The sequence below is a fragment of the Candidatus Woesearchaeota archaeon genome (genome assembly GCA_016187565.1).
GTDB lineage: Archaea > Nanobdellota > Nanobdellia > Woesearchaeales > JACPJR01 > JACPJR01.
In genome coordinates this window covers 1-57,671 of record JACPJR010000031.1, presented here as the reverse complement: position 1 = coordinate 57,671, position 57,671 = coordinate 1, and the positions used below count along the sequence as shown (strand labels likewise).

Here is a 57,671-nt window from a genome sequence, read left to right as displayed (position 1 = left end):
TTGCACCAAAAGCAGTACTTTTTTTTGTTGATTCCTTGCTTCCTCAATTATTGGAAGAAGACAACGATAAGAAGCAGGATGACAAGTAATAAAAAGCATATCAAGAGAACTTATTGCATCCTTTTTCGTGTCAAGCCGAGCAGAACAAGTATAGAACCGCTGGAGCTTGAAAAGAAGTGGTCGAAGAGTTAAAATATACGATTTTTTCAGCTGAAAATGAACCAAGGTTTTCATGTTCCTTCTTTTCGAGAAAAGAACAAGTGAAGAAGGAGCAGGTATGATTGTTACTGACAAATCTTTGCTCGACAACCATGTTTTCATGATATCAACAAAAGAAGACGCATCATCGTAAAGAATGATAGATACCGGTTTTTCCGTTTGCAAGACCTTATCAAGGTATTCATGGAAGAAAACGACTTCGAGGAAAGCGTTTTGCATAGCTAACCGTACCATCGTACTTAAACTGATGTCTTCAACATGTAGTAAGTCAGCATATTCCTTTTCTAAGAAGGCAAGTAAAGAATCAGCAATATCATCAACTCTTTTTCGCACATGGTTATAATCTATAATAGCATTATATTTTTGTAAAGATAGAGGGGTTAAAGCAATAACTTTTTTTTCTGGATCCTTTTCACTATCATTTCTTCCCAAAGGTACAAGCGGTTGATTTTCTTGGGATGATATGATCAGAACAGTTTCGGAGGTATTAGGCATGGTCATTTTTTTTGATAAGTCCAACAAGTTCTTTCAGTGGGATAATGGCATTAAAAAAGTAAAGGAGAGGAGAAAGAAGAATAACAACAATAAATACCTGCAATAAAGTTGCCAGAATATTACCTAAGGCAGACAATGGTATGGATTGCACAACAATAACAACGAGCAAAAAATACAAAAATGGAGCATAGACCCGTAATAACAAACGGAAAAAATCTGATGCTTTTTTCGTAAAATGCCAGAGCATATACAACAGATATAACGTGACCTCAACTACAATGGTAAGACCAACAGCAATGGCTACTCCAAGAATACCAAACCCTGCTTTTAACAAGAGATATTGTGTGAGAAAGGTAAAGATAATGAGAAGAACGGCAAGAGGGATTAATTTATGCTGCTTCGAAATACCTATAAAAAAAATCATGCCAAGAGGGTTTAAGGGAATAAAAAAGGAAGCAACAATGAGAATTTTAAGAGCATCTATCCCTGCAACATATTCTGGGAGAAACATCGTTATAATCAGAGGGAGTAAAAAAAAAGAAATACCAAGAAGAAAGGGAAAGAGAAGGCTTGAGACATAGGTTGGTTTGAAAACAAGCCCCTGTATTGATTCTAATTTCTCAGTAGATCCAAGACGTTCATAGATTCTGGGCGAGAGGACTTCGGTGATAACACGAGATCCTAGACGGATAAGGGTAAGAAACATAATACCAATACTGTAATACCCAAGATTTTTAGCATCACTATAACGAAGGATCAGTAAACGATCAATACTCATAAGAAGGGTTGCAAGTAAACCGAGAATAATAATCGGAAATCCTATTTGTAATAATGTCTTTAGCTCCAGTCCCTCAAGAGAAAAAGAAAACTTGAAATCAAGATGAATCCAGATATAAACGAGCGTCACAAGATACGCCAAAATAAGACCAATAAAAAGACCAGTAAATCCCATAATAAAAATAAGACCAGGCATAAAGAGAATGCTCGCAACTGCTAAAATCAGATTAGAGGTGCTTTTAATTATAAATTTTTTCTCAGTATTGAGATATTTAGTAAAAAATATCCACAGCTGTTGCAGTAGAACAACAACAGCAATCAACTGAATACCAAGAAGGAATTCACGAGATAGAGAGGCGAAAAATGAATAAATAATAATACCAAAGGTCACTAAAAGCGTAATGATAATGGTAGAGGAAAGGGTTACATTTCGTATATGCAGGCAATGTTCATGCTCTTGTTTTGCACGATAATATGGAAGCTGGCGTTCCATTGCATTGATTGTTCCAAGATGTGCATAGGCTCCATACATGGGAATAAGTTGTAAGCCCCTCCAGATTCCAAAGAATGTTGGACCCAGCATAGCTGCAACAATTAAACCACGAATAAAATTGAGAGCTTCACCAATATACGTGGTTAAGGAATAAATTGAAGCATCCTTCATGATCTGTATTCTTTCTGACATTTCATTACCTATTACTTCCTTGTTGCCTATTTGTTTTTTTCAGCGGTTGTGCCACCAGTGAGAAGCGTAAAGGAAGAGTTCCTGTAAGCATACAATGGGTAGTCTCATCAGTTTCTATCAATGAATGAGATACTCGAAGAAAAAAAGATTTTGACAATCGCTCATAGGTAAGCAACGGAACAGTATACGTTGCAGTTTTATCCGCATAAATCGTTAATGCACACTGATTGTCACCTATAGTCAAATGTTCATTCGTTGTTCCTAAACAGCCACGTGCAGAAAATCGAAAATCGACTGGAAGAGTCTGATCAAAATTCTTCCGAAAAAAATAAGTCTCCTCTTCAAATCCTCCATTACTCGTACGATAAAAAAGTTTATTTTTTGTAAAAGCATGTGGATTTAAGGTAAGGATCATCATACGAGCAAAGGTTGGGTTAATTGCTCGATGAAAAGTAAAAAGTAACTGCACATCTACTTTAGGTATTTTTTTGTAGACACGAAATAGTTTATCTACGGTTCCAGCTCCCTGAGTAAGAGGAACTTTAGCCGTTATTTCAACAAAAGAATCAAACTCTCTTGTATCGAGTTTTGTAGATTGTAAATCAGTAATTTGCTGATTTCCCTCAAGAATAATACAATGCCCGGAAAAAAAATCAAACGCGTGGGTAATATCATCATAATAGCCATAGGGCAACGTAGCTATTAACGGGTGGTTATGAACGTTTTTAAATGTTAATTTTTTGATGGCTGCTCCTTTTCTGGCGGATAAAGCGAGAAGAACAGCATCAGTCGTAACAACACCTTGCTCAACAGAATGCGTATGTAGTGAAGGCATATCTCTGTCATTACTACGAACTATCAAGCTAGAAGTGATGTCAGGAAAAGTTATGCCAGGAGGAGTAACTAAGCGTTTCTTTAACTCATCTAACTTAGTCACAAATGCTGCATGCTTTTTTGGTTCAGTGTGAGTCCTAAAATCACTGGCCCATAACAACACCAATTCTTTCCAGTCTTTATCTTTAAAAGAAGTTTGCTTGCTATCGGCAATCAATTCATGATACACTTGCATACAATAGGTATTGCTCAGATAACTATTTTTTCCACAAACAGCCCATCGAGAAACATTGTACTTTTCCTGTTTTTTTGTAGTGATAGGACTTTCTGCAGTTCCTATACGAAAAACGTGAGGTAAAAAACAGACATCAAGCGCTTGTGAAGGAAGAACAAACTCAATATCTGAATCTTGCTTAAGCATAAGAAGTAAACGCTCAATTTTTTTGATCTCATCCTCTTTAATATCTCCTGAGTGGAGGATTTGAGGATCCCGTGGACGAAAATTAAAAACTTCCATATCATTGCCATAAATCATAGCAACACGAGATTCTTTTTTTGATTTCATTGATTGTACATGCTTCTGGTAATCCACAAGGTCTATATCCCCATAGACATACCGCTGAAAGAGCTGGAAAAAGAATGAATTGTTCCAAAGCACCTTTATCTTTTGATGATCTGTACCCTCAATACCTGTTGCAGAATATTTACAGGACTTCAAATCTTTATTAAAATGAGCGGCATTAACCCAATCCAAAATGATCGCTTCATAACCTGCTTGATTATAGAGTTTCACCAATCCATCAGCATACACATGCTCATTAATGAAAGCTATCTTCGGTTGTAAACCAAGAATCTGTTGATAAACCTCATTACCCAAAAAAAGATTCTTGAGATTAACCGCTGCCGGAATTAAGGGGAATATGCTTTGCACATAACCCGAACCAATAAACTCGACACGTTTGTTAGTCATAAGGACTTTGAATCTTTTGATAAAGTTTGGATCCTTTTCCTCGATTATCTCAAGGGTTCTTCCTGGAAATTCAAAACCTGCAGGAATGCCATGTTTCTCAAGCAACGAAAGAATCGGCCAGTAACATTTTGCAATTACTTCTGGATAATGTCCTTCTGGAATACTTGAATATCCAAGATTACCATGAAAAACCATGGCTAGATACAGTTTTGGTTTTACTTCAGACATTACCAAGTACCTCACCTATTTGAAAGTGTAGTGTCGCAAGAGCTAAATTAAGAACTGGTTCATCTTCATATTGGACTTCTTCAAGGATAAGATTCCCTTGTCCTGTACTTACCGTAATTCCATCAGGGTCAACATTCATAATAGTACCTGATGTACGGACATCCTCTGTGGTGAATGATACCTCTGCTAAATCCTTTAAGGGAAGAGATGCTTTCCACACGAAGAGTTTTTTTCCGTTATGATACGTGAATGCTCCAGGATATGGTCTTGTCAACGCTCGTACCCAATTATACAATGCAAGATTTGTTTTGTTCCAGTCAATAATACCATCCTCTGGTCTTCTTCGCTTCCAATAGGTTGCCTGGGTATGATCCTGAGGAATTCTTTTGTAGATGCCTTGTTGGATGCTTTTTACTGCCTCAATAAGAAGTTCGATAGCAACCGTATCAACCTTTTTGCCCAGGGACATCGCCGTGTCTTGAAAGGTGATGGGTATTTCACGCTGCGCAACAATATCACCTGCATCTGGTTTCTCATTATAAAAAAACCAGGTAACACCAGTTTTATCAAGGCCGTGGATAAGGGCCCAGGGAATTGGAGCTCGTCCCCGATGTTTTGGCAATAAGGTAGGATGCATGCCAAGGACTCCTATGCTAGGAATGTCCAAAATTTCCTTGGTAAGAAGTTGCGACCAGCAATTAACAATCATTAAATCTGGTTTAAGATTTTTTAGTCGCAAAATATTTTCTGGATCATTGATATCCTTTATTTTAGAGTATGGAACATTGTATTGCTTAAAGAGCGGATCAAATAACTGAAAGCAGCTCACATTTTCGGCATAATGTTCATCAAGCGTAAAAACAAGATCAATAGTAATCCCATTATCAAGCAAAGCTTTGAGTGCATCATATCCGCCAATAAGCGCACCAATAAATGCTGTTCTCATGTAATCCTCTCACGAACAAGCATGAACGGTTCTGCAGCTTCAAAACCAACACAATTACCCCAATATTTCGCTGTGTTTTCTATTGCCTTTAAGGATCGTGGATGAGGATATTTACACAGTTCTGTTTTATAGATACTCATTGCTTTAAGCTTTGTTTTCATCGACCGAGTAATATCAACGAAGACATTAGGAAAGAAAAGATCTTTAGGAGGAGGTACATTCCATTCAGTTGATGAGATATTATAAAATGAAAGGATCCTTCTAACACGACTCTTTTGCATAGGTCGACATGCAGTCAGCACTGCATGATACAAAATACGATGGTCTATGTTTAAATCTGCACGATGATGGGTATACACCATTTCTGGTTTTACCTCTTGTTGAACCTTCTCAACCACTTTAATAACATCAAGTAAAGGAACACTGTCCAAACGATTGTCAGGAAAATTATGAGTAAAAAGCTTTGTCGCTCCTAAAATATCGGCAACTTTCTGTGTTTGAACATGGAGGTTTTCAAGATGCAGTAAATTAGCTTGATCACGATGAGTATACCGTGCAGTAATACCTTCTCCGGTGATTAATATAAAAACCTTGTCTCCTTGCCGAACATGATGAACCATTGTTCCTCCACAACCCAACACTTCATCGTCAGGATGTGCAGCGACTACTAAAATATTCATAATACCCTCCGTTTTTTGGATTATGTTTTCACAATGTTTGTTTAATGGTTTTTATCTTAATATGGGCCATTGCCTCAGCCATTCGCTCCAATGCCTCTTCTCTGGTTTCTCCAATAGTCATGATAACTCCTACACTTGCATTAGAATCTACTGGTTTTTTAATAATGTCTCCAATCTTAACATTAAGCGAGAAAAGCTTTACCCATGGAAGTTTTTTGACTTGATCAATGCCCTCAACAGCAACAACCTTCCCTTCTGTTGGAAAAAAATAACGCTGGCAAACTCCACGGTGGTATTTTGGTTTCAAGTCCTGTTCATCAACCTTTTCTCCAAGAGCCATCTTAATAACAGGTACAACAATTTCAATACCGGTCGAAAGTGGTGTTTCATGGGTACAAAAGTAACCCCCACTTAACCTGCCAGCCACTTCGATAATTTTCGCTTCACCATTGTGGAGGATGAGATCCCCTTTAAGAACACCATTGGTAAGATGAAGCGCCTGCGCAGTTTTCTCCAGAAGCTGGTACATTTTGCGTTGATCAGCTGGAGAGAGATGAGACGGAAGCTCACCACCATTTTCAATGAAGTGGGGTGCATACTTCTCTAAAAATTCATAATTCCGATCAGAAAATCCAATAGTATAAACCCTTCCGTGATAGACAATGGACTCAGTACTTACCTGTGGGCCTTCAAGAAAAGCTTCAACAAGGAGGGTTCCTCGTCGTGAAAAGGTCTGTGCAGTAGAGAATGCTTCCTGAAGATTATCCACAGATGTCAGCCGAAAGACACCCCTCCCCCCACAGTTATCTACGGGCTTAAGGACCAGAGGAAATCCACGTTCATGAACAATCTGCTGAAGTTCTTTAAAAGTGGTGATCTGTTGAAACCATGGTAATGGAATACCAGATGCCTTAAAAACCTCTTTCATCTTGAATTTATCAGACAATATTTCAGCAATTTCAAGCGGTGGGATTTCAGGCAAGTGCAAGACACGTGCGACACTGGCAACCGTCAAGGGAACATCATTAGCAATGGTCATAACACCATGAATTGGTTTTTTTGCATGAAAAACAAGAACCTTCTCAACTGTCTCTTTAATATCCCTGGTACTTGCAAGAATATGATCATCTGCGTATAAAAAACCAGGTGCATGAGGATCTCTATCAGTGACAACTGTTTGTAATCCCATTTGCTTGGTGAGTGAAAACAGAGGGACCATCTCAGGTCCTCCTCCAATAACCAATAATCGCTTTTGCATGAGATTTACCTTGTTGCTAAAACTTAGTTACTAAAAATACAAGCCGCCATTGACATTCATGGTAAAGGCGGTAATATAACTTGCATCATCAGATGCTAAAAAAACTGCTGCTTTTGCTACTTCATCTGCTTTACCAAGGCGCTGTAAAGGAATTTTAAGATCGAGACTTGCAGCTGCCTTGGCCATTTCTGATTCGATAACGCCTGGGGCAATATTAATAACGCGGATATTGTACTTGGCAAAGTTCAGTGCAAGATTATACCCCATCATGATGAGACCAGCTTTAGAAACCGCGTAATGGCATGTGCGTGGGCCTCCATATTGACCGCTCACTGAGGAGATGTTAATGATAACACCACTTTTTTGTTCCTTCATTACTTTCAAGACTTCCTGGGAGCATAAAAATGCTCCTTTGAGATTCGTATCAATGATAGCATCCCAATCTTCTTCAGTGATATCAAGAAAGTCGCTGGGTTTGTTAATCCCTGCATTGTTCACCAAAATATCAATCCTTCTGAAATGTTTCATGGTTTCTTGGACAAGAACAATTAAATCTTTACGTTGACTTACATCGACTTTTACAGCAATTGCATCCCTCTTCAATGCCTTAATAGCGTTTACAACTTCCTTTGCTTTTGTCTCTTCAGATTTATAGGTAATAACAACATCTGCACCTTCTTTGGCAAAGGCAAGGGCAATGGATTTGCCAATCCCTCTACTTGAACCAGTAACAATAGCGACTTTATTGTTGAGTTTAATGTAAATCACCTCGAATCATTTCTTGAGCGGTTAAAAAAATATCATTTGATGTAAGGTGATACTTTGCTGCCAATTCCTGAGGATCTCCTGATTCAGCATAGGTTCGGAGAGCAATATATCTTAGGGGCACGGGAAATTGTTCTCCCAAAAACTGGCTTATTGCTCCGCCTAATCCATTGTGAAGATAATGATCCTCGGCAACAAGTGCACGCTTAGTTTTCCTGACTGATTGTAAAATCAATTGAGTATCAAGGGGGTTAAGCGTGGCGATATTAATAACCTCAGCATCAATGCCCTCACTGCTCAATTGTTCTGCTGCATCAAGGGCTCGTTTAACGAGAAGGCCTGTTGCAAAAAACGTGATGTCAGTCCCTTTTCTCAGTACTGTATCCTTACCAATGCTAAAATGTTCAGACGGACCGTACAAGACAGGGGTAGGGCTTCTTCCTGTTCGCATGTAGACTGGCTTCTTGCCTAAGAGTGCTGCCTCTAACAAGCCGTGAATCTGATACGGACAAGCAGCAGAAATAACAACAACCCCAGGATAGGTTCGAAAGACACCTAAATCCTCAATTGCCTGATGCGTAGGTCCATCTGGTCCAGTATCTGTTCCGTTGTGGCTCGATGCAACTATGACCGGAAGTTTCTGCATGGCAATGTTATTTCTAAACTGTGCTGCAGTGAGTAGCGAGGTAAACGCAGCATAGGTAGTAACAATAGGAATTCTCTCTGTTGCCAGATGATATCCTGCAGCTACACTCATCATGTTTTGTTCAGCAATGCCACATTGGATAAAACGATGGGGAAAATGTTTTTCAAAAATACAAGTCATGGTTCCACCACGAACATCGCCATCAAAAAGATCAAAGTTATCGTACTTCTTGGCAAGGTTTGCGGCAGCCATACCAAATGCATTTCGTAAGCTGTACTTCTCCTCTTTCTTAAAAACATAGGGCTCAAATGCTTCTCCCTGTTGATCTGTCGAACAATTATCTTTACTCGAACGAACATCAATTTGTGGATTGAAAAACGTCAATTCTCTACGAGCAAGAGGAAATTCCTCTCTCACCAGTCTATTACGTGTTTCTTGGAGCTCTGCAAGGGCATTTTTGTAATCACTATCTGACGGTGCCCAGCTTCCATGAGAGTTAGGATTATCAGCATAGAAGGAAACCCCATTTCCCTTGAGGGTGTGGGCAATAATAATCGTTGGTTTCTGTTTGATGGTCTTAGCTTCTGTCAACGCACGCACAATCTGCTCAACATGATGCCCGTCAATAACAATAGCATGCCATCCAAAACTGGTCCATTGCTTTTCAGGATCTTTAATCGTGAGGATGTTTTCTGTTCGGTCATCGCTCTGGAGATTGTTATAATCATATATTGCTACGAGATTATCCAGTTTATTGTGGACACCAAAGCGTGCTGCTTCCCACGTCTGGCCTTCTTGATTATCTCCATCTCCGATCATAACATAAATCCTATTGTTTTTTTTCATCCGCTTAAAGCCTAATGCCATACCTAAACCAGCAGAAAGCCCTTGTCCCAAGAATCCTGCAATAAATTCAACTCCTGGAGTAATGCGCTCAGGATGGCCCTGTAAATTTCCATTGACCTTTCTTAGCATTTTAAATTCTTCTTTTGAGAAAAAGCCTCTTTCAGCAAGTACGGCATACAATCCAGGACAACAGTGCCCTTTTGAAAGCACAAAACGGTCTCGTTCTTCCCAATTTGGATGTTTGGGATCAAGTTTTAGTTCATGGAAATATAAAACACTCAATAATTCGGCCGCAGAAAAAGATCCACCAAGATGACCACTCCCTGCAAACTTCAGCATATGGAGGACATCTTCTCGAATGCCTACTGCTTTCAGATAGAGATTTTTAATCGTTGTTACGTCCATGATTCCCCTGATGAGGGGAAGGCTTGTTCTTTAAAAAGGTTTCTTCCTAAAAAGAGAAGATTCTATTTTATTTCAACGTTGTTCAGTTCTTCAATAATGCTCCGAAAATCCGTAATACGGGGTAACCCTAAATCCCGGAAATTCGTACTCCAGAAACCATATGAAGAATGATCTCCAAACATGCCAACGCCATACATGCCATGATCAGAGAGAATGATGCATTTCTTTACCATAATCTTCGATGCAATCTCCTCTAAATCACTATAGATCATCCGCATCATAAGGGTATTTCCAAAATTGAGATGACCGATAACATCGGCAACCGAGAAATAGCCAAGAACAAAATCATGATTACTCTGTAAAGCCTCAAAAAAGGCAGTTTTTATAGCTCGATGATGGACAAATGCATCCTGATTGTACTCTTTACGTATAGCCTCTTTTTCTTCGGGAGAATTGACAAGAAAAAATTTTTTAAGTAAAAGCCGAGATTTTTCGTGCACTTTGAGATCATAACTGTATCCTGGCAGATCAAGAACACAAGGATTCTTAAAAGTCTTGAAGAAGGTTTCATCATAAGACCACTGTTTATCCCACATCTCTTGATTTCCACCTGCCAAAACCTCTTTTTCTTTATTTATACCGGTCATAAACGAACTCCATAAGACCATGGTACGAGGCTCTGAGAATTCTTGGATGTTAGTCTTCCCATAAAACTGCTGCTTTAAATGTGTACAGGAGAACTTTTCAACAAGGTCAAACTCTAAGGCATCAATCGCAAGAACAACGATCATACAGAATCACCATTAGCTATAATAATGCCTCCTGCACAAGTGTCGTTCCTCTCAAGCACAAATCTTCCTAGTTCAGGAACATTATGGAAATTCTCTATGATCACCGGCTGACTTGTAGTAATAACAACTTCGGCTACTTCCCGATTCTTAATTTCATCAGGCGACTCTGCAATAAGCGCCAGGGTAGAAGAATCTATGGTCTTTTTTACCGTGACATCACAAAGCGTCTGCTGGGTCCCACATCGAAACATGAGCCGTTCGCCTGTTACAAAGGGCTTGCTCTCTAGCCAAAAAAGATGAGCAGTAAAATTTTTTGTAATAATAGGATGTGTTTCATGTTCTTTTACAATAACATTTCCACGGTCAATAAAGACTTTTGTTGTTGTTATAAACCCTGGACATTTTCCCGCTTCTGCAGTAGTTATCGAGCGGTTCCATTCTTCGAGAGAGGCAATGCATGTTTTTTCACCTGAAGGAAGGATAACAACCTTGTCCCCTTTATTCAGGCTACCGCTTCCAACAACTCCGACGTAGATTCGTTTATCAAAATTATAAATGTCCTGAACAAGAAAACGAAGTGGAGACTGACGTAAGTCTTTTTGCAAGGGCAATGCATCCAAGGCATCAAGTACGGTTTTTCCCTTATACCAAGGCATATTTGGAGAAAGAACAGCAAGGTTGTCTCCATTTTTTGCTGAAAAAGGAATGTACTGGGCATGCATATGAAGCGGAGCAAGGAATACGCCAAGAGAGGATACAAGTGCATCAAATACTTCTTGTTGGTAATGAACTAAATCCATCTTATTCAATAAAACAACAATATGATGGAATCCAAGCATACTCAGGAGATATGCATGCCTCCTTGTCTGTTCCTGTATTCCCTCAGCTACATCAACAAGTAAGATTGCTGCATCTGCCTGTGAAGCTCCAGTGATCATATTCTTCAAGAATTCAACATGGCCCGGAGCATCAATAATGGTATAGTGTCGTTTTATGGTATTGAAGAAAATTTGGGCAGTATCAATAGTGATCCCCTGATCACGCTCTTCCTGTAGATGATCCATGATATAACTGAACTCGATATCTTTTCCAAGGGCTTCGGCGATAGTTTTAAGCTCTTGAATCTTCTCATCAGGTAAACTATTCGTATCATAGAGTAATCTTCCAATAAAGGTAGACTTGCCGTGATCAACATGGCCAACAATAACTACACGAAGATTTTCTCGATTTTCTTGAGGAAGAGAAGCAATCCTGTTATTCATTTATTTATCACCAGATATCACCATTACCCTCATTACTGTCATTACTTTCATCCCAAAAGCTACCTACCCCTACCCTTACATATAACCCAATGCACGTAATTTTTGCATGGCGTGCATCTGTTCTTTATCCTGCGCCCGTCCTGCACGTTCAGTGGTCTTTGATGTCCGAATCTCTTCGATAATTCTATCAACATTGTCGGCATTTGAAACAATAGGCTTCGTTATAGGCATACAACCAAGACTACGATAGCGCTTACCATTTTTCGCAAAATACAAGGTGTTAATAGGAATATTTTCTCTCTTGATATATTCCCAAATGTCAAGTTCGGTCCAGTGAAGCAACGGATGAACCCGGATATGTTCATCTTCTTCTTGCTTGGTTTTATACTGATCCCATAATTCAGGCGCCTGCGCCTTATAATTCCACTGAAAATCCTGGTTTCGTAGAGAAAAATAACGTTCTTTAGCCCGAATGCCATGTTCATCTCTTCGGATGCCTACTAAGAGGGCCTTAAATCCATACGCTGCAACAGCCTGTTTAAGAGCATTGGTTTTTAGTTCAGTGCAAACGGTCAAAGAATCACAGGTATCGTAATTGACTCCTCGGGCTAATGCTTCCTCGTTCTTAACAATAACCAACGGAAGGTTCCATTCTCGAGCATATTTATCACGGAAAGCATACATTTCAGGAAATTTAAACGTAGTATCAATATGGAGAACTTTAAAGGGAATTTTTCCATAAAAGGCCTTCCGACAAAGCCAAAGTAGTGCTGTTGAATCCTTACCAATGCTCCAAAGTAACGCTAGATTTCTAAATTGATGATATGCTTCCCTGATGACATAGACACTTTTGCTTTCAAGTTCGTCGAGGTATTCCATGGTACTATCTTTATTTTCTTTATTTTCTTTATTTTCTTTATTTTCTTTATTCTCCTTACAATCGTCTATCATCTACAGATGTAGGGTCATATCATTATTGCTATTACCTGTAGCTAGTTAAGATAACCAAGCTGCTTTAACCGTTCTTTAACTCGTTCCTCATCCTCTTGACTAAACCCGCTACTGGTACCTTTCTGAGAAGCGTTCAAGGTAACTAATGATTCATTGAGAAGATGCTGCACATAGTCGGAAAGAGACGTATAGCCATACTGCTTCATATGGTGTTCAAGCTCCTGAACTAAGGATTTCGGCAATGCTATAGATACCTGTTGGTTATCATCGATCAAACGTTCATTCATGGTATTCAATGAGGGGATTACCTATCTTTATAATTTTTTTGGTTGAGTAGTATATTTTCGTGACCTTCTTTCTTAAACTTTCTTAAACTACTGAAGAAGACATTTGCTGTAATAGTCCGCTATACTCTATGATCTCACCATGAAAACCCAGTTGACGAGCTCTTGTAGTTATTTCAGTAACATACTGCCGTGACATGATCACAAGAACATCAATGTCCTTAAAAGAGACTTCATCAGGAAGCAAAATACGCTGATCATTAAGGTTATCGACATACGCAGGAAGATAGGAATCAATAAGAACTGCTATCTTTTCTTTGTTAAGGTTACCGTGTTGTACTAATGCATGGTAAAGACGCCCAGCCCCCCAAATACCAATTTTTTTCGGATACAAGGCTTCAATGTATGTTGCAACGTTATTTAGAGCACGCATATTCTTTTCTTTTGTTTCTTTGTATTGTGTGATCTGCGCAATTGTTTTCGGTACATCAACCGAAAGAAACGTTTTTCCCTGAATACCTGAGGGATGCAATGTTGCTAACAACGTAATATTCAGGATATCATCAGAAGGGTTCTCATAGAGGATCTGCCATCCAAAATGCAAGAGATAGTTTTTTAGCGTAGATCGAGAAAAATGGAAGGTATGCTTATCAATAAAGAATTCTTCAACAATATCTTTACTCCTCAGGAACTCAATATTAGGAACCTCTACAAACAGATACGCATGTTGCTGTGCATGATGGGTAAGTTGTTGAAGGGTCAGAAACGGCGACTCAAGATGTTCGAGGGTATGAGAAAGATAGATAAGGTCAAATTTTTGGTCAAATTTTTCGTTGGCTTTTTCGTTGATAAAAGAAATATGCTCAATACGATCTAAAAGAAGCTTCACTCTCGGAAAATCATGAAAGTCTGGAGAGATATGCTTATCTGGTTCAACAGCAAGAATGGGAAAATTTCCTTTATTATAGATCGCCTGAATAAAACTTCCTCGATTAGACCCAACATCTATTACCTGCTGAAGCCTGTGCCAGGAAAGAAACTTATCGAGGATATCTACATGCGGAGTTGTTCTGAAGGATTTACCATAGCGCACATTTCCCCAACTTGCTTCTGAGGTAACCGCAACCTGTCGAGGAAGAGAAGAGTTGTTAAGAAATGTACTTTGGACAAGCCCACAGTGGCTGCAAACCTTAACAACAGCTTTTCGTGGTGATGAAGGTACGTTATAGACTGGAGTTATTGGATGCTTACAAAAATCACAGTTCATGGAATTCTTCATTGGATTGTTCATGATACGCAGAGCTCGTCTATGGAATGAAATAAAATATTCATTGATCAAGGATGATTAATAAATAATTCCTGTAGAGCCTTTCCATCAAGTGATTGCGGCAGAGGTATTCCCTTGAGGAAGAGAAGCGTTGCCGGGATATCATAGAGGGTTATTTTTGGAATAACAGCATCCTTGTTTACGGTTTTACCATATGCCATAAAAATGCCGTCAAGGGTATGGCCTCCTGTCCACTGCTCCATTTCGTTTTTGCTTGGTGGTCTGAAAAGAACCTTATCGTAATTATAAAATTCATTTCCTCTCCCATTAATGTAACACAAATATGAACAATGTCGCAAAGTAAAGAGAAGATCAGGAGCCTCATGAAGCATTGGCCCGTTATAAACCTCTTCTTTCAAAAAGACGGTATCAGTTATTTTTTTGCCGTCTTCTGGGTCTACGACATTTTCCAAAATATTTTTGATAAACAGACGGAGGCGGTGATACTCCTCTCCAGGCTGAACAATGCCCTTTGGTTCACGGCCTTTAAGATTAATACGGATCTCACCATAATCACCTAATGAATAAGCAACGGTTTTTGTCCAATCAATAGAAGTGAGTAACCCGTCAGGGGTATTTTTTTGGTGGAATATTTTTGCTTCGGGAAGAAAATGAAGAAGCCCTGCCTCATACAAGAACTTGTTGATGTAAAAATATTTTTTGATAGGACCAAACCCATGATCTGAAAGAACAAGAAGAACATCATCAGCATGCATTCTTTCAAGGAGAAGACCAAAAAAAGCATCTACTTCTTTAAAAAATTCTTCATAGACCTCAATGGGTTTTTTCCATGTTCCATAGGAGGGAGATTGAGGATCAATAAATTGCCAAAACCAATGCTGAAAGCGATCAGTAAAAGCAAAAACAGCGTAAAACATATCAACAGGATACTTATCAAAAAGATATTTTGCTGCCTTTATTTGCTCGAGCATCATCTGTCTGCAGGATTGCAAAAAAGCCTCTGAGGTCTGGCCAATACCACCGCCAACATCAATAAGATAATCAGGGAATTGTTGAGCAATCTCTTTCTTGAGATCGAGAGGATAGGTATAATCAGTATCAAGCCCAGGTGTTCCAAGACCAGAAATAAAATACTTGTTCACGATTAACGGTGGGTAACCCATGGGATAATTAATAACACCACAGCTATAACCGGCTTTATTAAAGTGGTGAAAAACCGTGTCTATTTTCCACTGTGTCGTGTTCACAATCCGCCGGGCATAACTTCCTTCTCGCCGAAAAGGCATATAAAAAAAGTCAAAGACACCATGCTTTGCAGGATTAACCCCTGTGGCAATAGTCGCCCATGCAGGAGGGGAAAGGGGCGGATAAATAGAAGTACAGACATTTTTGTAACCTTGCGTCATAATACGATGGATGTTTGGTGTTAATCCCCGAGCAACAATCTTATCAAGGAGATAAAAAGTTGCACCATCTAGTCCAATAACATTGATTTTATTTGACATAGTATTTTATTTTCTTCCAATTGCAAGAATGGATTTTGTTCCTCCAGGAATGATCGAAGCGATTTTCCATTTAATTGGTGAAGGAAGTTTCCAATAGAAAGCTGGCTTCTCGATAAGTCCTGGCTCTATAAATGGAACGCTAAATCCATGCATTTGTAAAATCATTTTCAATCCATGAGGAGTATAAGGCTTTTTATGGGTTGGATCATTGTAAAAGTTTTTGGCGTCTTGTTGCCAATTTGGAGTTCGCATAATAAAAGATCCTCCTGGCTTAAGAACGCGATATGCTTCTTGAAAAATGTGATCTGGCGATCCGATATGCTCAATTACTGCATTAGCAATAACAAGGTTAAAGGTCTGATCCTTGTAGGGCAGGTTTTCATTCTCAAAATCACAGGTCTCAATATCAATACCCTCTGCATCATAACCCTGCTTTTTACATGCTAAAACAAGATGGCCTGCACCACAACCAAGATCAAGAATTTTTGAGTCAAATCGTTGTCCTAATATGCGCTTGTAGGTTTTAATATACCTTTCATTGTACCAAAGCCAATAAGCGTCAGAACTTTGTCGTTGCATTTCCTCTTCCCGTCGTTTTCGATAACGCTCAATCATAAGATCCCTCGTATAAGTTTCGCAATTGCTTCTTTCCCATTTCCTCTGATAAGGTCTTTGTCGCGTTCAAATATTCGCTCCCGCAACTCCCGATTACCTATCATCTCAAAAAGCTCTTTGTTGAAACGCTCGTAAGTGAGGTTTTCATAATATCCAAGATTAATGCACGTATTAAGTTTTTCAAAAATCAGCGAATCTGTATAGTTTGGCTGATCATGACTGACGACAAGCGCAGGAACTCGAACAGCAAGTGCTTCATAAGGTGTAATACCAAACGAAACAACACACAGATCAGCTTGTTCAAGCAACGGAGATAAATCAGTAATCCCCTCATGGATTTTAAGGGGTAACTGGTTTTCATTCATAAATGTTTTTATTTCGTGAATAAAGTCAAATGCAGGTCCAATCACTACATGCCATTCAAATTGGTTGAACTGATCTGGAGTTTCCTGTTTCATCTTTCTCAAATAAGAAAGAATTCGAAGCGTAATTCGGCTTGGATCACTTCCCCCCATAGAAATAAGGATATTCTTCACCGTTGGATTAAGATGTGTTTTTTTTCGCTTGAGAAGTTCGTCTGAAAAAACAGCATATTCTATCCCAAAAAATGTTCTTTCCTGAGATTCAGGAATAATTTTTTTCTGGTCAACATGTGCTGTCGGGAGGATGGTTACATTTACCTCAGGAAAATTGGTGATTTTATCCATAACAACAAGCTTGGTAGGTGAAATTGTTTTCAACGAGCGAAAATATTGTTGTGATGGTGGTATCTTTTGGTCAATAATAAGGCAATCTATTTTTTTTTCTAACAAGATTGATGCAATGAAATCAACCTCCTCTACCTCACTGAAGTGCTCGCTAATGGAAATAAGAGGATAACCTTGCTTCTGAATAAATTCTTTTGCAACGGTTGATTTTTTTACTAAAAAAATAATACCCAAATGAAAGGCGTTTTGAAATGTCCTTGCAAGATGCAAACAGCGAAAGACATGCCCCATGCCCATTTGGGAATCACCATCGGTTCTGAAAGCTATACGTAAACTCTTCTCATGTAATCCCTTCTGTGTTACCTCCTTATTAATAACAAGAATCTCTGGATGTTGATCAAGAAGCTGCGTAACTTGTTTGAGATCAACAATGGTTCCCTCATTGTAGAGGCGTTTATAAATCTGCTCCATAAATCGAAAATCCTGCATGGTATCAATTGATAATCGAAATCCTTTACGTTGATATTCTTGCTCAGGAACAAAATAAGCAATAGCAAACTTTTCAGGATGTTCTCGAATAAACGCAGTAACATGCTCTTTAACATAACTCCCATCAGAAAAATCAAGCTGGTGTCGAAGTGCTTTTAGCGTTACTACTTCAAAACCTTCATGCATACATAAGACACCTGACTTAACCATAACATAATCAGCATTCTTTTCGAGGATTATTTCAACCATTTTATCAATTTCGTTTGGCTCAATAAGCGGGCTATCTGCACAGATCCTTACAACAATATCTGCATGAGTTGATTCTGCAGCTCTGATAAATCGATCAAGCACATTATCTTCAGATCCACGATAGTAAGATATGTTCCAAGAATCTAGATGTTCCACAAGAACATTATCTTCATTGCTTGTAGTTGTTGCTACAATAATATGATTAAGTCTTTTTACTGTTTGTAACCGCTGCAGAATATGCAAAAGAAGAGGTTTTCCTAAAAGAGGCATGAGGACTTTTCCTGGTAATCGTGAAGCACCCATACGCGCTTGGACAATGGCAACGACTTTTTTCATAAAATGTACCCCTATTGACAAAAGAGATCCGAGAGCACGTTAAGAGGAAATTTACACTTCATTTTCCAAGATAGGCTCATAGGGCTTATAATCTCGTGAAGCAACTTTTCCGGCTAACTTTGCAACATCTCGAGGAAGAATACCAGAACCACGCAGAATCACAAGCGCATCTACATCAAAAGACTCTCCATACTTTATTCCCTGTGAACCTGCACATAAACATCGTCGTGCTACTTTTCGCTCGTCTTGAGAGGTAAGTGTATGAACCCAAGTTTGGTTTCCTACAGCCTTATACACTGCATGGATCAAAGCGATCATTTCCTTTGCTCGTTTTGGCCGTATAGAAAATGCTTCATCAGGACCAAGGATTTCCTTATCAAGGACAAAATGCTTTTCAATAACCTTCGCTCCCAAAGCGACAGCTACAGCAGGAACCCATTCCTCAACCGAGTGATCAGAATAACCAACAATAGTATCAGTCATCTGTTTAAGAGTCTGTAATCGTGCCAAATTTACTTCCTCTATCGGACAAGGATAGGTTGATTCACAGAGCAAAAAAATCACTTCTTCACAGCCACTCGTAGTAACTGATTGTAATGCAACATGAATATCTTCTGGCGTTGCAATGCCTGTTGAAATAATAAGGGGAAGTTTTTGCTGTGCACAGTATTGCAAAAAGGGAATGTCTGTAATCTCATACGAGGCTATCTTCAATGCAGGAACTCCAAGAGTAACGAGAAGGTCGACTGCATCTTTGTCAAAAGGAGTTACCAAAAAATCAATCTTCATTGTTCTAGCATAATCAATAAGCTGAGGAACAAATGAACGTGGCATTTTTAAATGGTCAAACAGTTGTGCTGTTGTAGAAACACCTAATTTTTTTCCAATTGCCCAACTAAACGGAGTAAATGGATTAACAATTTTATTACTGTCAAACAATTGAAATTTGACAGCATCAGCACCACACTCTTTTGCAACACGAATCATCTCTCGAGCATTTTCAAAATTCTCACGACTTTCGGGAGCAGATTTCATGTCGCACCAGTTTGAACTTGCTTCGAGAATAACATACGGTGGACAGCCCTGGCCAATAAGCCGTTGACCTATCTTCACAGGTTTCATAGCTAACTACCCCTCATCAAAGCTTCTTTAGCTTATTTAGACTCATTTACCCGAGGATTTGTTTTAAGTATCTCGATGGTCGCAATAGTTTCATGGACAACTCGATCAACATCTGCATCAGTCATTGCAGGGTATAAGGGCAAGGTGAGAGCACGCTGAAAATAATCCTCAGTAACAGGAAAATCATGACGATCAACAGCAAACTGAGCATAATGGCTGTGATGATATACAGGGATATGGTGGACATTGACACCAATCTCCTTTGATCGCATCTGCAAAAAAAACTGGTCTCGATTGATTTGTTTATCAAGGAGGACAACAAAGAGGTGCCATGAAGACCTCGCTCGTTTGGTAAGTGAGGGTAAGGTAATCTCAGGGATTTTTTGAAAAGCCTCCTTATATCTGTGTACGATTTCCTCACGTCTCATCAAGAAAGCATCACTCTTCTTGAGTTGGCTTAATCCCAGAGCACAATTAATATCAGGAAGACGATAATTTCTTCCAAGACAATCCATATCAAAAAGATACGTACCTTCTTTTCTACTTTGAGCAAGGATATTTCTGGCTATCCCATGATTGCGCAATTTCAGCATTTTCTGATATAATTGTTCATCAGGAGTTGTTATCGCTCCTCCCTCACCAGTACAGATATGTTTTACCGGATGAAAACTAAAAGTAGTAAGCTCAGCGAAATCTCCACATCCAACTTTTCTTCTGTCATATTCTGCACTAAAAGCCTGACAAGCATCTTCGACAAGTTTAAGGTGATACTGCATTGCTATTTCACGAAGTTTGTTAAGCTCTGCAGGATTTCCTTTAAGATCTACAAAGAGAATTGCTTTGGTTTTGGAAGTAATTTTTTGCTTGATTTTTTCACAATCAATATTGTGGGTTATAGGATCAATATCAACAAAAACAGGCACGAGAGAATTATAGAGCAATGCATTAGCACTTGCAACAAAAGTCATTGGTGTTGTTATGACTTCAGAACCAGGGTCTAGTCCAAGAGCATGGACAGCAACATCTAACGCAGAAGTCCCAGAATTAACAACTACACAGTATTTTGCTCCTAGATACTGACACAAAGCATCTTCAAATTCTTTTACTTTCGGCCCTGTGGTGAGAAAGCTACTGTTCAGTACCTCAGTAACAGCGTGGATATCTTCACGATCAATAGTGTGGAGCCCGTAGGGGATATACGTCATTTTAGATTTAATTTTAGATTTAATATTTTTATAACAACTTGTATTTTTTAAATAAACTCAGTATCTCTTCTTTGCCAATAACTGCTTGATCCGAACTGTAATGAGTTAACGCTCCCTCTGGAACTTTGGTGCCGGATAGCACAAATTCTCCATCTTCACTTGGATACACCTCAGAGGCAATGACATACATGTTCTTGAACTCATAGGTCCTTCTCATCTCTGCTTCATTAACCATGTACTCATGGATTTTCTCTCCTGGTCGGATACCGACAATTTTTACACGATTTTTCGCTTGATATTTCTCTTTAAGGATGTCAATCAAATCGATAATACGGAATGCAGGAAGTTTAGGAACAAAAATCTCACCGCACCTTCCATAGGCAATAGCATCAAAAACAAGATGAACTGCTTGTTCAGGACTGATAATAAAACGCGTCATTCGTGGATCTGTCAGTGGAATGTCTTCTCCATCTTTAATCTTCTGAGTAAAAAAAGGAATAACAGATCCGGTACTCTCAAGAACATTTCCATAACGCACTATGGTAAAAATGGTTGGTGCACTTCCCCTTCTTCTATTGCTTACTGAAAAAATCCGTTCTGCAAGGAATTTACAAGCACCATAAGTGTTGATCGGAGAGCAGGCTTTATCAGTGGAAACAAAAACAGCCGTGGTGACATTATTCTCCAAGCAGGCTTGGACAACATTAACTGTTCCTAAAATATTGGTCTTAATGGACTCGTCAACATTATACTCAATCATATCAAGTCGCTTGAGTGCAGCAGCATGAATGACGATATCGGCACCTTGTGCAGCCCTTCGTAATCGATCATAATCACGGACATCACCGATAAAATGACGAAGAAGAGGATTTTCAGCAAAAAGTTGCTGCATGTAATGGTGTTTGACTTCATCTCTGCTTAAAACACGAATACTGTGAGGACCATACGGAAGAATATTTTTCACCAAATGCCTCCCTAAAAAACCAGTGCCACCCGTAATAAGGATGGTTTTGTTCTCGAAAAGATTCCTTAATTGTTTTTTCAGAGGAAGAGGCATGGTATTTAGTCTTTGATTAAATATTACTCAAGTCAGATGTTAATGGTGTTTTTTTATTTTCTCCTGAACAAGATTATTTGCGCGAAGGAGGCTTTCAAACGTACCCGCATCACTCCAAAACCCCGAAACAAAATGGGCCATCATCTTATTGTTACGAACATACCAGTTATTAACATCAGTAATTTCCAGTTCTCCGCGAGCTGAGGGCTGTAATGCTTTAATGACGGTAAACACCTTAGAGTCATACACATACAATCCAGTAACACAATAATGAGATTTTGGATGTTTTGGCTTTTCCTCAATGCCCACCACCTTATTACCTTGAAGCTCTGCAACGCCAAAACGTTGTGGGTCAGGAACCTCTTTGAGAAAAATCATAGCACCTTCGTGAAAGTTTGCAATAGGAATTTTAAAATCATCTTCAAAGATATTGTCTCCGAGAACAACCATAAGAGGGTGGTCATCAGCAAAACGCTCAGCAAGCCCTAAAGCCTGTGCAATACCTCCGGCCTCATCCTGAATCTCGTAGGTTAACTTAACACTAAATTCCTTTCCTGAACCAAGTAAGTTAAGGAAATGACCAGCGTGACCTGGACCAGAAACAATAAGAATCTCGGTAATTCCTGCCTTAATCAAGGTTTCTAAGGGGTAATAGATCATCGGCTTGTGGTAAATCGGCAAAAGATGCTTATTCGTTACTTTAGTCAATGGCATTAAACGACTTCCTGTCCCCCCTGCAAGAATAACCCCTTTCATGATAATGCTCCTTATATTGCCTTATATTTTTATCAAAAAAACTTCATCGAGGCATCCTTATCGATTCATCGATGTATGCTTTCAGAGCCTCTTTCCATGGCCTTAGTGTTATGGTCGTCTTAGTGTCCAAAAGAATAGAACACATCGGCCGCTGTGCAGCTCTTTTAAGTTCGTTACTCGTGATGGGAATTACTCTAACCTTTATATTTGTTATCCTTTTAATCTCCTGAGCAAACTCATACCAGGTACAGTTCCCCTGGTTGGTTATATGATAGATCCCCGAAGGGTATGGATGGGGCTGGTGCATCAGTATTTGTTTAATACCAGAAGCAAGATCTTTGGTATACGTAGGACAACCCTGTTGATCATTAACGACAGAAATCTCATCCTGCTTTTGTGCTAGCTGGAGAATTGTTTTGACGAAGTTCTTTCCATAATGACCATACAACCATGAGCTTCTCACAATAAAATAACGTGATTGCGGGGAGGACATAGAGGACATAGTTGAGACTAACAGCTGTTCCCCTTGTTCTTTTGACTTCCCATAGACATTGATCGGATGAGTAAGATCATTTTCTTTATATCCTTGGGTGTTCGTACCATCAAAGACATAATCGGTGCTTACATGAACCAAAGTAGCATGAATCGTGCTAGCTATTTGTGCCAAGTTGCCGACTGCATCGCCATTTACCTTATATGCATAAGCAAGATTAGTCTCACAACCATCAACATCAGTATATGCAGCAGCATTAATAATAATGTCTGGACGGAGCAATGCTAGACGCTTCTGAACCATTGCTCTATCAGTTATATCTAGTTCATCTTTTCCCCATCCTACCGGAGAATACTCATGAAATGCCTCCAAGAGGTCATGACCAAGCATACCATGGCTACCAAGAATAAGAATTTTCATTTTTATTCAAGGATCCTCGTTTTTTTCATTACTGTTGCAAGAGCCATCGACATAGGTACGTTTAAATTTTTTTTAATTTTTTCCACCATGCTTCATGTTGTTGATACCATGCTACGGTTTCTTGTAAGGCATCGGTAAAATGAAACTGAGGTTGCCACCCTAATTGACGAATCTTTTGACAATCCAGCGAATATCTTCTATCATGACCGAGTCGATCAGGTACTTTTTGAATAAATGACTCTTCTCTATGAGTAAACTGTAGCAACAATTTGGTAAGTTCATAGTTAGAACATTCATTCCCACCGCCGATGTTATAGATCTCACCGGTCTTTCCCTGCGTAGCAACAAAATCGATTGCCTCACAGTTATCAAGAACATACAACCAATCGCGGACATTCATACCATCACCATACAGAGGAACTTTTTTTCCTTCAAGAAGATTGGTCACAAACAGAGGAATCATTTTTTCTGGATACTGGTAGGGCCCAAAATTGTTGGAGCTTCTCGTAACAACAACAGGCAATCCAAAAGTAACAAAAAAGCCTCTGACAAGTAACTCTGCGCTTGCTTTCGACGCCGCATACGGAGAATTTGGCTCTAAAGGATCTGTTTCTTTAAAGGATCCATTCAGTATGCTTCCATACACTTCATCGGTGGATATATGGACAAAGCGTTTAACATGCATTTTTTTTGCTGCCTCGAGAAGAACATGAGTACCCAACACATTGGTTCGTGTAAAGACATACGGATCTTTAATAGAATTATCAACATGGCTTTCTGCGGCAAAATGAAAGACTAGATCGACATGCTGCATACATTTTTCAACAAGTTCTCGATCACAAACATCTCCATGGACAAAACGGTAATGCGGATGAGATGCAATATCCTTGAGGTTGTCCAGATTTCCACAGTACGTCAGGGCATCAAAATTAACAAGATGCACATGCGGATGTTTTTGAAGGTAATAACGGACAAAATTACTTCCAATAAATCCCGCTCCACCAGTTACTAAAACCGTCACACGCTCTGGATTTGCAGCATGCATTTAACCACCCTTTGTTCCTTTCCAGGTGTAGGGAATTTTATCAGTATTAAAAGGTAAACGGTATTCATCTGGATTTTGGTGATGATATGGTTCTGTTGGCACATTCAGAATAATAGACTGCTCATCGGAAGCACATTCAAACCCATGAAATACATACGGTGGAATGGATAAAACCATTGGGTTTTCTTGACGGTCAAGAATAAACTCATTAACCTCTCCTTTAGTGCGTGAATCCTCACGATCATCATAGAGAACTACCTTTACTTTGCCCTGAACACAGCAAAAATTATCGCGTTGTACTTTATGATAGTGCCATCCCTTGACATAGCCCGGGTAGGAAGTGGTAATGTATGCTTGACCAAATTTTTCAAAAAGAGGGTCATCACGACGGAATATCTCCAAAAGTTCTCCTCGCTCATCCTTATAGAGTTTTAGTTTTTTTATTTTAACACCCTCAATCATTCTTATCCCTCCGTACTGATTGTAGCAACATACTTTGCTTCATAAGTTCCTCCCAGCTTTCATTATTGGTTGACATCAATAGAAAAAACAGAATAAATAACAAACGAAGGCTTAATTCTATAGGGGAAACATTGAGCATATTATTTTGCATAAACCATACAAAGCTATTACCTATTAATGCAAAGGCAATGCCTACCCCTAAGATATGAAATGGCTGATAATAAAATAATTCTCGCAGTTTATGCCAGCATTTATTACAAAAACCTTTTTCGTTATTGGTAGCTATGATCTCTTCATTTCGGCTAAAATAGGGTGAAACAATACGGTAAAGGAAACTCTCCTTAAAAAATCCTTGATGGGAAAAGACACTCTTGGTAAGGAAAAAGCTATGGTTTATCAAGAGGAACAAACGCTGCTTGATCCTTTTAAAAAGTCCACGAGACGTCGACGTGCGAGAAAAAAGATGAAATTGTTGAGAGAATCTTTCTTCTTTGTTATGAAAAGTGCTCTCTCTACGTTGTTGCTTGATAACAGCAATTCCTTGTCTAAGCAAAGAGAGGAGGTACGACATTTTCAAAGACTGCTACAGAGAATAGTAATGAACCTTCTCAAACTTCTCAAATTCTTGTTTCTGTTTCATGACCCCGCGTAAATCTACGAAGATATTGGGATCGGATAGTAATTTAAGGACTGTTTGGGGCGATAGAGCGAGAAATTCACGATGAATAACTGCAAGGATGATAGCATGGTAGTGAGCAGCAGTATCCAGAGTAACAAAGGGTGCATGAAATTCCTTTTCTGCATCTTCTTTTGTAACATAGGGATCATAAACAGAAACCTTAACACCATGTTGCTGAAGTCCTCGAATAATATCCTTTACTTTACTATTTCGTATATCAGGTACATTTTCTTTAAAGGTCAATCCAAGAATGAGAACATTGCAACGTCTCGGATCAGCATTATATTTTTGTAATGCCTGTAGTGTCATTCCAGCAACATAGGTTGCCATAGAATCATTGATAGTTCTTCCTGCAAGAATCACCTGAGGATGATATCCAAGTTGCTGGGCTTTATAGGTAAGGTAATAGGGATCAACACCAATGCAATGACCTCCCACAAGACCTGGATGAAATTTTAAAAAATTCCATTTTGTACCTGCTGCTTCAAGCACATCATAGGTATCAATTCCCATCTTTGCAAAGATGAGGGAGAGTTCATTCATCAAGGCAATGTTGAGGTCTCGTTGGGTATTTTCAATAACCTTTGCTGCTTCTGCAACTTTAATGGTTGGTGCAACATGGATTCCTGCTTTGATAATTGATCCATAAACTGAAGCAATAATGCCTGTACTTTCTTGATCCATTCCTGAAACAACCTTAACAATTTTATCAACGGTATGCTCTTTATCACCAGGATTGATGCGTTCTGGTGAATATCCTACCTTAAAATCACTACCGCAACGCAAACCACTTTCTTGTTCTAAAATAGGGACACAATCCTCTTCAGTGCATCCAGGATACACCGTAGATTCGTAAACAACAATAGCTCCTTTCTGCAGATGCTGACCGACGGTTTTTGTCGCGGCGTAGACTGGCCCTAAATCAGGTCGGTTAACTTGGTCAACAGGAGTTGGTACGGTAACAATAATAAAATCCGATTGTTCCAACGAGGTTGGATCGGTCGTTAAGGTAATCTGAGCAGACTGTAAGTCTGCTTTGGTGACTTCATTAGTTCTATCAAACCCCTCACGCAGTTCTTTGATACGCTTTGGACTGATATCAAACCCAATAACCGGTTTCTGTCTTCCAAAAGCAACTGCTAAGGGTAAACCAACATACCCTAGGCCAACAAGTGCTATCATACGATTATGGGTTGGTATTTGTTTCATGTACTCTTTCCCTCTGTATTCTTTTTTCCTAAACGTTTTTTCCTAAAGCATAATATGATTTATACCACACAACAAAACGTTTAACTCCATCCTCAATTTTTGTTTTTGGTTCAAATCCTAAGAGACGTTTTGCCCTGCTGATGTCCGCAAAGGTTTCTGGAACATCTCCTGGTTGCAAGGGTAATAACTTCTTTTCTGCTTTCTTACCGAGTTCTTTTTCTAAGCATGCAATGAAATACAAGAGTTCAACACTCTGAGAATTTCCTAAATTAATGATGGCAAATCCCCTAGGCTTATCAAGGGAAGCAATAACACCTGAGACGATATCAGAAATATAGGTAAAATCACGCTTCATCTTTCCGTGATTGTACACTTCTATTGGCTTACCATTGAGGATGTTTTTCGTAAAGATAAACATGGCCATATCTGGCCTGCCATACGGCCCATAGACCGTAAAAAAGCGTAAGCACGTAATGTTCATGCCATAGAGATAGTGGTAACTGTGACACATAAGCTCTCCTGCACGTTTTGTGGCAGCATAGAGTGAGATTGGCTGGTTGACTGGATCTTCTTCAGCAAAAGGAATTTTCGTATTTCCTCCATAGACCGATGAACTTGAGGCAAAGACAACATGGTTTATCTTATGCTTTCGTGCGAGTTCAAGAATAGTAAGCGTTCCTTTCAGATTAGATTCTTCATAAACAAAGGGATTGGTTAAGCTATAACGGACTCCTGCCTGGGCTGCTAAATGACAGATGGCATCAATCTTATGGTGCTTAACGATTTGTTGCAGTGCATCACCCTGCGCAATATCTTCCTTGACAAAGACAAAGGATCGTGGCTTTGTTTTTGCATATTCCTCTAGCTTCTTTAGTCGTGCTTCTTTCAAAGAAACGTCATAATAATCATTGAGGTTATCAATGCCAAGAACAATGTCTCCACGATCTAGGAGAGCTGTTGCAACATGAAAGCCGATAAAGCCTGCCACTCCAGTAACCAGAATGTTCATCCCAACCACGTCGTCAAGTTTGAAGGTTAACTCCTCTCTTTATTTTGGTGGATGGAAGCGGCGCTTATATATAAAGCCTATCGATTATAGATCCACCTGAGTACTGTTAAAGAAACGCCCTCCCAAAAGCTTTATAAAGCTGGGTCAAATCTCTTCCTCCTCTACAGCGGGGTAGGGCAGTCAGGAGTGCCCGGAGGGCTCATAACCCTCAGGTCGGAGGTTCAAATCCTCTCCCCGCTACTTTCTTCCCATTTTTTTATTTTTTCTCTGTGTTTCCTCAAAATTTTTAAAGATCACCATCATTCTTGATAGGTGAGTATCTACACAAAGATTTTGGGGGCCAGTGATCCAAGCATTGGTTTAGAACAGGAAGTTGACTCTTTCCATGGGCTCAATCGGCGCGCCTTAGAAGAGATGGGCGTATTGGGTGAAGCAGTTTTTCGTAGAGCCCTTGTTGGAGAGAGCTATAGACAAAAGGATGCACTTCCCGAACAGTTCAAGGCTTTAGAGGATGCCATCACTACATTGACTGATTATGTTGATGATCTTGAAGAGATACCTAAAGTTAATAAAACCCTACTCAAAGGTAAAAAAACTCATCTCCTGAGAAAACTGGGAGAAGCTACACGAGAGCTTCACTATCTCTTTACCTTTGGCTATCATCAACCGGTGATGGCCCAGAGTACGGTTGATTCTCCCTTTATCCATCCTCTTATTCGAGAACCCTTTGATTCTTTTCGAAGAATATTGGCTGCAGACAGTAGTCCGCATCTTATGGTATCTTCCATCACAACGCTTGAAGATTATGTGAGAGTTATGCATGAACAAGCAGTAGGGAGTTTTGGAAGAGTGGCAGAGCGTTTGTCAGAGGGTTATGGTATCTATGAACTCAGTAGGCATCATCATATCTCTTCTCCAGACACATTACCCGTCCCTGAGGAAATTCTCAAGAGTCCTATGGGCGCAATAGTCCGTGCATTTGAGCATTACAATAGAGGTATTGCATCTTCTCGCGATTGCGTAGCAGGTGGATTCATAACCAAACGAAGTTTCTGGTGGATCAGTAAACTCGGCTATCATATGGGTTATTGGTTTATTCTCTATGATGCAGCAGACGATAGCTTCGATGTACGATTTGAGCTCGGCGAAGGAGGATATGGAAACTGTCGTATTGAATACTGTACAAAACTCTTTCCTCTTGAGGGGTTTACCGACAAAGGGTGGCACAACTTGTACCGAGCTAGGAAAAAGGTACAGCTGAGTGATTTACACAAAACAATGACCTTTCTTCTGTTCATAGCTCCCAATCTCTTTAATCTTGATCTAAAGCCTGCAAGATTTGAGCCACAAGAGCTCGTAGAACGGTTTGAGGTAGTGTACCGTCATCAGATGCGGGTTCAAGGCACCCCTCTTCCTGGTGATGAACATAACAAAGAGACTATGGGGGATGGCCGGGTAGGGTCTCTCAGAGAAGATGATCTGAGTTATGGCCGCCAGTGGCATATCTCACTTTAAGCGACCTTAGCAAGGTTTATATAACGTATGATGTTCGCTTACCGTTGGTTTATACAAAAAAGACAACAAGTTATGAAGCAGCAAGGTAAACAACCATTGAATTGATTGAGGTGATACCATGGTGAAGGTTGCCATTAATGGCTTTGGAAGGATTGGACGACTGGTGTTTAAAGCAGGATTTCAGGATCCGGCGCTTGAGTTTGTCGCAGTAAATGACTTAACAGATACAAAGACCTTGGCACATCGATTGCAGTATGATTCTGTTCATGGAAGGTTTCCCGTACCAGTCGAAGCAGTTGAGGATGGTCTGGTAATTAAGGGAAAGAAAATCAAAGTTCTTTCGGAAAAAGATCCAGCAAAATTACCATGGAAAGCACTCAATGTTGATGTTGTTGTTGAGAGCACCGGATTCTTCAGAAAATGGGAAGAGGTAGAATTGCATCGCAAAGCAGGAGCAAAAAAAGTTCTTCTCTCAGCACCAGGTAAAGGAGAACCGGTTATTCCGGATTATGTCATTGGCGTGAACTTTCAAAAGTATAACAAGAATACCGAACACATTATCAGTAATGCATCGTGTACAACCAATTGTCTGGCTCCCATTGTCAAAGTTCTCCATGAAAAGTTTGGGGTCGAGAAAGGTTTCATGACAACCGTGCATGCCTACACCTCTGACCAAAAATTAATGGATGCTCCCCATAAAGATCTTCGACGAGCAAGAGCAGCAGCTGCCAGCATTATACCAACGACAACAGGAGCTGCTAAAACCGTTGGAAAGGTTATTCCTGACCTTAAAGGAAAGCTTGACGGGTTAGCGCTTCGTGTTCCAACACAGGATGGCTCTATTACTGACTTTGTAGCTTTAGTCAAGAAAGAAGTAAGTATAGAAGCGGTTAACGCTGCGTTCAAGGAAGCTGCTCAAGGGAACTTAAAAGGAGTCATGGCCTATTGCGAAGACCCGATTGTTTCTGTCGATATCATTGGAAATTCCCATTCCAGTATTATTGATGCACCCTCTACCATGGTCATGGGAAACCTCGTGAAGGTCGTTTCCTGGTACGACAATGAGTGGGGATACAGCTGCAGAATGGTCGATATGCTGAAACGGATGATGTAAACTATACTCTTTTTTGATTAATCCATCCAACAAATAGGACTTAACATTTTTTTCGGCTTCTTTTATTCGTTCATTGTTTAACATCGTTTACCAGCTCATAAAATGCTTCGACCCCATAAAGAATTATATTGTTTCTTACAATTTCGTTGCCAACATTGAATTCTTTGCTTTTTAGCATGGCTAGAAACTGGTCTGAATTAAATTCCTGCAAATGGACGCTTATAGGAGTTATGCTTAATATTGCATTTATGTCCCTGCTTATTTGCTGATTATCAGTTATTAAACATAAATCAATATCTGAGCCTTTTTGATTAGTTTTGTTTGCATAGGACCCAAAAAGAATTAAACAATAGAACGGACTTTTTACGTCTTTGATTCTTTTGTAGATTAATTTTAGGCTTTTGCTTTTGAATAATTCTTCCTTTTTCGTTTCCTCAATTTCAACAATTTTGCTATGAAATCGGTAATTAAAAACACAAACCTTTGCATTCCCATGTTTGGTTATATTTATTAACTCCTCTTGGGCTAATTTCATGATTTCTTCATAGACTATTTTATAATTCATTCTCAAGGACTCAGCTACTTTTTTTATCGTAAATGTTTTGTCCTTATTATCAACGAATAATTTTAACACTTTAAGGTTGTTGTTCATATTCATGTAGTTTTCAGGAGAGATCATTATTACTTTTATATAATAGAACTATTACATTTTAGTAATAATATATAAATGTTTCGGAAATCAGGAACAAAATAATTTCTGAGTGATTTTTATAAGTGATAACTACAAAAATAACAACAACAAAGGCGGGAGACGGTTATTTTGCTATGTTCCACAAAAGATTAAACTGTTTTCTATAAGTTTCGGCGACTTCTTTATTCTCAATCACAATAAGGTAATAAGGTGTTCCTAGAATAAAAATAGCGACTTTATCATTATATATTATCTGTGCTGTTTTTCCTATATATTTGCTATCCAGTTCTTTGTATTCAAGATGAGGATTTTTTATTTTTGTAGCGCCAGTTTTTACAATTATTTTTTCTTTGATGTTTCTAGACTTCATCGTATTCAGATATTGTTTAAGATAGATCGGCTCTACTTCCTCCATTAAAACATCTTCATCAATGCCTACTAAATATGCTTTATCGTTCTTCCTTAACGTTGAAACCATATCGTTGAGGAGGACTCTATAAATTCGCTTTCCTCGGTGAAGTTCTACTTTTGTTTCTTCTTTCTTCAATGTTGCTAATTTCATTAAATCGGGCACTGCTTTTTCAAGGCTTTCTAATCTGAATTTTAACAGCTCAATAAGATTTTGAGGGTTAGTAGCTTGATAATATTTTTTGTTCATTTTAAGAAGAACATTAACCACCTCTTTTTCCTGCATTCTTTCAAGTGCATCATAGACATATCCCCTATGTAATCCTAATTTTTGAGAAATTTCTGAGGGATTTGTCATTCCATACTCCAACAAAAGTAGGTAAATCCTCACTTCATTGTCAGTTAACCCTAATTCTTTGAGTTGTTGTTCATGCATACTTCATAGGAAAACTTGATCCTATATAAATTTTCGTACTTTAAAGTGCGACAAAACTTTAAGTAATCCTCCACAATAGTAACTACAATAAAGTGGTCAATTAGATACCATGACATACCTCCTTGGAATAAACCATGCCTATCATGAATCTTCAGCATGTCTGATTAAAGATGGCTCAATGGTAGCGGTAGCTGAAGAAGAACGTTTCAATAGGATAAAGCACGCAAAACCAGCACAAATTGATAATCCTGATGAGCTTCCTATAAATACCATCAATTTTTGCTTGGAAAAAGCAGGAATTACTCTTGCAGAAGTTGATTACATTGCCAGTTCTTTTAGTCCAGCAAAGAGGCTAAGAAATAAGGGAAGAAATAAAGAATTTCATGATCTGGTTATTGAAGGAGATTGGGGCAGTAACACGGGAGAATCTCTTTTTTACGAGAAACTTCGGCAAGTACCTCAAAAATTGTCAGATATTTATGAGCTTGACATGAGAGAAAGATTTCACTGGATTGACCACCATACCTCTCATGCAGGAAGTGCTTATTTTGTCTCTCCATTTGAAGAAGCAGCTATTTTAGTAGTTGATGGTATTGGAGAAATTGAATCAACAACTCTCTCCAAAGGAGAAGGAAACAAGATAAGGCTATTGAAGAGTATTAACTACCCTCATAGTTTAGGATTCTTGTGGGAAAAACTCTCAATATTTCTGGGGTTTACCGAATACGATGCCGGTAAAGTAATGGGATTGGCTTCCTATGGAGACCCTAACCGATATTATGATACATTAAGACAATTTGTAAACGTTGGTACAAGAGGCTTTACTGTTGATCACACCGTAGTAAGATTTAGAGGTAATGATCATAGTGGTTTAGAACAAATTTTAGGACGTAAAAGAGACCCCCACGATGAATTAGAAGAAAGACACGCAGATATTGCAGCAGCATTACAGAGAATCACCGAAGAAATTCTGCTCAAACTTGCTCATCATCTCTCCGAATCTACCGGAAGCTCAAACGTATGTCTCGCTGGGGGAGTTGCTCTCAATTGTGTTGCTAATAGCATTCTTCTCGAGAAAGGCCCATTTAAGGATGTGTACATTCAACCAGCAGCACATGATGCAGGAACTGCAATCGGAGCGGCTTATTTTATCTGGAATCATCAATTAGGAAATCCGAGAAGTTTTGTTATGGACCATGCCTATTTTGGGCCAGAATATTCTCAAGAAGAGATCAGACAGGCATTGGACGAAAATAGGCTCACGTATGTTCATGTTGAAGAGATAGAAAAAGAAGTCGCAAAGCTAGTTGCAGATGGTAATGTTGTTGGATGGTTTCAGGGACGAATGGAAGTTGGACCAAGAGCATTGGGCAACAGGTCACTTCTTGCTGATCCTCGCAACCCTAAGATGAGAGATATTCTGAACATGAAAGTAAAACATAGAGAATATTTCAGACCATTTGCTCCGTCGGTATTAGTAGATAACGCTGATGATTGGTTTAGTATTCCTCAAAAGTCAATTTCATCTGACTTTATGCTTTTTGCTTACCGTGTAAACGATGAGAAGAAAGGCGTAATTTCTGCGGTCACTCATGTTGACGGAACAAGTAGAATTCAAACGGTTAGAGAAGGAACAAATCCCAAATATTACAAACTCATACAGGAATTTGAAGCTCTTACAGGAGTACCTCTTATTCTGAATACGTCGTTTAATGATAGAGAACCAATAGTTTGCAGTCCGCAAGATGCTGTTAGTACATTTCTCAAAACGAGAATTGATTATCTTGCTATTGGCAATTTCTTAGTCTCGAGGGAGGAGAACAATGGCAGATAACCCAGCGATTCCAGATGCATCGATCATGTTTGATCCTGTTAGAGATACGTATGGAAGTCGGCTCGCTTTGGTGTTTGGCAATGAGTTCAAAGGTGGAGAATGCCCATTTTATACAGCAAGGCAATGCTATCATTGTGATATTGGAGCAGGAGAAGGAACACCATTTACAACTGAGATGAACAAAAAGAGACTAGAATTTTTCATACAGTATTATGGTGATGTTCTCAGGAATGTAGAACATTTGGTAGTGTATAATTCAGGCTCAACATTGAATAAAGCAGAAATGTCAAGAATGACATTGGAAAATATTGCAGCGTATGCTTCATCTTTAAATCGATGTAGCATTGTATCTTTTGATTCACGAGAGATGTATGTAACTGAGGATTCATTGGATTATTTAGTTGGTAGATTAAGAGGAGACCAACAAGCAAGAGTTATTTTAGGAGTTGAATCTCAAAGTGATGAAGTGAGAATTGGAAAACTTAATAAGAAAATGAAGAGAGAGAAAATTGAAAAGGCTTTTGAAGTTGCAGGAGAATATAAAGGGAACGTGGGCATTGATGTTAATATTGTATTTCAACCACCAGAATTAATTGGGGAAGAAGCAATAAGGGAAGCAGTTGAAACACTCCGTTCTGGTTTGAATCTAGGAGAAAGATATGGAGCACCCATAGATTTTAATTTTCATCCCTATTATCCATCGAAGAGAAGTAGAGCTATATATCCAGATCATCCTCGTGCAAGTCTGGAAGATTCAAAAGAAGCATTACGAAGAATGAAGGCAGAGATTGACGCACGAAGAAGTGACACAAGAATTTTTATTGGTTGGCAAGATGAAAAACATGACCAACAGCAAGCATTAAGAGGAATAGAGTTAGAGCAAGGAATGGAAACGTTTGATAGATTTAATACCACACAAGACATTAAATTCTTATAAGAGAAAAAGGAGAAAAAGACAAAATTATTTATGGTATTGTTATAAGAATACCACCAAGAGTTGTATCGTTTACTTTTCAACAGAAAACAAGGCATTGAGGTAGATAGCAACAAAATTCATAATCTCTGGCTTTGCAGCTTCGATAAACATGAGTGTGCCAGCAACATCATGACCTCCTCCATGAATCATAGCATAAGGAAACCGTTTCTTCATTTCATAAATCATCGTGTTCAGGTTAAATGCCGTCCCCTCAGTAGCACGAACAGTAAGAGCAGTATTTCCTATACCTAAAAAGATAATAGGCACAAGAGGCTTTTCTCCTTGACCTTCTTTTTGGTATTTGCTTAAGATAAATCGAAAAGCCATACCCGTAATCTTACCTCTCGACGGCCATTCTCCTCGTACATCAATTGAATCCAAGTCTAATGTTGCAAGAATAAATGCCTGTCGATGCTCAACACGCACATAATACTGGAATAAAGCAAGGTATTGCTGTTTTCTGGTTTCAATCTCCTTTTTGAGATGTAAGAGAAAGGATTGTTGAGTCTGGAGAGGACTCGTGAGAAGATCATCAATAAGCGATGATTCAAGGTATTTTAAGTACGATGCTTCAAAATCAACGCACACGGCAAGATCCTCAAGATAGTGAGGGACATAACCTGCATCATAGGCAAGTTTGATGTATGCCTGAAACTCTGAACCTGTACTCCGATCTGCAATACCACTCAAGGCAGGCAAAAATGCTGGTACGCGTGCACTTGTGGATATCCATCGGGCAATTTCCGCAGCTAACATCCCTGCTGTAAGCTGTTTATTGCCGCCAACAAGATAAGGATTTACATGTGCATCCAGAAATGCATCCACGAGAGATTTACCCTCAACGATCCTACCTGGATCATGATGGTCAATAACCAAAAGCTGACAACCATACAACCGTAATTTTTGGAGAGCGAACAAATCATCTTGGGTAGAACCATTATCCACAACAATGATCAAAGGTTCTTTTGTCCGTAAACGCTGTATATCAGTAAGGCTTGAGGTAATATCCTTGAGTGCATCGGTGTAATCATAAAAGGGTGTTTTGGAGGGAATTCTTTTCCATAATCTTTTTCGTAACGCATCTTCTCCATGTTCTTTTTTTATCTGCGGTAAGATCGCTTGTTCAAGTGCAAGAGCACCGCAATAACCATCACAATCAGCATGATGCCTGAGAAGAATAGGCCTTGCTTCAAGAATCGCATAGCGGATTACTTTTACTGCCTGAAGGATATGTGGCCTCAGACTATCCAACACAGAAGAAGAAACCAAAAAGCTCGTTTGTTCTGGCTCTGTTCGTTCATCCATGCGTTCTTGAATGACCTGTAACGCCATGGTACGATCATTTCCCTCAAGAGGAGTATATCCCTGTAATGTTCCCTCAAAGGTAGGAAATATTTGTGTTAACGCAATACGCACATGAATAACATCTCCTGGATTAAGTTTGGGAAATGCACGCTGCCCAGGACCAACAAATGCCTTTGCCATAACCTTTCCGGTTCCATCACCAAAAAAAAAGAGTGTTGGGCCAGTCGTTTGTTGGACGTCAATTACCTGTACCTCAAACAGAGATATTCTTCCAATGTCCTGTTCCGAGATTTCACGGATACACTTAGGAATGCTATTCATTTTTGGCAAAGAGTTAAGATAATAAACAGATACATTAACCTTCTAACATTCTTTCTCGATACTATCGATAAGTTTTATTCTTCGATGATGACGTTCCTCACTTGAGAAAGGAGTCATTAACCAAACATCAGTAATCCTTTGGGCAGTTTCTGTATCAAGAATTCTTCCCCCGAGACAAAGGACATTTGCATCATTATGCTCTCGACTTGCCTGAGCGGTCTTCAGGTCATGGCAGAGTGCTGCACGAATGCCTTTCACTTTGTTGGCAACAATAGACATACCAATACCTGTACCACAAATAAGTATGCCACGCTCATGTTTTTTTGCTACTTGTTGAGCTACGGTTTGTCCAACAGAGGGATAATCAGCAGGATTTACGCTGAAAACACCTTTATCCTCAACCCTATATCCTTTTTTCTGAAGATAGGTTTTTAATTGCTCCTTGAGGGCAAAGCCTGCATGATCAGATCCTATGACAAGGTTCATGGAGTTCATGGTATTTCTCGTATTTTTCTGAGCTGTATCTTTGGCTTGTTTCATAAGAGAATTATGTTTTTTTGCTCTCATGTATCAGGTGAACACTCTACAACATCATCATAACTTAGTTTGGATTGCCTTCGGAGAGATGATAGCACTATTTCCTGTTGGATCTTCAATAATGATTTTGAGTTTTTCCTGACCAAACATAACTCGCTGTAATTTTTTCACAAGATTTTTGGCTTTCTTTTTTGTGCTTTTATCTTCCTCTTCTTCACGAACAACATCAATCTGCTGCTTAACCCGCTGAAGCAGACCCTCAACATTGGTAATGTACCCTTCTGCACCCATCCCTGGGGTAATGGTAGTTACATGCGGGATCTTAATCGTTGCTTCGCTCGATCGTACAATACGGATGTTCATGTCTTCTTCACCTGTTACTTCAAGCGTAAAGCGTGAAGACTCTTTTTTCTCAAGTGCCTCCACATCAGATTTCTTGACATGACAATGATTACACTGCATGGAAAAAAGATACAATTTATTAAAGTAAGGAACTTCAACGACCTGTTCGCTGAGTATGAGGTTATTTGTATGACAAAAAGGACACGGCTGATTTTTCAAGATATCTATACCATCTCCAGAAGGTTGCTGCTCAGAAGATTGCTGTTCATTATCGTTGGTCTCTGCCATACATTCCATAGATCCCTGCGACTATAAAAAGTTTACGCTTTATATTTTAATTAAGCATAAGCGTTGCAAAGAGCTACATATTCTCCTGGGCAGAAGATTGTTCAGAAGCGTTTACAACCGTCGTTTGTTTGTTGCGATAGATCTGTGCTATTGCAGGTGTTACAACGAGATAATCATCGCCAAACCCAGCAATATCCCCATCAATTACATCGGTTGTTTTCTTTAATTTGTTTACCGCTCGCTTTAGCTCAATAAGATCCTTATCCTTTAATGGACGGATATTAATCAATGCAATAGTTTTTCCTGTTCGTATTGCATCAAGGATTTCCTTTACATCAGAAAAATCATCAAGCACATAAGGGCGAACAACGAGTTTACTCTTATCAGCTTTTTGTTCAGTGCTATCGAGCTGGACATAATCATCAACATACTCTCCTTCGCCTTCCATCTCGTCTTCTTCATCAGAACCAAGGATTGTTTCTTTAATACGTGAAAAAAATCCCATTTTCTTACCCTCCTTGACCCTCGCCATTACTCTCTTCTTCGAGGAATATAACTTCTTGCTTTGGGAAAGAGATTGGTAAAGATATATATAAATGTTTCGATAAATAATCTACTGTCCGATGAAAACTAACCCAACGTACTAACCACGCTTGTTATACGGAGAAGGTTTTTGTTTGGTGGGAGGCAGACTCTTTATAAACGTCACGATCTCTTTTTCGACAATTTCTGGGTTGTTGAGCACGATAATATGATTTGCATTTGGGATAACATTCAAGGTTGATTGCTTAACGAGCATTCGTATTTTTCGGGCAACTAACACCGGAAAGATAAGGTCTTTTTCTCCTACGATGATAAGGACAGGCCGTTTCATACGACGTAAGATAGCGGTCCCATCAAAATGGGCAATGGCTTCATAAGTAAACAACCATGACCGTAGTGAGGTGTGGGTAATATCAGAATAAATCCTCAACAGATTAAAATCTCCCGTGCCCTTAAATTTCGAGAAATCAACATGGGAAAGCTGCGTCTTTCTCAGGAACTTATGCTGCAAAATTGCATGGCGGAGATTTCTTAGAAAAGGATAACTGGTAAATATCTTTTTCAGGTATTGTGGGGCTTTGTAGGTCGTGTCAATAAGCACATATGCCTTTGCCAAACGAGGATAGAGGCTGTAGAAGGTAATAGCAACCATGCCTCCAAAACAATGGCCTACAAGGACAACGTTCTTTAAACGTTCTTGGTGAAGCACACCGGCAATGTCTTGTGCAAAAGAGGTAAGCTGATAAGCATCAAAGGTGTGTGGTCTATCAGAAAGTCCATGGCCACGCAAGTCAATGGCAAGGGTTGCAATACCTCGGTTATGGAAAGCATGGCGTTCTCTGTTCCATGCATTTAAATCACCACCTGCACCATGGATAAAGACGAGAAAAGACTGGTTCTGTTGTGCTGTTCGTCGAGCATGCAACGTAGAGGGCTGTTGTGTCTTCACCTCATGGATATCGTAATGTATCTTTGTCCCATCAAAGCTGACATAGGTACGTTGCATATTACTTTACCGACTTCTGTTTAAACTCTTCAATCTCTTTGAGGAATCGTTCAACGGTTTTCATCACATGCTCAGGCTGTGTTTTCAGGATGGTAGCAGCTTCTTTCAAGACATCACCATGAGAGGTTTCTTTTGATGTTAAGGTTAACTCTTCAGGGAGCAAAGGCTTTCCTTTTTCAACAGCTTTTTTTGCCTTTTTCCAGACTGCAAAGAGTTCAGCAACCCGAGAAGGGATGGACGATTCTGGTACACCTAAACGCTTTGCTAATGCTGTGGCAGTAGTATGGACATCTCCTGCTGTTTGTTCTGCTCGTTTTCCTGCAGTAAAGGTAAGGCGAACAATACCATCTTGGATTTTTGTTGATTTCAAGAGGTGAATGTCACCAACTTCTCGGGTATTGTTCACATGAGTTCCTCCACAGGCCTGAACATCAATACCGGGGATTTCCACAATACGAAGTTTTTTTCCTGGAACAACCCCCCCTTGATAAATACGCATACCATAGCGTTGTTCTGCATCATTTCGAGGAATAAAACTCAGGCAAAGGGGAAGTGCTTTAGCAACAAGTCCATTTGCTTCTTGCTCCAAGAGAGCCAGCTGATGATCATCTATTTTCTGATAATGCGTAAGGTCTAAGGTTGCTTTTTCTTCTGTTTTTCGTGCACCTGCCTGGTTGATATGTTTTCCTAAAACTTTTCGTGCAACGGCATTAATAATATGCGTAGCAGTATGATGTTGGGCTAGCTGTCGTCTCCTCACAGGATCAATCATTACCGTAACCGTATCACCCACGGTAAAATTCGGCTGTTGAGCTAAAACATGAACAATATGGGCACCTTGCTTAAAGACATCAACCAGAGGAATGTTGTTTATTGTTCCAGTGTCATGCAACTGTCCACCACTCGTCGGATAGGCAACGGTTTTGTCAAGCACAACATACTTATCAATAATGTTGAGCGCCTTGCTTTTACTCTCCAACTGCAGATAATTCTGGTAATACAATGCCTCGGTGTCAGGGACATCGTGAAGATCGAGATGTATTTCTGTTCGTTTTGTTGTCCATTCCTGTTCTTTAGTTTCGTGGAGCTCAGCAACACGAGCAAAGAAATTATCAGGAACACTAACCTTTTTTCCTTGTTTTTCTGCCTCCTCCTTCACCAATGCAGGGTCAATGCCATGTGAATCATAGAGCTGTAACAAGGTTTCTTCAGAAACAACCTCTGGTGATTGGAAAAGATTTTGAACTAAGAGCTTTGTTTTTTGCTTTGTCTGTTCATACTTTTCCTGTTCAATAGTTAAGATCGTAGCAACAGAATCTAAAGAATCCATGAGCTCTGGAAAAAGAGGTTGGAGATAGGTTGCGTGCCAACGACATACCTCGGGAAGGGATATCTCCCAGTTGTATTTATCAATAAAAAAAAGTGCCCTTCTCAAAATAACACGTAAATTATAACCACCTCCCACATTACTGGGGAGAACGCCATCAGAAAGCGCTACCAAGAGTGCCCGAGCATGTTCTGCAATGGAGTACAGCGCAGCACTTTTCAAAACCATGGTCTTCAGTGAAGCAACAGGAACATCAATCTTTTTGGCAATATCCATCCAAACCTTGTCGATATTTTCAACCTCATCAACATTGAGGTAGGAAGAATACGGCAAGAACTTACGCATGAGTTTTTCATTCGTCTTTATGCCTGTTTGTTTTCTGAGATACTGCATTACTGTCGGAAAGGTTGTTTCATAACTGGTACTGGTTCCCTGGGTAAACCATGCATTCCGTTCATGACCCATACCCATGTCTAAGACTTTTAGATTGAGTTCTTTTATACCTTCGGGTGTATTTGCATACATCATGTATACCTGATTCCCAAGTTCAAGTCCACGACTGAAATATTCCATACACGGACCGAAATTACCTCCACCAGCCCATGCATCCTCATGAAAGGTAATCTCTTCCTTGGGTAAGCCCAATCCTTGGGTAAGCCAATGATAGATATCACGGAAATACTTTGCTTGATTCCATTCTTGTGGAGCATTAAAGGCATGTTGGCCAATCATGACAAAGCCAGTATAATGGGCTCCAGTAATCCCCACATTGTCAATGTCATTAAAGCGAAGACAAAACTGGGGCACGACAAGCGGATTTGCAGGCGGCTTTACCTCACCACTCACGACATACGGCTGAAAATCATAGATAGAAGCCTGAACAAAATCAGTATCATCACGCCATCTCGCCGCTACAGGATAACGAGGAATAGGTGTATACCCTGCTTCCTGAAACATGGCAGCAAATTTCTGCCAGACTTGGATATAGTCCAAATGATATTTTGCAGGTGTTCCGGTAAAGAATCGAAAACCACCTGAACACGAGGGATCACCGCAGACAGGGCTGTTACAAGCTGTCCAGTAAAACGTGCCACAGGTGCAGTGTTTTCTGACAAATCCTTCTGCCCGTAGCACCTGAGTAACATAATAAGCATCAGGATCTTTGCTGGCCTTTACCTTGAATGCCTTTTTTATTTCTTTATCGGATTGCATGGTGATAAATTAAGTATTTGCTGGGTATTTACGACACTTTTTGTGACTCTCTTTCATTCTCTTAGGTCTTGGATATCGGTTCGTATTAAAAGTTTTGTGGTTATATGACAAAAGGTATATAAATAACCACTAAAAAAGGATCCGCATGCCAATGTATGCACTACCATCACTTGCAGAACCACCAGCCAATTCAGGATTAGCACGTTTTATGAATCATGATCCTCGAGTACATACTTTACTCAGGCTTGTTGAACATGCAGCACAAGGAAATCGTGGGTATACGCTTTATTGGGACGGAAATCTTTCTCTCTACGCTACTGTCAATCTACGAAGAATAAATGGCTCTGTGGAACATATGTTCGGCCAACCTGTTGAGCACCATTTGGTATTAGACGCACTTCCTGAACGAGCACGAACGTATCTTAATGGAGCTACCCTTTACATCGATACTATTACTTATTCCGCACGAGATCCTTATGGAACATCAGCGGCAGTTCAATTCATTGCTCTCCATGAACCATACAGAGCGGAAGAGGCTATATGCCGTTTGGTAGCAGGCCATATGCCAGCTAAGACAAATACAAGCAAATCTAGTCCTGTACGGGAAGTGGGATTTTTCCTCAATCAGCCTACGCCTCCAAGAGAAAGAGTAACCGAAGGCTTGCGGCAAAATGATAGAACCAATGCAGAGGTTGCCATGGATGGGGGAAACCTTGAGGGAAGAATTTATGTACCCCGGCATAAATTGCTATAAGGGCACAGTCAACAAAGCAATAAAATACACTTCTTATACTTTCTCAACCTTTGGATACGTACCCGGAAGCATGAATACCTTAGTGGTTTTGACGGCAACTCCTTTTTCTCCTTTCATGAGAGTTGAACTACCGTGTGCTTTGCCAAGGCAGACCAATTCATCCTTCAAAGTTACGAGAGCAACCAGTTGATCTTTCTCGATAGGTTCTTCGAAAGCACTAATCCCTGGGATATGGAGGATTGCTCCATGACATAAGCTCTCAACCGTGCTATCTAGTACCCATATTTTTGGTAAATGCTGGACTGCATTTTCCGGAGGCTCAACAATAGAACGGATATACTTTTCATTTCCCAGTTCCTTGTAGTAGTAGTATGCGTCAGTAAGATCTTGGAGAGTAACCATGTTCTGCTGATCGAATGGCCCAACCCGCGTTCGAACGAGTTCCTGCATATGAGCGCCACAACCAAGCTGTTTACCAATATCGTGACAAATCTTACGAATGTAAGTCCCTGCCTCACAACCGATCTTAAACAACACATCCTTATCATCGCGCTCAAGAAGCGTAAGATAATACACCTGTCGATAACGCCATTGTCGTTTTACTGCACTCTTCACTGGAGGAAGCTGTTTGATCTTTCCCGTAAACTTCTCTAAAGCGGCTGTAAGGTAAGCATCAGGAACATCTCCATGAAGACGCATAAGCGCAATATATTCTTTTCCAGCGCCTAGTAATGCTTCGGTAATTCTTGTTGCTCTTCCTAATGCAACAGGCAATAATCCAGTAACATTTGGATCTAATGTTCCTGAATGACCACTTTTGGTAATCCCTAGAATCTGTTGGACATAGGCAGAGACTTGGTGTGAGGTCGGTCCCCGAGGTTTGTTAACCCTCACAATGCCATACTGGAGTAACTCCTGTGTTGATCGTTCCTCTGGTCGACAACCAAACTTTTTATCAGTCTTTGCTTTCTTTTTAACAAATACTATACGTGGTGTGCTTTCAAAAGGAAACTGTTCTTTCATGAACTCAAGAAAATAAGGCTTTTTTAAGAATGTTTCGCAATAAGAAGATCACTGCAGAGGCAACAAGGGGAACAGTAATATTATCATCCACATCGTACCTAAAGAATGTTATTTCAACAGCCTCTACAGCCATTGCAACAAATGACGCTAAAAATGCCTCAAGTGGACTGACAAAGAACAATGCACCAAGGAATGCTGCTCCCATCCCTGCAATACTTCCCTCAACACGTTTCGCTTGGTTAAAAGGAATATTCCGTTTTCCCCAGGTTTTACCCACAAGATGAGAGACTCCATCACCTAAGGTGAGAACCATAATAGCAGCCAAGGCAATATCTCTCGAAAATAAGAATAAGGGTATGATACAGCCAAGCGTAAATAACATTGCACCTTTACCAGGAAATTTCTCCAAAACTTCCGGACGTTCAAAATGCTTGAGAAACCAATAGACTAGAGGTAGTTTTATGGAATGGGAAAGTATGGAAAGAAGAATACCAACAGCAAACAGCAGGACTAATCTCCAAGGAGTGAGAATATGCGTTACTAACAATAAAACAATCAAAAGACCATAACCAATATGGAAACAACGCCGTCGGATTTCAAAAGGAATAGCCATAGGAAAGACAGAACAGAAAGAGTATAAATATTTTTGGATCTTATGACGTAAAAATAGATTCAATTACCTTACTGGATATAAAGCACGTTGATACGCTTGGAAATATGCGCTTATTTCACGAGTGTATGCGTGCTTACCAAGTATTGTCTTTGCTTCCTGTCCAAGTTCTCTTCTCAAGGTCGCATTGTCAATCAACAATGAAGCTTTTTTAAAAAAGTTCGTCGGAGAGGAAAAGAGTAATCCATTTTTTTGATCACAGATCAGAGCTTTATTTCCAGAGATGGCGGCTGCTAAAACCGGCTTTCCAAGACTCATTGCTTCAAGTATATTGTTAGACTGGCCTTCGCTTTCAGAGGTATTGAGTACGATGTCAACTTCTTGCAATGCAGCAGCAATATTTTCATGGGGAATTGAGGGAATGTAATGGATCCATGAATAAGGTTTAATCGTCTCAAGAAACGATTGAGCAAAATCAGGTTCTAGTACCGAACCAACAACGACAAGATGGATATCACGTTGCTTGTTTAATTTATGAAGGCGAATAAATGCTGGAAGATAAAATGCATGGTATTTTAATCTTCGCAATCCTGCAGAGAGATAAAAAAGAAAGGATTTTTTTGGTATGGTCAGCTTTTCTCGTAAGGCATAAGGCTGTTTGATAAGTTTAACACTCTGGTGAATAATAACTATTTTATGGTGAAGTTGAGGATAATACGCCAGAAGCGTTTTTTGCATGCGTTTATGAAATACGGTAATAACCTGTGTTTTATTGAACACTCGGCAAAGTTTTTTTTGCTTTGATGGTTGATGCAGATCAACATTGATATCAGTTCCTGTTAAGGTAAGCACTAGTGGAATGTTAAGCTGCGTCGCAATCTCCTGAGCAATAATCCCAGACTTATAGCCATGAAATGCATGGATTAATGAGACCTGTAAAGTACGAAGTTTATTACTCGAAATCTGTGCGAATGTAGAGGGCAGGAAAACATGACAAGAAACATGTTTCTTTTGTAAGCCTTCCACAATTCTTGAAACTGTAGTTGCATTTCCGCTAATGGTTGGTGGATAGCTTGGAGTAACAATAGCGACATGAAGAGGATTATTTCCAGCAGCGTGGTTCAAAGAGTTGCTGTGTTGTAAAGGAAAACGACTGAACATAGGATTCACCATGAGTCAGACTAATTCAGAGAATAGTATTTTGGATAGTATCAACATTTGTTTTCCCCACTTTTTGCTCTATAGCAAAATAAAAGTTCGGATGCCAAAAGAGACCGACATTCCATTCCTGCAACAAGATCTTTTCTGGGAGGGCAAAGTTACCAATAGGAAGCTGAGCATTTTTCTCAGAAGAAATGCGAGGATCATACACATAAAAAACATGAGCATGATCATCGTAACCAAGGAGCGTAATAAAGTGGGCAGTAATGAATGCACGAGGATAAAAGTAGAATAATGTTCCAAATATCCCATAGCCAGAACCAATACGAACGACTAACGGAATATTATGTCGAATATGCTCCATAAGGAAATGTAATTTATCCTTGTCATTTGCTGCAAAGAAAAAACCATGAGCGCCACGAAAACCATCTTTCTCGAGTTCGTCAATTAACAATCGAGGTCGCTGGAAATGTTGCGCCATCCACGAGGAGTTATGTGACCATTTTTTACGGATGTATTTCTTCCCACAACTCTGTAAACCATATGACTCACAAATAAAATCAAGATTGTAAAGTTCAGTTGATGAATGATGTTCTTGCTTCCGATAAGGTGCGGTACAGGGAAGATCGATTATAAAAAGCGTCATATCTGCCCATACCGCTTGCCAGTATATAAATATTATTCATCACTCACCACAATTGCGTATTTCCGGTTTGTAACAATCTTTAAATAGTAAACGATCATTGTATCATCCATACTATTGCCAAAGACAGAAGAGTGGGGGATGTTTATGAAGACACAACCAACAAAAGAGAGTAACGCAAAAGAAACAAAAAGGAATAGTGGATTTACCTTACGGGCGGTGATCATCGCGATCCTGATTACGATTTTTCTTACAGCAAGCTCATCCTACATTGCCATAAAGCTTGGTGCACTTCCCTGGCCAATTATTTTTTCCGTTATTGTGGCAGGCGGACTTTTGAAACTCATCAACTGGAGAGGAAAAGAAAATCCCCATGAGATCAATGTGGCGCAGGCAGGGGGAAGTATTGGTGGACTTGTTGCTGCGGGTGTTGTGTTTACTATTCCAGGGATTATTTTTCTTAATCAAAGCAAGGGACTAGCCATACCCCTTCCCAATCCGTGGATACTTGCCCTTCTTACGGTTCTTGCAGGTGTCTTAGGTGTACTTGTTTCAATTCCTTTGAAAAAAGCATTTGTTGATAAAGAAAATTTACCCTATGCCTCAGGAATTGCAGGAGCTGAACTCTTAAAACTGGGTACAAAGGGCGGGAGGCTTTTCTTTGGAGTTGTGTTGGTTGGTGCATTAACCGGGATCTTTGCACTTTTCCGAGATCTCTATTTTCCTGCAGGATGGACCTGGGCTGCACTCATTCCCTTAGGCATATTCCTCACCTTCTATCCAATGCCTCTTGCAGTAAGTGCGGGTTATATTCTTGGCGTTCGTCCAGGAGTTTCATGGTTTTTCGGAGCAATTCTTGGCTGGCTTATCCTTATTCCTATGCTGGCTGCCAAGGGGATGACCTCAGGAAATGCAATTGCACTTGCTCAGAATCTTGGGATGGGCATCGTGCTTGGTTCAGGGATAGGGTTTTTTATTATCTACCTCATTCCAAGGATGAAAAAACTTTTCGCTCCATTCCTTAAGGGCTCATCATGGTACGCTCTTATGCTGCTCTCAGTAGCCTCAGTGATTGCGTTAAGGGTTGGAGGTGTTCCTCTTATTGCTGCATTACTCACGGTGTTGGGTACATGGATTATGGTTATTGTAGCAGCACGAATGACCGGAGAGACAAACATTGATCCCTTAGAACAGTTCGGTATCTTTGTGGGATTAATTATTGCCCTCATCTATGGATTACTAGCAATCAACCTTGATCCCTTTGCTTCGTTTCTTATTGTTGCCTTTGTCAGCGTCGCTTGTGCAGTCGCAGGAGACATTGGCCATGATTACAAATCAGCACAGATTCTCGGCACTCGGATTTCTGATATTGTACGGGTTGATCTTATTGCGGTTGTTGTTGCCGGGCTTATTGCACCCTTCGTACTCCATATCATCTTCCAAGGATTTCAGGCACAACTGTTTACACCAACCATGCCTGCTCCTCAAGCACAGCTCGTTGCTGGAAGCATCTTTGGTTTTGCATATCCTCTCGCTTTTATGATTGGCTTTGGACTTGCATTCTTAGTGGAACTCATCAACATGCTCCTTCCAAAAAATAGACGAAACAAAGTATTGATGATGCCCTTAGGAATTGGCCTTTTTCTTGGATTTGCCATTGCCATTCCCCTTGGAATAGGAGCTTTACTCCGATGGATTGTTGATAAAAAGTATAGTTCGCTCTCGCACACGGTTCTTCTGATTGCAGCAGGTGTCATGGGTGGTGAAGGAATTGCAGGATTTACTGCTGGTACACTTACCGTAGCAGGAGTTGTATTTACCACCGGAGCATTCGTACTTATAGGTATCCTTGCAATCATAGCGGTTATGTCATTTATTTGGTATATGAAAAAAGAGGATACGCATGATACTTGGCATTGATCTTGGTTACAGCTCTACGAAATTTGTGGTTATGCATGAAAAGAAAATCGTCATGAAAGAGATCAGGATTAAAGAAAGCAATAAATCCCTTCCGCGGCTGATTGATGCGCTTTGTAAACAGTATCCACAGATAAGAAAAGTGGCAATTACTGGAGGAAATTCTTCAACTAGTGCTGTACAGCATACTTTACCGGTGCACCACATTAGTGAAATTGTTGCTATTGGTACTGGTGCATTATTTTTGGCACGTGAAGGAAAAGGAGTAGTTCTCAGTTGTGGAACCGGAACCTGTATGGTCTATCAAGAGAGCCAAGAAAGTATTCATATTGGAGGAACAGGAATTGGTGGTGGGACATTATTAGGGTTAGGAAAGCTCTTATTGGGAACAGAAGATGTTGAAAAGATTACTACTCTCGCAAAAAATGGAGACAACACACGAATTGATGTCACCATTCAGGATATTATTGGTGGTCCCCTCGGCATGTTGCCTCCAGAGATTACTGCAGCAAATTTTGGAAAAGTAACAAGCACAAAAAAAGAAGACATTGCTCATGCCATTGTCACCCTTGTCGCAGAAGGCATTGCTTCGGTAGGTATCCTCGGTGCACAATTAAAGAAGGAGAAACAACTCTATCTCTGTGGGAGAGTAGTAACCATTCCTCTCATCTATGAGAAAATCGAGATGATTGCTCAGCTCTTTGCTTGCTCTGTTGTTCGTGTTCCTGATGCACCCTATGCACCAGCAGTCGGAGCTGCCTTGATTGTTGGGGAAAGAAGATAGAAGAAATAGACTATGTCCTTCTTATAGCAAAAGACTACATTGTCCAATTATTTATGTCTTTGAGTATACTTTGCCATTTTTTCCAAAATCTGCACTAGATGTTGTACACTCTCTGCAATTGGAATATCCATTTGTCTAGCTTCTCCAAGCTGTGTCTGGTTTGTATATCCCCATCCTGCGAGAACACTCTTTACACCTGCTTCGTAGCACGGTTTTAGATTGGGCATTGAATCTTCAACAAAGACTAAATCTCCAATCGTTCTACCTCTTTCTTGCGCAATAACCCTTAAAGTATTCGCTTTTGTGTCTATGGTGTCTCTTACCATACTCTTGGGGATTATATCTCCAATTCCATATCTATCAACCAGAGCAACTACAAGTGCAGCTTCCTTTGCTGTTATGACATATTGTCCATCTCAAAGTTCTGCTTCATGCATATGCCTTACAGCTTCAGGTATCCCTGGGAATGCTGGCTGCAATCCATACCATGCTTCTGTATCTCTTTCCTTGATATTCCTTCTTATGTTTTGAAATGCCTCATAGAATACATCCTGTATTCCTTCATCAAGTCCTTTCTTGAAAGCCTTGAATTGAGCTTCTGTCTCTATTTGTGCGTCTTTCCCTCTTCGCATTGCTTCAAGGATTGCATATCCATCCTTACCTTTCTGAACAAACGGGTTCAATCGTTCAAACCTTGCATATTGCTCTTTCATTTGTGCCATCTTTGCAGCATACTCGCTTGCGGTAACTATTTGGTTACCCGGAGTTATCTGCAAGTCAGTGTCTGGGTGCACTGTCAAAAAAGCATCAGCACAAATGATAAATCTCTCTGGGAGAGAATGGGTCATTGTACCCGAGCTGTCCCACACTAATATTTTTTTACCGGTCATTTTGTTTTATCATCGCAAAACCTTTTGTAGCATCCAAGTAAAGTTGGTCACCGGTTTGGAAAACCCGCGTCGCATTACCAGTTCCTACTATACAAGGAATCTTATATTCTTTGCTTAGTTGAGCAGCATGGCAGGTTACACCACCCTCATCAGTAATAATTCCAACTATTTTATCGATGATTACTATATAATCTGGAGAGGTTGTAGGGGTGACGACAATTTCGCCAGGTTGCGTTGACTCTATCTCGCTCTTAGCCATAATCTTTCTCGCTTGAGCTGTCACTTCGCCCGGGAAAGTAGGTGTTCCTGTTACCTTTCCGTTGCCATTTCCCTGAGAATGAAGAATGGTATATTCGTCGGTGAATATTCGTGTGACACCATCATACGTAATTAAAGCAAAGCCTTTCTTTCGCTTGTCAATCTCTGCTCGATATTCTAGTGATTTTTCCGGGTGTGCAAATGCGTCCTTAATCTCACCAGGTATCAAGTAGACTAAGTCTGGCGCATCAAGGCCTGCCTGTTGTGCAATCTCATCAAACGCCCATTGCATATAGAACTTAGCTTCACTCATTGCATCTTTTCTCTGTGCCCTCAAATAAATGCAGTCTCTGATTGTTCGGACAATTCGTTTATCTTCTTCAGTAAACGTGAGCTGCTCGTAAGTTGCTTCAATATCTTCCTCAATATGGTGAAGATTCGCTCGTGCAGCATCATATTCCTTTGCACAATCCTTGTCAAGCACTCTCCTGATTCTATTGATTACATCATCCAGCGACCAGGAATCTCCTTTGAAATGTCTTGTTCCTACCCATCCAAATGTAGTGATATGCTGCAATAATGCAGCATGTAATGTAGGTTGGTCTTCTAAGGCAACTTTCGCTGTTTCATTCGATGTCAGGAAAGCATCTTCAAGTGCTGAATCCCCTTGGATAAGAGCGCCTAATTGGTATCTTGCCATCTCTTCTTGTGTTACCATATAAGGTTTGGATGGCTTTTGCAGTATCTCTGCAAGCTTTGCTACGGGTATATCTGGAGTTACATACTTTTTAACTATAGTATCTAGCTGTTCTGTGGTGCATGGATCAACGACTCCTGGGAATAAAGGTAAAAACGTCATTAACTTAGTTTGTTCAACACAATATCTATCAAAGGCATCCATTGCTGGAAGTGCCCCTGATTCTTTTCCTACGGCAATTAAAGCATTACACTGGTTTTCACAAGCACTTACAATGAAATCAAGGTAATCCTGGCCACCCGCCTTTACCCGTGCACTAAATTCTTCCAGTTCTTGGGCATCATGGTATATTTCTTGATGATCAATTTTTCTGCCAGTTAATGCAAATCCTGGCAACTTTAAAGTATCTGCTAGGTATTCCACTCCTGCTCTCTGGGCAAAGTATTCAAATAATACAGTCATGTCTCTGTTCAAAAAAGGAACCCATTTCATTTTTTCACTCCTACGGGAAGCATTGGCATTACTGTCAAATCTCTATTCTGGGTTACATAAACTAAATCAGTTATGGTCCATTCCATATCTTGTGGAGCACCAAAGCTGCTCTGGGTTTTTCTTCCAATCATACCAAGTTCAAACAAATCTTTATCTCTCAATGGCATCTGGTTTGTTACTGGTCTTTTTCTATATCTACCGTCAGTATCGATATACTCTGCCGCTCTCTGATGGCCTGGTTTGACGTAAGCCAACTCCAAATTTTTATCAAGAACATATAGTGCAGGAGTTATGTCTCCAGCGACTAATGGACCACATAATCCTTCACAAGCTTCAATCAGTGTATATTCTCCTTCTACTCCGGTGTACATCACACCAGAAGAAATACCATTTTTCATGTCCTGTACTAAAACACCCATTTGGTTACTTGATGGGTCAAAGCCAAACTTTACGCTGTATGATAATGCTCTTGGCGAAAATAAGCTTGCCCAACATTTTTTAATTCCCTCAACCATTTGGTCCGCTGTTCTATGATTTAGATAGGTCTCAAATATGCCAGCAAATGAACTCCCTCTTCCATGCACCATTCTGCTATCTTCATAAATTCCGCTGGACCTTGTAATTGAACTAGGCACATCGAGAACATGATATGCTTTTCTGACGCTATCAAAAAAACCATGCACCTTTGCACCGATAATCATCTGCACATAATCACCAGAGATAGACTCCAATTGTGCTTTGTCTGCTTGTGCTCTCTCAATTAAATTTGGCAGTGCACTTAACTTACCTAGAATACCCGTTTCTTGCAGGAATTGGTAATAAAATGCCGTTGTTGCTACAAATCCTTTCGGAACATTAAACATTCTGTACATAATTGCTTGATTTGCTGCCTTATTCCCAACTAACTTTCTATCTGGTTCTCTGTGAGATGCTTCTTCAAGCCATAAAATATCCTGGCCAGGTACTCTTGCTAAATCCCTTCTTACTATGTGAATATAAGGCGTAGCTTTTTCAGGTGATCTCAGGCTTTCATATGCTTCCATCGTAATCTTTTCAATTTTCCCTCTACCTGCATCAACACACAATGGCTGTCCATCTTCTACACCCTCAATAATCTCGGGAACTCCTACGATACAAGGAATCTCATGCTCCCTTGCAATCTGTGAAGCATGTTGGCTTACTCCACCTTCTGAGGTAATGGCTGCACTTGCCATATCCATCAAAGGCACATAATGAGGGGTTGTCCTATAGGCAATTAAGACATCTCCTTTCTTAAATTTTTCATGGTCTGTTTCATACCTCAAAATCCTTCGCGCAAAACCAACAACCTTGCCCGGGAATACGGGAGTGCCTTCATACTCAGTCTTTGCTTTAGCAGCTTCCTGCCACGCGAATTCAGCAGCCATTATCTGCAATGCTTCTTGACCCGTGTAAAGGTGTTCAACACCATCTTCTGCGTGCCATAAGAATGCATTTTGCCTGGCTAGAATAGCATCTCTGTCTATCTCTCCAGTTACCATCAACTGTTTGTAATCATTTGAAAGCATTAAAGCAGTCATTCGCTCGCTTAGATCAAACCTCCGCACCATTTCAGCCCTGAATTTACTAAGCTGATATGCGGCTCGTGACATAAAGTTACCTTTTCTTTCCTTAAGATCACCCATTGCTGCAAGTGCATCATACAATGCTAGTTTCTCTGGCTCTAAACGTAAAGCTTCTGCTGCCTCTGCTCTAGTCATTCTCTGAGAAGATGGTTTTTGCTCTCCAAGAACCATCTTCTCTAACCTTCCTTGGAAGTCTTCAACTCCCCAGGTAGGGCCAATCCATTTGTAAGGAATCCAATCAAATTGTGCTGCATGTTGCTCTAGCCTTGCCTGATATTCTGGCGGAAGGTTTCTTACATCAACACCATTTACCTTTATCTCTTCAGCCATTGCTCGTAACACTTGTTCCTCTCGCTTAGGCCAAGATACATAGCTCCCAGAAGTCAAGGAGGTATAGAATTCCCCAAAATCACTAGGACTTAATCCTAACTCAGAAATTCGTGTAAAAAGCTCTGGCTCCAAAAGATTTTGCAATGCGCGTCCACCAAATATTGGCATTGAAGAATGAACTCCCAACCTCCAGTAAGCATCAGTCACATCAGTAAATACCTGCAATAATTCTGAAGGAGATAATCCTACTAGATCTGTATCTCCCATACAATCTGCCAAACGAACAAGCTCTGTCCCTCTTCGCTCAGTTTCTGTTTGCCATTCTCCAACTACATTTGGGTTTCTTGCAAGTTGTTCTAAGAAACTTGCCCCGAATACATCTACATCTCGTGTTCTGAAATATTTTTTAGATGTTCCACTCTTCCAATGATGAAAAGCTCCAATAGTGGTACCAAACATCTTCTCATACTCAGCACCGGCAAGTGCATTTACTCGGTGTATTTCTAATGTCAAAAATGGTGCAGACCCGCCAAATCCACTATTCCGCATCCATAACCACCATTTATCCGGTGATTGCTGATTACTCATTTCAGACATTTTTTGCCCCAGAAAAAAACATCCCCTTATATCAGTTAGGGAATTCAAGTAGATTAATAAACTTAATCTCCTTTCACACACTAAAGGTAGGGAATCGGGTCAAAAAATGATTATAGCCCATTGAGGTGGAATAAAATGAAATCAATAAAACAAATGTTGATGTATGGATTCTTGGTCTGGTTAATTCCTTTTGTGATTGCATTTTTGATTTTTCCCATTCACGAGTCAAACCGTATTCTTTTTGAATCAATAATGCCTGTTGGCTTAACGATAAGCGTGGTGCTTTTTGCAAATCTTTATTTCAGAACAGTAACTAAGAAATTTCTTCAAGAAGGATTTGTTCTCGGCATAGTTTGGCTTGCTATAAACATTGTGATTGACTTGTTGTTCTTTATGCAAGGACCGATGAAAATGCCCTTTTCTCAATATGTTATGGACATTGGTCTAACCTATATCATGATTCCGGTCATTACCACCGGCTTTGGGTATCTGATTGAAAACAGACAGAAAGAGAAAGGACATCAATAGAAATTCAGAGAAAACTCAAAACCAGCCGCGCTTTCTGAAGAGAGAGATCATAAACGTAACAAGCAAGGCCATAGCACCCACCATTACCCAAAATCCATACGATGTATTTGCTCCAGGAAGCACGACAAAATTCGTACCATAGATTCCTGAAATGACAGTTAAGGGCAGTGCAATCGTTGCAATAATACTCAAGACTTTCATGATCTCATTCAAATTATGAGAGGTTGCTGAAAGATAGGCATCAAAGGTGCTGCCGATGGCTTCGCGGTAATTATCAACCGTATCTGCAACCCGAATAGAATGGTCATAGACATCACGGAAATAGGGAAGTGCTTTTTTGGTAATAAAACGGTATTCGTTTTTCGCGAGAAATGAGAGCTTTTCACGTTGGGGGATAACAACCTTTTTGATAAGGACAATTTTTCGCTTCAATTGAAGTATCTTGGTAAGTAATACTGGTTCTGGTTTTTTTGTGACGAGTTCTTCGATCTGTTCAATTTGATCATCAAGTTCTTCAAGTACAGGAAAAAAATTATCAATCTCCATATCAAGAATTTTATGAAGTAAGAAATCTGGTCCTTTTGTTAACAGCGGCTCGAGTTGATCTGGGGCATTTTTCAAACGGGTAAAAGAAGGAATTTCATTGAGATGGTTGGTAATCAGAAAAGTCTGGTTAATAACAATATCAAGTTCAACAAGTTCCACAGAACGATTCTTCCGAAGTCCGTAAAAAACACACAGCAAATAATCAGGAAATTCCTCAATCTTAATACGCGTATTCTGCTTGACAAGATCCTCAACAGTTAAGGGATGGAGTTGCAGGATATTTTTGAGCTGTTCTGCCTCGTCTTTGGTAATTGCAGTAACATCAAGCCAGAGTTTTTTATCCTTCAGTGTGGCAAGATCTTTAAGATCAGCACGCTTCAACTCTCCATCAAGGTAAAAAAGATCAATCATGTGTTTTTCATCCTCGCATTTTTATAAACAATAGTTCGATGAGGATACGGAATTTCGATGCCTGCGCTATCAAAGCGTTCTTTGATGTTCTTGTATAAGTCACAAGACATGGTAAACCCAGTTTCAGGATCTGCTGCCCAGACCCATGTACGGAGTGTAATGCCAGAATCAGTTAAACCAATAACTCGAACTGGAACAATGGGCTCTTTTTTTGTGACTTCATCATGAGTTCTATTATCAATATGGCTTGGGTGTTTTAATGCTTCCTCTTCCATGATCTTCATGGCTTTATCAAGATGCGTATCATAGCTCACGGAGAAATCAATGATATTACAGAGTTTTTGGCTGCCAAGAGTTGCATTCTCAACATTCTGAGAACTGATGAGGGTATTCGGAACAATAATAATACGCTTGGTTTCAATATCCCGAACAACAACATGACGAAGATTAATGTCCTCCACAATGCCCTTCACCTCAGGACCAACTCTAATCCGATCACCAACACGGAAGGGTTTGAAAATAGTAATAAAAATACCACTAACAACATTTGCAAATACCTGTTGGGAGGCAAAACCAACAATAATCGCTAAGATCCCTGCACCTGCAAAAAGTGATACTGATAATGCCCTGAGTGAGGGGACCGAATAAATAGCAATGCCAATACCCATGATAAAGATAACTGCTGAGGTAAGATGCTGGAAAAAGCGGTAATGGGTTGGATCAACCTTCAAGATGCGTGAGGATTTGGCAAACGAGCGTGAGAGTAATTTACTGACAATGCGCTGAACAACAAAGGTAAGGAGTAAAATACCTAGGATAAAGAAGATGGTAAAGGTGCTTTCTCGCAAGACGGTAATGATATTTTCCATGCGTAATGACATACGAACAACCCAAACAAGAACATACTTGTTTATAAGGTTTTTGTTTAAGATTTGATTGAATTTCGAATTGTTGAGATTTGATCCTCTTTCATCTTCAAAAGAATATTTTTACTGGTTACAAAGAAATCCTTACAGTAAGATCTTATTTGTGAGATTGTCTTCGTATCAACCGGCCTATTTGCATAGTACTGGAGATCTGTTCTCGCAGAAAAAGCTGACACCACTTAATCGAAACCATAAAAATACCTCCAGACAATTTGGATAAAATCCTCTGTTCCAAAGAGAAGAATGTGATTATTTACCATCTCCTTAATAAGATTATTTTTCTGAGATAAGAGACGAATAAATTCTTTCGTGGTAAAGTACTGCATATGCATCGGTAAGTCAAAAAGCTTACCTTTTTCATCATAGTCATTGTGTATTTTCTTTCCTATAATAAAACAATCTACATCTGAATCACTTTTCTCAGTCCTATTTGCATAGCTTCCGAATATTCCAACAATTCTTGTATCATTCCGAAAGATGTGCTCAATTTTTGGGTGTCTTGTAAAAAAATCTATTCTTTTGCTAATCTCAGTCTGCACCAAGAGATCTTTTATCCTCGGATTTCGCAGGCTCAAAGCAAAAAACTTTAGATTTCCTTGTTTCTGTGAAGTAAGTATGCCCTCACTCTCTAGTTCGTTGAGCGTAAGCGCAATATTCTTCGGACTCATATTCACTTTTCCCACAAGCTGTCTTCCATACATTCTCTTCGTAAAATCGTTAGTAAAGTAAGAGAGAATCGTTACATATTTAGTGTGTATCATTTTACTCAATTGAGTAATTATTTACATATATATAAAGTTATCGACAATTAAGTATTTATTCTCAAGTAGTCATAAAGCAAAAAGATTATATAGAAGAATTGATTTCTTTGCCTTTATGAAACATTCGCTGTATGAAATGGCTGGACCAGTGCCTCCTGCTCATAGAAGATATGAAATTTTAGCAATACCTGATACTACTTCTCATGAAGAAGTCAGGCGGAGAACACAGGGGTATCGTCATTGTGGAACCACTGAGGGATTAGAGCCAAGAGATTTTTCTGAACATTATCGTTTTCAGGAACTCCTGCATGTTCCTGTATCTTGTGTAGGCTCTCTTGATGAGAGAACATCACCATATCTATTGGCAGAGCGAGTTCATGGGCCAGGCCTTGGAAGCAGAATTAAAGAAGCTTTAAGAACTCTTCGTGGTCTTGATACACCTGGATTATTGGGTAACCTGGATCTCTTGGATGAAATCTCAGGCTATGAACAAGTCAGTGGTACACTCTATCTCCTTCGGCGACCATCACTGACGGATACACATCCTGAAAAACTATCCATTATGACTGATGCACCTCAGCCACTAAGGCGTTCTGATGATGTTCCTCCACATTATTCGAGAGTTATCGCTGTTGCAGAGGGTGATGGAGAACTTACTTTTGTTGATGGCAAAGTAAGCCTCGATGGAAGACCACTACCTGTTTTCCATAATTTTGTAACGGGATATCATGCAGACCATGGTCCAGCTGAGTTTAGCAGACTCGGTGATTTTAGTGACATGCATATCAGGACTTTACGACCTAGTAATGATAGTCACCACAATGGTCCATGGCTGATACGGTAAATTTATTTCGCTCATTCTGTAAGAAAATTCACATCGTCCCTTTCTTTCAATAAGGCCAAAAATCTTACGAAAATCTATCCAAAACACACATAAAGAATAACTTCTCACTTCAGAAAGAGATGAAAAACCAAAATAGTTATATAAAAGGTAAACATTATAGGTTTACTATTGAATACAAAGCATTACTATGAAAAAAAACTCAAAGAAGGGAATGGATGAAAGAAGAAAACAAAAAGCTACTATGATCAAGCGGATTATACGGAATGTAGTCAATGAATCCCTTACCATTCCTGACAATGCTATCATCTCCCTTGATGTAGAAACCTCTCTCATTATTTTCACGAAAAAGCGT

General features: G+C 39.7%; 55 protein-coding genes and 1 tRNA gene (1 of these 56 running past the window's edge). 11 read left to right on the top strand and 45 right to left on the bottom strand.

Annotated elements, in window-relative coordinates:
- The 26 genes from HYW21_07990 to HYW21_07865 form a co-directional block, all read right to left on the bottom strand.
- Positions 1 to 714: the start of a UDP-N-acetylglucosamine 2-epimerase gene (locus tag HYW21_07990; protein MBI2549263.1), read on the bottom strand. It extends 1,176 nt beyond the left edge of the window; 714 of the gene's 1,890 nt are visible here — the first part of the coding sequence; the start codon lies at positions 712 to 714; the stop codon falls past the left edge of the window.
- Positions 707 to 2,176: a lipopolysaccharide biosynthesis protein gene (locus tag HYW21_07985; protein MBI2549262.1), complete on the bottom strand. Its 1,470-nt coding sequence runs from the start codon at positions 2,174 to 2,176 to the stop codon at positions 707 to 709. Before HYW21_07985 ends, HYW21_07990 begins: the two co-directional genes overlap by 8 nt.
- A 4-nt stretch (positions 2,177 to 2,180) precedes the next feature.
- The gene (locus tag HYW21_07980; protein MBI2549261.1) at positions 2,181 to 4,208 is read right to left on the bottom strand and encodes a hypothetical protein; all 2,028 of its coding nucleotides are present in this window, start codon (positions 4,206 to 4,208) and stop codon (positions 2,181 to 2,183) included.
- The gene (locus HYW21_07975; GenBank protein ID MBI2549260.1) at positions 4,201 to 5,154 is read right to left on the bottom strand and encodes a methionyl-tRNA formyltransferase; all 954 of its coding nucleotides are present in this window, start codon (positions 5,152 to 5,154) and stop codon (positions 4,201 to 4,203) included. The genes HYW21_07980 and HYW21_07975 overlap by 8 nt, the downstream gene beginning before the upstream one ends.
- Entirely contained in the window at positions 5,151 to 5,834 is a 684-nt protein-coding gene (locus HYW21_07970) for a PIG-L family deacetylase (protein MBI2549259.1), read from the bottom strand. The genes HYW21_07975 and HYW21_07970 overlap by 4 nt, the downstream gene beginning before the upstream one ends.
- A gap of 28 nt (positions 5,835 to 5,862) precedes the next feature.
- The gene (locus HYW21_07965; protein ID MBI2549258.1) at positions 5,863 to 7,092 is read right to left on the bottom strand and encodes an ATP-grasp domain-containing protein; all 1,230 of its coding nucleotides are present in this window, start codon (positions 7,090 to 7,092) and stop codon (positions 5,863 to 5,865) included.
- 30 nt (positions 7,093 to 7,122) lie between these two features.
- Positions 7,123 to 7,851, bottom strand: coding sequence for a 3-oxoacyl-ACP reductase FabG (locus HYW21_07960; protein MBI2549257.1), 729 nt, complete (start codon positions 7,849 to 7,851; stop codon positions 7,123 to 7,125).
- Positions 7,847 to 9,754 (bottom strand): transketolase, encoded by a 1,908-nt coding sequence (locus HYW21_07955; protein MBI2549256.1) that lies wholly within the window; start codon positions 9,752 to 9,754, stop codon positions 7,847 to 7,849. Before HYW21_07955 ends, HYW21_07960 begins: the two co-directional genes overlap by 5 nt.
- 62 nt (positions 9,755 to 9,816) lie before the next feature.
- Positions 9,817 to 10,545, bottom strand: a complete 729-nt coding sequence (locus HYW21_07950) for a hypothetical protein (protein ID MBI2549255.1) — start codon at positions 10,543 to 10,545, stop codon at positions 9,817 to 9,819.
- Positions 10,542 to 11,807 (bottom strand): GTP-binding protein, encoded by a 1,266-nt coding sequence (locus HYW21_07945; protein MBI2549254.1) that lies wholly within the window; start codon positions 11,805 to 11,807, stop codon positions 10,542 to 10,544. Before HYW21_07945 ends, HYW21_07950 begins: the two co-directional genes overlap by 4 nt.
- Before the next feature lie 75 nt (positions 11,808 to 11,882).
- Entirely contained in the window at positions 11,883 to 12,686 is an 804-nt protein-coding gene (locus HYW21_07940; protein ID MBI2549253.1) for a sulfate adenylyltransferase subunit 2, read from the bottom strand.
- Positions 12,687 to 12,799: 113 nt separating this feature from the next.
- Entirely contained in the window at positions 12,800 to 13,045 is a 246-nt protein-coding gene (locus HYW21_07935) for a CopG family transcriptional regulator (GenBank protein ID MBI2549252.1), read from the bottom strand.
- A gap of 82 nt (positions 13,046 to 13,127) precedes the next feature.
- Positions 13,128 to 14,333: a methyltransferase domain-containing protein gene (locus HYW21_07930; GenBank protein MBI2549251.1), complete on the bottom strand. Its 1,206-nt coding sequence runs from the start codon at positions 14,331 to 14,333 to the stop codon at positions 13,128 to 13,130.
- Between the two features lie 44 nt (positions 14,334 to 14,377).
- On the bottom strand, positions 14,378 to 15,835 hold the full coding sequence (locus HYW21_07925; GenBank protein ID MBI2549250.1) for an alkaline phosphatase family protein: 1,458 nt from the start codon (positions 15,833 to 15,835) through the stop codon (positions 14,378 to 14,380).
- Between the two features lie 6 nt (positions 15,836 to 15,841).
- The gene (locus tag HYW21_07920) at positions 15,842 to 16,450 is read right to left on the bottom strand and encodes a class I SAM-dependent methyltransferase (GenBank protein MBI2549249.1); all 609 of its coding nucleotides are present in this window, start codon (positions 16,448 to 16,450) and stop codon (positions 15,842 to 15,844) included.
- Positions 16,447 to 18,231: a hypothetical protein gene (locus tag HYW21_07915; protein MBI2549248.1), complete on the bottom strand. Its 1,785-nt coding sequence runs from the start codon at positions 18,229 to 18,231 to the stop codon at positions 16,447 to 16,449. The genes HYW21_07920 and HYW21_07915 overlap by 4 nt, the downstream gene beginning before the upstream one ends.
- A gap of 51 nt (positions 18,232 to 18,282) precedes the next feature.
- Positions 18,283 to 19,353: an N-acetylneuraminate synthase family protein gene (locus tag HYW21_07910; GenBank protein ID MBI2549247.1), complete on the bottom strand. Its 1,071-nt coding sequence runs from the start codon at positions 19,351 to 19,353 to the stop codon at positions 18,283 to 18,285.
- Between the two features lie 32 nt (positions 19,354 to 19,385).
- The gene (gene pseC, locus HYW21_07905; protein MBI2549246.1) at positions 19,386 to 20,558 is read right to left on the bottom strand and encodes a UDP-4-amino-4,6-dideoxy-N-acetyl-beta-L-altrosamine transaminase; all 1,173 of its coding nucleotides are present in this window, start codon (positions 20,556 to 20,558) and stop codon (positions 19,386 to 19,388) included.
- Between the two features lie 28 nt (positions 20,559 to 20,586).
- A complete protein-coding gene (locus HYW21_07900; GenBank protein MBI2549245.1) occupies positions 20,587 to 21,615 on the bottom strand; it encodes an SDR family NAD(P)-dependent oxidoreductase in 1,029 nt (342 codons plus the stop codon).
- Positions 21,616 to 21,654: 39 nt separating this feature from the next.
- Positions 21,655 to 22,371, bottom strand: a complete 717-nt coding sequence (locus HYW21_07895; GenBank protein MBI2549244.1) for an NTP transferase domain-containing protein — start codon at positions 22,369 to 22,371, stop codon at positions 21,655 to 21,657.
- 43 nt (positions 22,372 to 22,414) lie between these two features.
- Positions 22,415 to 23,284 (bottom strand): dTDP-4-dehydrorhamnose reductase, encoded by an 870-nt coding sequence (rfbD, locus tag HYW21_07890; GenBank protein ID MBI2549243.1) that lies wholly within the window; start codon positions 23,282 to 23,284, stop codon positions 22,415 to 22,417.
- 61 nt (positions 23,285 to 23,345) lie between these two features.
- Positions 23,346 to 24,305, bottom strand: coding sequence for a dTDP-glucose 4,6-dehydratase (gene rfbB, locus HYW21_07885; protein MBI2549242.1), 960 nt, complete (start codon positions 24,303 to 24,305; stop codon positions 23,346 to 23,348).
- 24 nt (positions 24,306 to 24,329) lie between these two features.
- Complete coding sequence (locus HYW21_07880; GenBank protein ID MBI2549241.1) at positions 24,330 to 24,791, bottom strand: dTDP-4-dehydrorhamnose 3,5-epimerase family protein; 462 nt, start codon at positions 24,789 to 24,791, stop codon at positions 24,330 to 24,332.
- A complete protein-coding gene (locus HYW21_07875; GenBank protein MBI2549240.1) occupies positions 24,784 to 25,362 on the bottom strand; it encodes a hypothetical protein in 579 nt (192 codons plus the stop codon). The genes HYW21_07880 and HYW21_07875 overlap by 8 nt, the downstream gene beginning before the upstream one ends.
- Before the next feature lie 12 nt (positions 25,363 to 25,374).
- Positions 25,375 to 26,679 carry a nucleotide sugar dehydrogenase gene (locus HYW21_07870; GenBank protein MBI2549239.1) on the bottom strand — a complete coding sequence of 435 codons (1,305 nt, stop codon included), beginning with the start codon at positions 26,677 to 26,679 and terminating at the stop codon, positions 25,375 to 25,377.
- Between the two features lie 28 nt (positions 26,680 to 26,707).
- Complete coding sequence (locus HYW21_07865; protein ID MBI2549238.1) at positions 26,708 to 27,697, bottom strand: GDP-mannose 4,6-dehydratase; 990 nt, start codon at positions 27,695 to 27,697, stop codon at positions 26,708 to 26,710.
- 156 nt (positions 27,698 to 27,853) lie between these two features.
- Between HYW21_07865 and HYW21_07860 the strand changes: the two genes are divergently transcribed.
- The 3 genes from HYW21_07860 to gap all read left to right on the top strand — a co-directional run bounded on the left by HYW21_07860 (position 27,854) and on the right by gap (position 30,317).
- Positions 27,854 to 27,928, top strand: a tRNA-Met gene (locus HYW21_07860).
- A 72-nt stretch (positions 27,929 to 28,000) separates the two neighbouring features.
- Positions 28,001 to 29,203, top strand: a complete 1,203-nt coding sequence (locus tag HYW21_07855; GenBank protein ID MBI2549237.1) for a hypothetical protein — start codon at positions 28,001 to 28,003, stop codon at positions 29,201 to 29,203.
- A 118-nt stretch (positions 29,204 to 29,321) separates the two neighbouring features.
- Positions 29,322 to 30,317, top strand: a complete 996-nt coding sequence (gene gap, locus HYW21_07850) for a type I glyceraldehyde-3-phosphate dehydrogenase (GenBank protein ID MBI2549236.1) — start codon at positions 29,322 to 29,324, stop codon at positions 30,315 to 30,317.
- 70 nt (positions 30,318 to 30,387) lie between these two features.
- On the opposite strand, the gene HYW21_07845 is transcribed toward gap, so the two are convergent.
- Together HYW21_07845 and HYW21_07840 are read right to left on the bottom strand one after the other, a co-directional pair.
- On the bottom strand, positions 30,388 to 30,996 hold the full coding sequence (locus tag HYW21_07845) for a nucleotidyltransferase domain-containing protein (protein ID MBI2549235.1): 609 nt from the start codon (positions 30,994 to 30,996) through the stop codon (positions 30,388 to 30,390).
- Positions 30,997 to 31,132: 136 nt separating this feature from the next.
- The gene (locus HYW21_07840; protein ID MBI2549234.1) at positions 31,133 to 31,852 is read right to left on the bottom strand and encodes a hypothetical protein; all 720 of its coding nucleotides are present in this window, start codon (positions 31,850 to 31,852) and stop codon (positions 31,133 to 31,135) included.
- A 109-nt stretch (positions 31,853 to 31,961) separates the two neighbouring features.
- Between HYW21_07840 and HYW21_07835 the strand changes: the two genes are divergently transcribed.
- Together HYW21_07835 and HYW21_07830 are read left to right on the top strand one after the other, a co-directional pair.
- Positions 31,962 to 33,686, top strand: coding sequence for a carbamoyl transferase (locus HYW21_07835; protein MBI2549233.1), 1,725 nt, complete (start codon positions 31,962 to 31,964; stop codon positions 33,684 to 33,686).
- Positions 33,676 to 34,623: a hypothetical protein gene (locus HYW21_07830; protein MBI2549232.1), complete on the top strand. Its 948-nt coding sequence runs from the start codon at positions 33,676 to 33,678 to the stop codon at positions 34,621 to 34,623. The genes HYW21_07835 and HYW21_07830 overlap by 11 nt, the downstream gene beginning before the upstream one ends.
- 69 nt (positions 34,624 to 34,692) lie before the next feature.
- Here the strand turns inward: HYW21_07830 and HYW21_07825 are convergent, their stop codons facing one another.
- From HYW21_07825 to HYW21_07800, 6 genes are all read right to left on the bottom strand, one after another.
- On the bottom strand, positions 34,693 to 36,297 hold the full coding sequence (locus HYW21_07825) for a hypothetical protein (GenBank protein ID MBI2549231.1): 1,605 nt from the start codon (positions 36,295 to 36,297) through the stop codon (positions 34,693 to 34,695).
- A gap of 33 nt (positions 36,298 to 36,330) precedes the next feature.
- Positions 36,331 to 36,774 (bottom strand): ribose 5-phosphate isomerase B, encoded by a 444-nt coding sequence (gene rpiB, locus HYW21_07820; GenBank protein ID MBI2549230.1) that lies wholly within the window; start codon positions 36,772 to 36,774, stop codon positions 36,331 to 36,333.
- Between the two features lie 108 nt (positions 36,775 to 36,882).
- Positions 36,883 to 37,455 carry a ZPR1 zinc finger domain-containing protein gene (locus HYW21_07815; GenBank protein MBI2549229.1) on the bottom strand — a complete coding sequence of 191 codons (573 nt, stop codon included), beginning with the start codon at positions 37,453 to 37,455 and terminating at the stop codon, positions 36,883 to 36,885.
- A gap of 73 nt (positions 37,456 to 37,528) precedes the next feature.
- Positions 37,529 to 37,960 carry a cell division protein SepF gene (locus HYW21_07810; GenBank protein MBI2549228.1) on the bottom strand — a complete coding sequence of 144 codons (432 nt, stop codon included), beginning with the start codon at positions 37,958 to 37,960 and terminating at the stop codon, positions 37,529 to 37,531.
- A gap of 138 nt (positions 37,961 to 38,098) precedes the next feature.
- Complete coding sequence (locus HYW21_07805) at positions 38,099 to 39,004, bottom strand: alpha/beta hydrolase (GenBank protein ID MBI2549227.1); 906 nt, start codon at positions 39,002 to 39,004, stop codon at positions 38,099 to 38,101.
- 1 nt (position 39,005) lies between these two features.
- Complete coding sequence (locus tag HYW21_07800) at positions 39,006 to 41,543, bottom strand: alanine--tRNA ligase (GenBank protein ID MBI2549226.1); 2,538 nt, start codon at positions 41,541 to 41,543, stop codon at positions 39,006 to 39,008.
- A 145-nt stretch (positions 41,544 to 41,688) separates the two neighbouring features.
- Between HYW21_07800 and HYW21_07795 the strand changes: the two genes are divergently transcribed.
- The gene (locus HYW21_07795) at positions 41,689 to 42,297 is read left to right on the top strand and encodes a hypothetical protein (protein MBI2549225.1); all 609 of its coding nucleotides are present in this window, start codon (positions 41,689 to 41,691) and stop codon (positions 42,295 to 42,297) included.
- Positions 42,298 to 42,330: 33 nt separating this feature from the next.
- On the opposite strand, the gene HYW21_07790 is transcribed toward HYW21_07795, so the two are convergent.
- From HYW21_07790 to HYW21_07775, 4 genes are all read right to left on the bottom strand, one after another.
- The gene (locus HYW21_07790) at positions 42,331 to 43,320 is read right to left on the bottom strand and encodes an RNA-guided pseudouridylation complex pseudouridine synthase subunit Cbf5 (GenBank protein ID MBI2549224.1); all 990 of its coding nucleotides are present in this window, start codon (positions 43,318 to 43,320) and stop codon (positions 42,331 to 42,333) included.
- Between the two features lie 4 nt (positions 43,321 to 43,324).
- The gene (locus HYW21_07785; protein MBI2549223.1) at positions 43,325 to 43,933 is read right to left on the bottom strand and encodes a hypothetical protein; all 609 of its coding nucleotides are present in this window, start codon (positions 43,931 to 43,933) and stop codon (positions 43,325 to 43,327) included.
- Between the two features lie 63 nt (positions 43,934 to 43,996).
- Positions 43,997 to 45,091: a glycosyltransferase family 4 protein gene (locus HYW21_07780; protein ID MBI2549222.1), complete on the bottom strand. Its 1,095-nt coding sequence runs from the start codon at positions 45,089 to 45,091 to the stop codon at positions 43,997 to 43,999.
- Positions 45,092 to 45,116: 25 nt separating this feature from the next.
- Positions 45,117 to 45,737 carry a hypothetical protein gene (locus HYW21_07775; GenBank protein MBI2549221.1) on the bottom strand — a complete coding sequence of 207 codons (621 nt, stop codon included), beginning with the start codon at positions 45,735 to 45,737 and terminating at the stop codon, positions 45,117 to 45,119.
- 114 nt (positions 45,738 to 45,851) lie between these two features.
- On the opposite strand from HYW21_07775, the gene HYW21_07770 reads away from it, so the two are divergent.
- Positions 45,852 to 47,654: an OPT/YSL family transporter gene (locus HYW21_07770; protein MBI2549220.1), complete on the top strand. Its 1,803-nt coding sequence runs from the start codon at positions 45,852 to 45,854 to the stop codon at positions 47,652 to 47,654.
- Entirely contained in the window at positions 47,638 to 48,435 is a 798-nt protein-coding gene (locus HYW21_07765) for a hypothetical protein (protein MBI2549219.1), read from the top strand. The genes HYW21_07770 and HYW21_07765 overlap by 17 nt, the downstream gene beginning before the upstream one ends.
- Positions 48,436 to 48,482: 47 nt before the next feature.
- On the opposite strand, the gene HYW21_07760 is transcribed toward HYW21_07765, so the two are convergent.
- The 4 genes from HYW21_07760 to HYW21_07745 form a co-directional block, all read right to left on the bottom strand.
- Positions 48,483 to 48,761: a hypothetical protein gene (locus HYW21_07760; protein MBI2549218.1), complete on the bottom strand. Its 279-nt coding sequence runs from the start codon at positions 48,759 to 48,761 to the stop codon at positions 48,483 to 48,485.
- 90 nt (positions 48,762 to 48,851) lie between these two features.
- Positions 48,852 to 49,325: a hypothetical protein gene (locus tag HYW21_07755; protein MBI2549217.1), complete on the bottom strand. Its 474-nt coding sequence runs from the start codon at positions 49,323 to 49,325 to the stop codon at positions 48,852 to 48,854.
- Complete coding sequence (locus tag HYW21_07750; GenBank protein ID MBI2549216.1) at positions 49,315 to 50,742, bottom strand: hypothetical protein; 1,428 nt, start codon at positions 50,740 to 50,742, stop codon at positions 49,315 to 49,317. The genes HYW21_07755 and HYW21_07750 overlap by 11 nt, the downstream gene beginning before the upstream one ends.
- 26 nt (positions 50,743 to 50,768) lie before the next feature.
- Positions 50,769 to 53,303, bottom strand: coding sequence for a hypothetical protein (locus tag HYW21_07745; protein MBI2549215.1), 2,535 nt, complete (start codon positions 53,301 to 53,303; stop codon positions 50,769 to 50,771).
- 135 nt (positions 53,304 to 53,438) lie between these two features.
- Between HYW21_07745 and HYW21_07740 the strand changes: the two genes are divergently transcribed.
- Entirely contained in the window at positions 53,439 to 53,831 is a 393-nt protein-coding gene (locus tag HYW21_07740; GenBank protein MBI2549214.1) for a hypothetical protein, read from the top strand.
- A gap of 15 nt (positions 53,832 to 53,846) precedes the next feature.
- On the opposite strand, the gene corA is transcribed toward HYW21_07740, so the two are convergent.
- The 3 genes from corA to HYW21_07725 all read right to left on the bottom strand — a co-directional run bounded on the left by corA (position 53,847) and on the right by HYW21_07725 (position 56,475).
- Positions 53,847 to 54,788 carry a magnesium/cobalt transporter CorA gene (gene corA / locus HYW21_07735; GenBank protein ID MBI2549213.1) on the bottom strand — a complete coding sequence of 314 codons (942 nt, stop codon included), beginning with the start codon at positions 54,786 to 54,788 and terminating at the stop codon, positions 53,847 to 53,849.
- The gene (locus HYW21_07730; GenBank protein ID MBI2549212.1) at positions 54,785 to 55,657 is read right to left on the bottom strand and encodes a mechanosensitive ion channel family protein; all 873 of its coding nucleotides are present in this window, start codon (positions 55,655 to 55,657) and stop codon (positions 54,785 to 54,787) included. The genes corA and HYW21_07730 overlap by 4 nt, the downstream gene beginning before the upstream one ends.
- Positions 55,658 to 55,893: 236 nt before the next feature.
- A complete protein-coding gene (locus tag HYW21_07725) occupies positions 55,894 to 56,475 on the bottom strand; it encodes a nucleotidyltransferase domain-containing protein (GenBank protein ID MBI2549211.1) in 582 nt (193 codons plus the stop codon).
- 115 nt (positions 56,476 to 56,590) lie between these two features.
- On the opposite strand from HYW21_07725, the gene HYW21_07720 reads away from it, so the two are divergent.
- Positions 56,591 to 57,319, top strand: coding sequence for a hypothetical protein (locus HYW21_07720; protein MBI2549210.1), 729 nt, complete (start codon positions 56,591 to 56,593; stop codon positions 57,317 to 57,319).
- A gap of 187 nt (positions 57,320 to 57,506) precedes the next feature.
- On the top strand, positions 57,507 to 57,671 hold a 165-nt coding region (locus HYW21_07715; GenBank protein ID MBI2549209.1), incomplete at its 3' end, for a hypothetical protein.

What these genes read in the sequence shown, in the direction of transcription:
- HYW21_07870 (MBI2549239.1), bottom strand. Translation starts at nt 26,679, where the DNA reads ATGAAACAAATACCAACCCATAATCGTATGATAGCACTTGTTGGCCTA.
- HYW21_07775 (MBI2549221.1), bottom strand. Translation starts at nt 45,737, where the DNA reads ATGACGCTTTTTATAATCGATCTTCCCTGTACCGCACCTTATCGGAAG.
- gap (MBI2549236.1), top strand. Translation starts at nt 29,322, where the DNA reads ATGGTGAAGGTTGCCATTAATGGCTTTGGAAGGATTGGACGACTGGTG.
- HYW21_07980 (MBI2549261.1), bottom strand. Translation starts at nt 4,208, where the DNA reads ATGTCTGAAGTAAAACCAAAACTGTATCTAGCCATGGTTTTTCATGGT.
- HYW21_07880 (MBI2549241.1), bottom strand. Translation starts at nt 24,791, where the DNA reads ATGATTGAGGGTGTTAAAATAAAAAAACTAAAACTCTATAAGGATGAG.
- HYW21_07930 (MBI2549251.1), bottom strand. Translation starts at nt 14,333, where the DNA reads ATGAACAATCCAATGAAGAATTCCATGAACTGTGATTTTTGTAAGCAT.
- HYW21_07785 (MBI2549223.1), bottom strand. Translation starts at nt 43,933, where the DNA reads ATGGCTATTCCTTTTGAAATCCGACGGCGTTGTTTCCATATTGGTTAT.
- HYW21_07915 (MBI2549248.1), bottom strand. Translation starts at nt 18,231, where the DNA reads ATGAAAAAAGTCGTTGCCATTGTCCAAGCGCGTATGGGTGCTTCACGA.
- HYW21_07760 (MBI2549218.1), bottom strand. Translation starts at nt 48,761, where the DNA reads ATGGTAAGAGACACCATAGACACAAAAGCGAATACTTTAAGGGTTATT.
- HYW21_07920 (MBI2549249.1), bottom strand. Translation starts at nt 16,450, where the DNA reads ATGATTGAGCGTTATCGAAAACGACGGGAAGAGGAAATGCAACGACAA.
- HYW21_07730 (MBI2549212.1), bottom strand. Translation starts at nt 55,657, where the DNA reads ATGGAAAATATCATTACCGTCTTGCGAGAAAGCACCTTTACCATCTTC.
- HYW21_07925 (MBI2549250.1), bottom strand. Translation starts at nt 15,835, where the DNA reads ATGTCAAATAAAATCAATGTTATTGGACTAGATGGTGCAACTTTTTAT.
- HYW21_07970 (MBI2549259.1), bottom strand. Translation starts at nt 5,834, where the DNA reads ATGAATATTTTAGTAGTCGCTGCACATCCTGACGATGAAGTGTTGGGT.
- HYW21_07910 (MBI2549247.1), bottom strand. Translation starts at nt 19,353, where the DNA reads ATGAAACCTGTGAAGATAGGTCAACGGCTTATTGGCCAGGGCTGTCCA.
- pseC (MBI2549246.1), bottom strand. Translation starts at nt 20,558, where the DNA reads ATGACGTATATCCCCTACGGGCTCCACACTATTGATCGTGAAGATATC.
- HYW21_07965 (MBI2549258.1), bottom strand. Translation starts at nt 7,092, where the DNA reads ATGCAAAAGCGATTATTGGTTATTGGAGGAGGACCTGAGATGGTCCCT.
- HYW21_07755 (MBI2549217.1), bottom strand. Translation starts at nt 49,325, where the DNA reads ATGACCGGTAAAAAAATATTAGTGTGGGACAGCTCGGGTACAATGACC.
- HYW21_07955 (MBI2549256.1), bottom strand. Translation starts at nt 9,754, where the DNA reads ATGGACGTAACAACGATTAAAAATCTCTATCTGAAAGCAGTAGGCATT.
- HYW21_07950 (MBI2549255.1), bottom strand. Translation starts at nt 10,545, where the DNA reads ATGATCGTTGTTCTTGCGATTGATGCCTTAGAGTTTGACCTTGTTGAA.
- HYW21_07895 (MBI2549244.1), bottom strand. Translation starts at nt 22,371, where the DNA reads ATGAAAGGGGTTATTCTTGCAGGGGGGACAGGAAGTCGTTTAATGCCA.
- HYW21_07815 (MBI2549229.1), bottom strand. Translation starts at nt 37,455, where the DNA reads ATGGCAGAGACCAACGATAATGAACAGCAATCTTCTGAGCAGCAACCT.
- HYW21_07830 (MBI2549232.1), top strand. Translation starts at nt 33,676, where the DNA reads ATGGCAGATAACCCAGCGATTCCAGATGCATCGATCATGTTTGATCCT.
- HYW21_07935 (MBI2549252.1), bottom strand. Translation starts at nt 13,045, where the DNA reads ATGAATGAACGTTTGATCGATGATAACCAACAGGTATCTATAGCATTG.
- rfbD (MBI2549243.1), bottom strand. Translation starts at nt 23,284, where the DNA reads ATGAAAATTCTTATTCTTGGTAGCCATGGTATGCTTGGTCATGACCTC.
- HYW21_07720 (MBI2549210.1), top strand. Translation starts at nt 56,591, where the DNA reads ATGAAACATTCGCTGTATGAAATGGCTGGACCAGTGCCTCCTGCTCAT.
- HYW21_07975 (MBI2549260.1), bottom strand. Translation starts at nt 5,154, where the DNA reads ATGAGAACAGCATTTATTGGTGCGCTTATTGGCGGATATGATGCACTC.
- HYW21_07805 (MBI2549227.1), bottom strand. Translation starts at nt 39,004, where the DNA reads ATGCAACGTACCTATGTCAGCTTTGATGGGACAAAGATACATTACGAT.
- corA (MBI2549213.1), bottom strand. Translation starts at nt 54,788, where the DNA reads ATGATTGATCTTTTTTACCTTGATGGAGAGTTGAAGCGTGCTGATCTT.
- HYW21_07875 (MBI2549240.1), bottom strand. Translation starts at nt 25,362, where the DNA reads ATGTCGTACCTCCTCTCTTTGCTTAGACAAGGAATTGCTGTTATCAAG.
- HYW21_07780 (MBI2549222.1), bottom strand. Translation starts at nt 45,091, where the DNA reads ATGTTCAGTCGTTTTCCTTTACAACACAGCAACTCTTTGAACCACGCT.
- HYW21_07940 (MBI2549253.1), bottom strand. Translation starts at nt 12,686, where the DNA reads ATGGAATACCTCGACGAACTTGAAAGCAAAAGTGTCTATGTCATCAGG.
- HYW21_07945 (MBI2549254.1), bottom strand. Translation starts at nt 11,807, where the DNA reads ATGAATAACAGGATTGCTTCTCTTCCTCAAGAAAATCGAGAAAATCTT.
- HYW21_07725 (MBI2549211.1), bottom strand. Translation starts at nt 56,475, where the DNA reads ATGATACACACTAAATATGTAACGATTCTCTCTTACTTTACTAACGAT.
- HYW21_07795 (MBI2549225.1), top strand. Translation starts at nt 41,689, where the DNA reads ATGCCAATGTATGCACTACCATCACTTGCAGAACCACCAGCCAATTCA.
- HYW21_07985 (MBI2549262.1), bottom strand. Translation starts at nt 2,176, where the DNA reads ATGTCAGAAAGAATACAGATCATGAAGGATGCTTCAATTTATTCCTTA.
- HYW21_07845 (MBI2549235.1), bottom strand. Translation starts at nt 30,996, where the DNA reads ATGATCTCTCCTGAAAACTACATGAATATGAACAACAACCTTAAAGTG.
- HYW21_07900 (MBI2549245.1), bottom strand. Translation starts at nt 21,615, where the DNA reads ATGCCTCTTCCTCTGAAAAAACAATTAAGGAATCTTTTCGAGAACAAA.
- HYW21_07765 (MBI2549219.1), top strand. Translation starts at nt 47,638, where the DNA reads ATGATACTTGGCATTGATCTTGGTTACAGCTCTACGAAATTTGTGGTT.
- HYW21_07800 (MBI2549226.1), bottom strand. Translation starts at nt 41,543, where the DNA reads ATGCAATCCGATAAAGAAATAAAAAAGGCATTCAAGGTAAAGGCCAGC.
- HYW21_07835 (MBI2549233.1), top strand. Translation starts at nt 31,962, where the DNA reads ATGACATACCTCCTTGGAATAAACCATGCCTATCATGAATCTTCAGCA.
- rpiB (MBI2549230.1), bottom strand. Translation starts at nt 36,774, where the DNA reads ATGAACCTTGTCATAGGATCTGATCATGCAGGCTTTGCCCTCAAGGAG.
- HYW21_07745 (MBI2549215.1), bottom strand. Translation starts at nt 53,303, where the DNA reads ATGTCTGAAATGAGTAATCAGCAATCACCGGATAAATGGTGGTTATGG.
- HYW21_07840 (MBI2549234.1), bottom strand. Translation starts at nt 31,852, where the DNA reads ATGCATGAACAACAACTCAAAGAATTAGGGTTAACTGACAATGAAGTG.
- HYW21_07810 (MBI2549228.1), bottom strand. Translation starts at nt 37,960, where the DNA reads ATGGGATTTTTTTCACGTATTAAAGAAACAATCCTTGGTTCTGATGAA.
- HYW21_07750 (MBI2549216.1), bottom strand. Translation starts at nt 50,742, where the DNA reads ATGACTGTATTATTTGAATACTTTGCCCAGAGAGCAGGAGTGGAATAC.
- HYW21_07740 (MBI2549214.1), top strand. Translation starts at nt 53,439, where the DNA reads ATGAAATCAATAAAACAAATGTTGATGTATGGATTCTTGGTCTGGTTA.
- HYW21_07790 (MBI2549224.1), bottom strand. Translation starts at nt 43,320, where the DNA reads ATGAAAGAACAGTTTCCTTTTGAAAGCACACCACGTATAGTATTTGTT.